The organism is Streptomyces sp. DH41 (assembly GCF_029813785.1).
Taxonomy (GTDB): domain Bacteria; phylum Actinomycetota; class Actinomycetes; order Streptomycetales; family Streptomycetaceae; genus Streptomyces.
Genome location: NZ_JARVKY010000004.1, coordinates 230687 through 287985 on the forward strand (window position 1 = coordinate 230687; position 57299 = coordinate 287985).

The 57299-nt window shown below is 72.4% G+C and carries 49 protein-coding genes and 1 pseudogene (2 of these 50 running past the window's edge); 34 read left to right on the plus strand and 16 right to left on the minus strand.

Annotated features, from left to right (window positions below; translation table 11 throughout):
* From QC283_RS09590 to QC283_RS09615, 5 genes are all read left to right on the plus strand, one after another.
* Positions 1-427: the final stretch of a family 16 glycoside hydrolase gene (locus QC283_RS09590; RefSeq protein ID WP_279560967.1), read on the plus strand. It extends 2582 nt beyond the left edge of the window; 427 of the gene's 3009 nt are visible here — the last part of the coding sequence; the start codon falls outside the window, past its left edge; its stop codon occupies positions 425-427.
* A gap of 134 nt (positions 428-561) precedes the next feature.
* Entirely contained in the window at positions 562-1392 is an 831-nt protein-coding gene (gene nadE / locus QC283_RS09595) for an ammonia-dependent NAD(+) synthetase (protein WP_279560968.1), read from the plus strand.
* Between the two features lie 370 nt (positions 1393-1762).
* Positions 1763-2608, plus strand: coding sequence for an MIP/aquaporin family protein (locus QC283_RS09605; RefSeq protein WP_279560969.1), 846 nt, complete (start codon positions 1763-1765; stop codon positions 2606-2608).
* Positions 2609-2632: 24 nt separating this feature from the next.
* Entirely contained in the window at positions 2633-4150 is a 1518-nt protein-coding gene (gene glpK / locus QC283_RS09610) for a glycerol kinase GlpK (protein ID WP_279560970.1), read from the plus strand.
* A 70-nt stretch (positions 4151-4220) separates the two neighbouring features.
* Positions 4221-5312 (plus strand): AI-2E family transporter, encoded by a 1092-nt coding sequence (locus QC283_RS09615; RefSeq protein ID WP_279560971.1) that lies wholly within the window; start codon positions 4221-4223, stop codon positions 5310-5312.
* Here the strand turns inward: QC283_RS09615 and QC283_RS09620 are convergent.
* Positions 5255-6265 carry a GlxA family transcriptional regulator gene (locus QC283_RS09620; RefSeq protein WP_279560972.1) on the minus strand — a complete coding sequence of 337 codons (1011 nt, stop codon included), beginning with the start codon at positions 6263-6265 and terminating at the stop codon, positions 5255-5257. The two genes, QC283_RS09615 and QC283_RS09620, sit on opposite strands and share 58 nt — an antisense overlap.
* A 181-nt stretch (positions 6266-6446) precedes the next feature.
* Here QC283_RS09620 and QC283_RS09625 point away from each other — a divergent pair, with 181 nt between their 5' ends.
* A complete protein-coding gene (locus QC283_RS09625; protein WP_279560973.1) occupies positions 6447-6878 on the plus strand; it encodes a Rid family hydrolase in 432 nt (143 codons plus the stop codon).
* Between the two features lie 255 nt (positions 6879-7133).
* On the plus strand, positions 7134-7592 hold the full coding sequence (locus tag QC283_RS09630) for a Crp/Fnr family transcriptional regulator (protein WP_279560974.1): 459 nt from the start codon (positions 7134-7136) through the stop codon (positions 7590-7592).
* A gap of 57 nt (positions 7593-7649) precedes the next feature.
* Here the strand turns inward: QC283_RS09630 and QC283_RS09635 are convergent, their stop codons facing one another.
* A complete protein-coding gene (locus QC283_RS09635; RefSeq protein WP_279560975.1) occupies positions 7650-9374 on the minus strand; it encodes a GAF domain-containing sensor histidine kinase in 1725 nt (574 codons plus the stop codon).
* 107 nt (positions 9375-9481) lie between these two features.
* The gene (locus QC283_RS09640; protein ID WP_279561153.1) at positions 9482-10174 is read right to left on the minus strand and encodes a response regulator transcription factor; all 693 of its coding nucleotides are present in this window, start codon (positions 10172-10174) and stop codon (positions 9482-9484) included.
* 321 nt (positions 10175-10495) lie between these two features.
* On the opposite strand from QC283_RS09640, the gene QC283_RS09645 reads away from it, so the two are divergent.
* Both QC283_RS09645 and QC283_RS09650 read left to right on the plus strand, forming a co-directional pair.
* Positions 10496-10987: a pyridoxamine 5'-phosphate oxidase family protein gene (locus QC283_RS09645; RefSeq protein WP_279560976.1), complete on the plus strand. Its 492-nt coding sequence runs from the start codon at positions 10496-10498 to the stop codon at positions 10985-10987.
* A 265-nt stretch (positions 10988-11252) separates the two neighbouring features.
* Positions 11253-12464, plus strand: coding sequence for a globin domain-containing protein (locus tag QC283_RS09650; protein ID WP_279560977.1), 1212 nt, complete (start codon positions 11253-11255; stop codon positions 12462-12464).
* Between the two features lie 82 nt (positions 12465-12546).
* On the opposite strand, the gene QC283_RS09655 is transcribed toward QC283_RS09650, so the two are convergent.
* A complete protein-coding gene (locus QC283_RS09655) occupies positions 12547-13779 on the minus strand; it encodes an MFS transporter (RefSeq protein WP_279561154.1) in 1233 nt (410 codons plus the stop codon).
* A 619-nt stretch (positions 13780-14398) separates the two neighbouring features.
* Here QC283_RS09655 and QC283_RS09660 point away from each other — a divergent pair.
* Genes QC283_RS09660 through narI form a run of 4 tightly spaced genes read left to right on the plus strand, consistent with a single transcriptional unit; the run spans position 14399 to position 21240 of the window.
* Positions 14399-18097 (plus strand): nitrate reductase subunit alpha, encoded by a 3699-nt coding sequence (locus QC283_RS09660; protein ID WP_279560978.1) that lies wholly within the window; start codon positions 14399-14401, stop codon positions 18095-18097.
* A 1-nt stretch (position 18098) separates the two neighbouring features.
* The gene (gene narH / locus QC283_RS09665) at positions 18099-19646 is read left to right on the plus strand and encodes a nitrate reductase subunit beta (RefSeq protein WP_279560979.1); all 1548 of its coding nucleotides are present in this window, start codon (positions 18099-18101) and stop codon (positions 19644-19646) included.
* Positions 19643-20464, plus strand: a complete 822-nt coding sequence (narJ, locus tag QC283_RS09670; RefSeq protein WP_279560980.1) for a nitrate reductase molybdenum cofactor assembly chaperone — start codon at positions 19643-19645, stop codon at positions 20462-20464. The genes narH and narJ overlap by 4 nt, the downstream gene beginning before the upstream one ends.
* The gene (gene narI, locus QC283_RS09675) at positions 20461-21240 is read left to right on the plus strand and encodes a respiratory nitrate reductase subunit gamma (protein ID WP_279560981.1); all 780 of its coding nucleotides are present in this window, start codon (positions 20461-20463) and stop codon (positions 21238-21240) included. Before narJ ends, narI begins: the two co-directional genes overlap by 4 nt.
* Before the next feature lie 48 nt (positions 21241-21288).
* Here narI and QC283_RS09680 read toward each other — a convergent pair whose 3' ends face one another.
* Complete coding sequence (locus QC283_RS09680) at positions 21289-22137, minus strand: helix-turn-helix transcriptional regulator (protein ID WP_279560982.1); 849 nt, start codon at positions 22135-22137, stop codon at positions 21289-21291.
* Between the two features lie 135 nt (positions 22138-22272).
* Between QC283_RS09680 and QC283_RS09685 the strand changes: the two genes are divergently transcribed.
* Positions 22273-23007 (plus strand): SDR family oxidoreductase, encoded by a 735-nt coding sequence (locus QC283_RS09685; RefSeq protein WP_279560983.1) that lies wholly within the window; start codon positions 22273-22275, stop codon positions 23005-23007.
* A 62-nt stretch (positions 23008-23069) separates the two neighbouring features.
* Here QC283_RS09685 and QC283_RS09690 read toward each other — a convergent pair whose 3' ends face one another.
* Positions 23070-23516 carry an Lrp/AsnC family transcriptional regulator gene (locus QC283_RS09690; protein WP_279560984.1) on the minus strand — a complete coding sequence of 149 codons (447 nt, stop codon included), beginning with the start codon at positions 23514-23516 and terminating at the stop codon, positions 23070-23072.
* 76 nt (positions 23517-23592) lie between these two features.
* Here QC283_RS09690 and QC283_RS09695 point away from each other — a divergent pair, with 76 nt between their 5' ends.
* The 3 genes from QC283_RS09695 to QC283_RS09705 all read left to right on the plus strand — a co-directional run bounded on the left by QC283_RS09695 (position 23593) and on the right by QC283_RS09705 (position 26398).
* The gene (locus QC283_RS09695; protein ID WP_279560985.1) at positions 23593-24504 is read left to right on the plus strand and encodes an SMP-30/gluconolactonase/LRE family protein; all 912 of its coding nucleotides are present in this window, start codon (positions 23593-23595) and stop codon (positions 24502-24504) included.
* Between the two features lie 141 nt (positions 24505-24645).
* On the plus strand, positions 24646-25461 hold the full coding sequence (locus QC283_RS09700) for an SAM-dependent methyltransferase (protein ID WP_279560986.1): 816 nt from the start codon (positions 24646-24648) through the stop codon (positions 25459-25461).
* Positions 25462-25564: 103 nt separating this feature from the next.
* On the plus strand, positions 25565-26398 hold the full coding sequence (locus QC283_RS09705) for an alpha/beta fold hydrolase (protein ID WP_279560987.1): 834 nt from the start codon (positions 25565-25567) through the stop codon (positions 26396-26398).
* 84 nt (positions 26399-26482) lie between these two features.
* Here the strand turns inward: QC283_RS09705 and QC283_RS09710 are convergent, their stop codons facing one another.
* The gene (locus QC283_RS09710; protein WP_003978336.1) at positions 26483-26686 is read right to left on the minus strand and encodes a cold-shock protein; all 204 of its coding nucleotides are present in this window, start codon (positions 26684-26686) and stop codon (positions 26483-26485) included.
* Positions 26687-27151: 465 nt separating this feature from the next.
* Here QC283_RS09710 and QC283_RS09715 point away from each other — a divergent pair, with 465 nt between their 5' ends.
* On the plus strand, positions 27152-27916 hold the full coding sequence (locus QC283_RS09715) for a L,D-transpeptidase family protein (RefSeq protein WP_279560988.1): 765 nt from the start codon (positions 27152-27154) through the stop codon (positions 27914-27916).
* Positions 27917-28364: 448 nt separating this feature from the next.
* Positions 28365-29449, plus strand: a pseudogene (locus QC283_RS09720) (GNAT family N-acetyltransferase).
* A 34-nt stretch (positions 29450-29483) separates the two neighbouring features.
* Here QC283_RS09720 and QC283_RS09725 read toward each other — a convergent pair.
* Both QC283_RS09725 and QC283_RS09730 read right to left on the minus strand, forming a co-directional pair.
* A complete protein-coding gene (locus QC283_RS09725; RefSeq protein WP_279560989.1) occupies positions 29484-30908 on the minus strand; it encodes a Gfo/Idh/MocA family protein in 1425 nt (474 codons plus the stop codon).
* Positions 30909-31276: 368 nt separating this feature from the next.
* Positions 31277-31498, minus strand: a complete 222-nt coding sequence (locus QC283_RS09730) for a hypothetical protein (protein ID WP_279560990.1) — start codon at positions 31496-31498, stop codon at positions 31277-31279.
* A gap of 500 nt (positions 31499-31998) precedes the next feature.
* On the opposite strand from QC283_RS09730, the gene QC283_RS09735 reads away from it, so the two are divergent.
* Complete coding sequence (locus QC283_RS09735) at positions 31999-34638, plus strand: SpoIIE family protein phosphatase (protein ID WP_279560991.1); 2640 nt, start codon at positions 31999-32001, stop codon at positions 34636-34638.
* 9 nt (positions 34639-34647) lie between these two features.
* On the opposite strand, the gene QC283_RS09740 is transcribed toward QC283_RS09735, so the two are convergent.
* Entirely contained in the window at positions 34648-34782 is a 135-nt protein-coding gene (locus tag QC283_RS09740; RefSeq protein WP_279560992.1) for a hypothetical protein, read from the minus strand.
* A 155-nt stretch (positions 34783-34937) separates the two neighbouring features.
* Here QC283_RS09740 and QC283_RS09745 point away from each other — a divergent pair, with 155 nt between their 5' ends.
* Positions 34938-36176: a M23 family metallopeptidase gene (locus QC283_RS09745; RefSeq protein ID WP_279560993.1), complete on the plus strand. Its 1239-nt coding sequence runs from the start codon at positions 34938-34940 to the stop codon at positions 36174-36176.
* A gap of 260 nt (positions 36177-36436) precedes the next feature.
* On the opposite strand, the gene ppk2 is transcribed toward QC283_RS09745, so the two are convergent.
* The 3 genes from ppk2 to QC283_RS09760 all read right to left on the minus strand — a co-directional run bounded on the left by ppk2 (position 36437) and on the right by QC283_RS09760 (position 39061).
* Positions 36437-37417 (minus strand): polyphosphate kinase 2, encoded by a 981-nt coding sequence (gene ppk2 / locus QC283_RS09750; RefSeq protein ID WP_279560994.1) that lies wholly within the window; start codon positions 37415-37417, stop codon positions 36437-36439.
* A 73-nt stretch (positions 37418-37490) separates the two neighbouring features.
* Positions 37491-37874, minus strand: a complete 384-nt coding sequence (locus QC283_RS09755; RefSeq protein ID WP_279560995.1) for a hypothetical protein — start codon at positions 37872-37874, stop codon at positions 37491-37493.
* A gap of 128 nt (positions 37875-38002) precedes the next feature.
* Complete coding sequence (locus tag QC283_RS09760; RefSeq protein ID WP_279560996.1) at positions 38003-39061, minus strand: aldo/keto reductase; 1059 nt, start codon at positions 39059-39061, stop codon at positions 38003-38005.
* A 143-nt stretch (positions 39062-39204) separates the two neighbouring features.
* Between QC283_RS09760 and QC283_RS09765 the strand changes: the two genes are divergently transcribed.
* From QC283_RS09765 to QC283_RS09820, 12 genes are all read left to right on the plus strand, one after another.
* Complete coding sequence (locus QC283_RS09765; RefSeq protein WP_279560997.1) at positions 39205-39819, plus strand: TetR/AcrR family transcriptional regulator; 615 nt, start codon at positions 39205-39207, stop codon at positions 39817-39819.
* Positions 39820-40124: 305 nt separating this feature from the next.
* Positions 40125-40652, plus strand: a complete 528-nt coding sequence (locus tag QC283_RS09770; protein ID WP_279560998.1) for a hypothetical protein — start codon at positions 40125-40127, stop codon at positions 40650-40652.
* A gap of 456 nt (positions 40653-41108) precedes the next feature.
* Entirely contained in the window at positions 41109-43250 is a 2142-nt protein-coding gene (locus QC283_RS09775) for a hypothetical protein (RefSeq protein WP_279560999.1), read from the plus strand.
* A gap of 54 nt (positions 43251-43304) precedes the next feature.
* A complete protein-coding gene (gene pelF, locus QC283_RS09780; RefSeq protein ID WP_279561000.1) occupies positions 43305-44831 on the plus strand; it encodes a GT4 family glycosyltransferase PelF in 1527 nt (508 codons plus the stop codon).
* On the plus strand, positions 44828-46237 hold the full coding sequence (locus QC283_RS09785) for a hypothetical protein (protein ID WP_279561001.1): 1410 nt from the start codon (positions 44828-44830) through the stop codon (positions 46235-46237). Before pelF ends, QC283_RS09785 begins: the two co-directional genes overlap by 4 nt.
* Before the next feature lie 143 nt (positions 46238-46380).
* The gene (locus tag QC283_RS09790) at positions 46381-47382 is read left to right on the plus strand and encodes an SDR family NAD(P)-dependent oxidoreductase (protein WP_279561002.1); all 1002 of its coding nucleotides are present in this window, start codon (positions 46381-46383) and stop codon (positions 47380-47382) included.
* 33 nt (positions 47383-47415) lie between these two features.
* Positions 47416-48129, plus strand: coding sequence for a nucleotidyltransferase family protein (locus tag QC283_RS09795; protein ID WP_279561003.1), 714 nt, complete (start codon positions 47416-47418; stop codon positions 48127-48129).
* Between the two features lie 7 nt (positions 48130-48136).
* Positions 48137-49063 carry an NAD-dependent epimerase/dehydratase family protein gene (locus tag QC283_RS09800; protein ID WP_279561004.1) on the plus strand — a complete coding sequence of 309 codons (927 nt, stop codon included), beginning with the start codon at positions 48137-48139 and terminating at the stop codon, positions 49061-49063.
* Positions 49060-49722 carry a spherulation-specific family 4 protein gene (locus tag QC283_RS09805; RefSeq protein WP_279561005.1) on the plus strand — a complete coding sequence of 221 codons (663 nt, stop codon included), beginning with the start codon at positions 49060-49062 and terminating at the stop codon, positions 49720-49722. Before QC283_RS09800 ends, QC283_RS09805 begins: the two co-directional genes overlap by 4 nt.
* Positions 49719-50525: an endo alpha-1,4 polygalactosaminidase gene (locus QC283_RS09810; RefSeq protein WP_443032577.1), complete on the plus strand. Its 807-nt coding sequence runs from the start codon at positions 49719-49721 to the stop codon at positions 50523-50525. Before QC283_RS09805 ends, QC283_RS09810 begins: the two co-directional genes overlap by 4 nt.
* 25 nt (positions 50526-50550) lie before the next feature.
* Positions 50551-50880, plus strand: coding sequence for an antibiotic biosynthesis monooxygenase family protein (locus QC283_RS09815; protein WP_279561007.1), 330 nt, complete (start codon positions 50551-50553; stop codon positions 50878-50880).
* A 3-nt stretch (positions 50881-50883) separates the two neighbouring features.
* Positions 50884-51378 (plus strand): hypothetical protein, encoded by a 495-nt coding sequence (locus QC283_RS09820; protein WP_279561008.1) that lies wholly within the window; start codon positions 50884-50886, stop codon positions 51376-51378.
* Here the strand turns inward: QC283_RS09820 and QC283_RS09825 are convergent.
* The gene (locus QC283_RS09825; protein WP_279561009.1) at positions 51326-54700 is read right to left on the minus strand and encodes a pyruvate carboxylase; all 3375 of its coding nucleotides are present in this window, start codon (positions 54698-54700) and stop codon (positions 51326-51328) included. The genes QC283_RS09820 and QC283_RS09825 overlap by 53 nt on opposite strands.
* Before the next feature lie 292 nt (positions 54701-54992).
* Here QC283_RS09825 and QC283_RS09830 point away from each other — a divergent pair, with 292 nt between their 5' ends.
* On the plus strand, positions 54993-55877 hold the full coding sequence (locus tag QC283_RS09830; RefSeq protein WP_279561010.1) for a CAP domain-containing protein: 885 nt from the start codon (positions 54993-54995) through the stop codon (positions 55875-55877).
* A 6-nt stretch (positions 55878-55883) separates the two neighbouring features.
* On the opposite strand, the gene QC283_RS09835 is transcribed toward QC283_RS09830, so the two are convergent.
* Together QC283_RS09835 and QC283_RS09840 are read right to left on the minus strand one after the other, a co-directional pair.
* On the minus strand, positions 55884-57218 hold the full coding sequence (locus tag QC283_RS09835; RefSeq protein ID WP_279561011.1) for a sensor histidine kinase: 1335 nt from the start codon (positions 57216-57218) through the stop codon (positions 55884-55886).
* Positions 57215-57299 carry the 3' portion of a response regulator transcription factor gene (locus QC283_RS09840; protein WP_279561012.1) on the minus strand. It continues 605 nt past the right edge of the window, so only the last 85 of its 690 coding nucleotides appear in the window; the start codon falls outside the window, past its right edge — the gene reads right to left on this strand; the stop codon is at positions 57215-57217. The genes QC283_RS09835 and QC283_RS09840 overlap by 4 nt, the downstream gene beginning before the upstream one ends.

Genomic DNA, 57299 nt, shown 5'->3' on the forward strand with positions numbered 1-57299 from the left:
GGAGTTCCGCGTGCCGCTGCTGGGGCCGGACGTGACCGGTCAGGACCGCGGCAACAGCGGCATCTTCCTCCAGGACCGCTACGAACTGCAGATCCTCGACTCCTACGGTGACACCTCGCCGGCCACGAACGAGGCCGGCGCGATCTATCTGAAGAAGGCGCCCGACACCAACGCGGCGGCGGCGCCGGAGACATGGCAGACGTACGACATCGTCTTCCGGGCGGCACGCTACGACGACAGCGGCCGCAAGACCGCCGACGCCCGGGTGACGGTGGTGTGGAACGGCGAGAAGGTCCACGACGACATCGCCCTCGACGGGCCCACCGCGTCGGGCAGGGCCGAGACGCCGGCCGCCGGGGCGATCCGGTTGCAGGACCACGGGAACAAGGTCCGGTTCCGCGACATCCGGGTGGAACCGCTGAGCTGACCGACGGACGTGCGGGGTGGCTCCTGACGGCCCCCCCGCACGTCGCGCTCCACACACCGGTCGGCCCGGATCCCCCGGGCGCCTCTGGGTAGGGTGGGTGAGGAGTCCCCCTGCGGATCGAACAAGGAGCGGAATTGAGCGAGCCGGCGTCCATCGCCCTGCAACTGGAGATCGCCCGGGAACTGGAGGTCGAGGAGACCTTCGACGCCGAACGGGAGATCGAACGCCGGGTGGCCTTCCTGGCCGAGCGGCTGACCTCCACCGGCCTGCGCTCCCTGGTGCTCGGCATCAGCGGCGGTGTCGACTCGACCACCGCCGGCCGGCTGTGCCAGCTCGCCGTCGAGCGGGCGCGGGCCGGGGGTCACGAGGCGAGCTTCTACGCGATGCGCCTGCCGCACGGGGTCCAGGCCGACGAGCACGACGCCCAGCTCGCGCTCTCCTTCATCAAGGCCGACCACGTGCTCACCGTGGACATCAAGCCCGCGAGCGACGCCGCGCTGGAGGCGCTGATCGCCGGCGGTGTGACCTTCCGCGACGCCCGGCACCAGGACTTCGTGCAGGGCAACGTCAAGGCCAGGCAGCGCATGATCGCCCAGTACGCCGTGGCCGGCGCGCACGACGGCCTGGTCGTCGGCACCGACCACGCCGCCGAGGCGGTCTCCGGCTTCTTCACCAAGTTCGGCGACGGCGCCGCCGACCTCGTCCCGCTGACCGGTCTCACCAAGCGCCGGGTGCGCGCCGTCGGGGACGCGCTGGGCGCGCCCGCCGAGCTGGTGCGCAAGGTGCCGACGGCCGACCTGGAGACCCTCGACCCCGGCAAGGCCGACGAGGACGCCCTCGGTGTCAGCTACGAGGACATCGACGACTTCCTGGAGGGCAAGCCGGTGAAGGAGCAGGCCTTCGAGAAGATCGTCACCCGTTACCGGCTGACCGACCACAAGCGCCGGATGCCCATCGGTCCGTGAGAGGGCGGCCCCCGGGTGACTCCTCGGTCGGGCACGACACGGAGCGGGTGGCGCACGTCGGTCGGCCGCTCCGACAACTCCCACAGACTGCGGCCGGTCCCGGCGTCCGCCGCCGAGGGGGAGCGCCGCACCCGTACCGGTCCGCCGCGCGGCTCCGCCCGGCAGACAGCGACAGCGCCGAGGACCCCCTCGGCCTGACCGAGCGTGCCTTCGCCGTCATCGCCCCGGCCCCGGACAACGCCGGCTGACGGCGAGCGGCGCCGGGCGGACGGACGCGCTTCACATGCGGCTTGCCGCTTATCACCTTAATGTGACGACTGAGAGGCTCGGGCAGTCGACGGCCGGTTCAGCCGGCGGAAGGTGAGCTTCCATGGCTGAGCGGCTCAAAAGGTCCGGCTTGATCGGTGAGTTGTCGGCCGAATTCGCCGGCACGATGATCCTCATCCTCTTCGGTTGCGGCGTGGTGGCCCAAGTGGTCGCGGGCGGGGCCCTGACGGACCCGGAGGGCGGTCTCGGTGACCACGACAGCATCTCCTGGGCGTGGGGGCTCGGTGTCACACTGGGCGTCTACGTGGCGGCGAGGCTGAGCGGTGCGCATATCAACCCCGCGGTGACCGTCGCCCTCGCCGTGTTCAAGGGATTCCCGTGGCGCAAGGTCGTTCCCTACGCGCTGGCCCAGACGGCCGGCGCCTTCGTGGCCGCCCTCCTGGTCCGCTGGAACTACACGGAGGCGCTGGCGAAGGCCGACCCGGGCCACACCATCAAGACGCAGTTCGTGTTCTCCACGCTCCCCGCCAACGGGAACACCGCTCTCCCGGTGCACGAGTGGGGTGCCTTTCGTGACCAGGTCATCGGCACCGCCATCCTGCTGCTGCTGATCCTGGCCCTCACGGACATGCTGAACTCGCCGCCGGGCGCGAACCTGGCGCCCTTCGTCATCGGCCTGGTCGTGGTGGCGATCGGCATGGCCTTCGGCACCAACGCGGGATACGCCATCAACCCGGCCCGCGACTTCGGCCCCCGGCTGGCCAGTTTCCTCACCGGGTACGGCGGGGCCTGGCGAGATCAGTACGGGAACCTCTACTTCTGGGTTCCGATCGTCGGCCCGCTGATCGGTGGCGTGCTCGGCGCGGGTGTGTACAAGGTTTTCATCGGCCGGTTCCTGCCCACGGCGGAGCCGGAGCCCACGGGGCGCGTACCGGCGCCCGAGGACTGACCCCGGCCGGAGAGGCGGCACAGCATGGCGGACTTCATCGGCGCGGTGGACCAGGGAACCACCAGTACCCGGTTCATGATCTTCGACCACGGCGGCAACGAGGTGGCGAAGCACCAGTTGGAGCACGCCCAGATCCTCCCCCGCTCCGGCTGGGTGGAGCACGACCCGGTGGAGATCTGGGAGCGCACCAACTCGGTGATGCAGAACGCCCTGCGTTTCAGCGGGCTGTCGGCGACCGACCTGGCGGCGATCGGCATCACCAACCAGCGGGAGACCACCGTGGTGTGGGACTCCCGCAACGGCCGCCCCTACTACAACGCCATCGTGTGGCAGGACACCCGCACCGACGCCATCGCGGCGAACCTCGAACGTTCGGGCCGGGGCGAGGTCATCCGCCGCAAGGCCGGACTGCCGCCGGCCACCTACTTCTCCGCCGGCAAGATCCAGTGGATCCTGGAGAACGTCGACGGCGTCCGTGAGGCGGCCGAGGAAGGCCACGCCCTCTTCGGCAACACGGACGCCTGGGTCCTGTGGAACCTGACCGGCGGTCCGGACGGCGGCATCCACGCCACCGACGTGACCAACGCGAGCCGCACCATGCTGATGGACCTGGAGACGCTCGACTGGGACGACGAACTGCTGGGCCTCTTCGGCGTCCCCCGGGCGATGCTCCCCACCATCAACCCCTCCTCGCACGCGGAGGCGTACGGTGTGGCCCGGACCTCCCGGCCGCTGCGCGCCGCCATCCCCATCGGCGGAGTGCTGGGCGACCAGCAGGCGGCCACCGTCGGACAGGTCTGCTTCGCACCCGGCGAGGCCAAGAACACCTACGGCACCGGCAACTTCCTGCTGCTCAACACCGGCACGGAACTGGTCCGCTCGCGGCACGGCCTCCTCACCACCGTGGCCTACCAGTTCGGCGACAGCCCGGTGGTCTACGCGCTGGAGGGCTCCATCGCGGTGACGGGGTCCGCGGTGCAGTGGCTGCGCGACCAGATGAAGGTCATCAAGTCCGCGGCCGAGAGCGAGGTCCTCGCCCGTACCGTCGAGGACAACGGCGGCATGTACTTCGTTCCCGCCTTCTCGGGCCTGTTCGCCCCGTACTGGCGTTCCGACGCCCGGGGAGCGATCGTCGGCCTCGCCCGGTACAACGACAGCGCGCACCTGGCACGGGCGACGCTGGAGGCCATCTGCTACCAGAGCCGCGACGTCGTCGAGGCCATGGAACAGGACTCCGGGGCCCACCTCGACGTGCTCAGGGTCGACGGGGGCGTCACCGCCAACGACCTGTGCATGCAGATCCAGGCCGACGTCCTCGGCGTACCGGTCAGCCGTCCCGTCGTCGCGGAGACCACCGCGCTCGGCGCGGCCTACGCGGCGGGACTGGCCACGGGGTTCTGGCGGGACACCGAGGAACTGCGCACCCACTGGCACGAGTCCAGGCGCTGGGAACCCCAGTGGTCCGACGACCGGCGCGCGCGGGGGTACGCCGGGTGGAAGGCGGCGGTGGAGCGCACACTCGACTGGGCCGAGGTCCCCTGAGCCGACGCTCGCCGGCCGGGGAAGGACTCGGGGTGAGGAGGGCAACGGGTGTCGCCATAAGGTGAACCCCATGTCTGCCAGATTGAGTTCCGCGAGGACCCGCGCCGCGCTCCGCACCTCCGCGCGTACCTCTGCCGAGGTGTTGTTGATACTTGTCATGCTCGCAGTGGCCCTGTGGGTCCTCGGCCGCATGTGGTCGGTCGTGTGGCCGTTGATAGTCGGTCTCCTCCTGACCACGTTGACCTGGCCGTCGGCCCGTTTCCTGCGGCGGCACGGGTGGCGTCCCGCACTGGCCGCCGCGGTGGTGACCGTGGGGTTCCTCCTGGTCGTCACGGGCATCGTGGCCCTGATCGCGGTGCCGATGTCCTCCGAGACCGACGAGTTGACCGCCGGCGTGATGGAAGGCATCGACCGGTTGCGCGACTGGGCCGCGGGGCCGCCGCTGAACATCGACGACGGCCAGATCACCAGTGCGCTCGACTCCGCGATGGCGCGTGTCCAGGACAGCATCGGCAGTGTGGTCAACACGGTGACCACGGGCCTGAGTACCGTGGTCAACGGTCTGATCACCGCGGTGCTGGGCGTCTTCCTGATGTTCTTCTTCCTCAAGGACGGGCCGCGGTTCCTGCCGTGGCTCAGCCGCCAGCTGCCCGGCCGGCTCGCCACCGACGTCCCCGCCGTCGCCCTGCGCGGCTGGGAGACGCTGGGTTCCTTCGTCCGCTCGCAGGCACTCGTGGGTCTGCTCGACGCCGTCTTCATCGGCCTCGGACTGTGGATCCTGGGCGTCCCACTCGTCCTGCCCCTCGCGGTGCTGACGTTCGTGTCCGCGTTCGTGCCGATCGTGGGTGCCCTGTTCGCGGGCTTCGTCGCGGTGCTCATCGCCCTGGTGTCGAACGGCCTGACGGACGCGCTGATCGTGCTGGCGATCATCGTCGTGGTGCAGCAGTTGGAGGGCAACGTGTTCCAGCCCATCATCCAGAGCCGCGGCCTCGGTCTGCACGCGGCGGTGATCCTGCTGGCGGTGACCCTGGGCGGCAGCCTGGCCGGCATCGTGGGCAGTCTGCTCGCCGTGCCGGTCGCCGCGCTGATCGCGGTGGTCTGGAACTACGTACGCGAGCAGCTCGTCGATCCGCCGGAGGAGGCCGCCACGGCCGACGCCTGAGGGGCGGGTCGCTCCACGCCACCGGACGGCGCCGTCCTGGCACCGTGCGCCTTCCGGTAGGCGGTCGGGGTCGGTCCCACGTCCCTGCGGAAGATGGCCCGGAAATTGGCGGACGTACCGAACCCGGTCTCCGTGGCGATCCTCTCGACCGTCCAGTCGGAGGTCTCGAGCAGCCGGCGCGCACGGAGGAGTCTCTGCAGGACGACCCACTGCATGGGAGGCAGTCCGGTCTCACCCACGAAACGCCGGATGAAGGTTCTCCGGGACAACATGCTGTGGTCCGCCATCCGCTGGACGGTGATCGACGACCCCATGTTCTCGATCGCCCATTCCTGCGTCGCGCGCAGACTGTCGCGCGCGGGGGTGGGCGTTTCCGTGTACTGCGGCTCGTCCGCACCGCGGACCGGGGAGAACACGACGTCCTTGGCCACGCCGTCCGCGGCGGCCGTCCCGAAATCCGCCTGTACGACATGGAGGCACGCGTCGATTCCCGCGCCCGCGCCCGCGGACGTGAGAATCGACCCGTCCTCGACGAACAGCCGGTTCTCCACCACCTCGACTTCCGGATACGCCAATCGGAGTTCTTCCGTGTGGCGCCAATGTGTCGTGACCGTCTTTCCCTTGAGTATTCCGCCGGCCGCGAGAGCGAATACACCGGTGCAGACGGCGACCACACGGGCACCCCGCTCTGCGGCGGCCCGCAGCACCGCGAGGTACTTTTCCGGAACCGGGCTCAGTGGGCCCTCGTAACCCGGGACGACGACGATATCCGCGTACTCCGCCTCCGCCGGCGAGTGAGTCGGCCGGACTTCCGCGGTCGCGTCGTGGTCTCCGCAGACAAGCACCCGATAGCCCGGGTGCCGGCCGAACACGTGCCCCGCGATGCTGACGTCCAGCGCGTACGCTCGCGGCACCGCGAGGATCGCGACGACTGTGTGCCCACCTGATCGCACCGACGACTCCTCGCTCCCGTGCCTCCCCTCCAGCTTACGAGCACGGCCGTCGGGCCCGGTACCGGCTCCTGGCACGATCCTTGCCGCACGTGGCACAACCGGGTCTGTTCCGCCCTGAACTGATCCTCATACGGTTTCGGGAGTACCAATTCGCCACCCCGCTTCCGATGATGGGAACGCCATGAGCAACGCACTTCAGGTCGAGAGCTTCCAGGTCCCCTGGGAAAGGGACTACGGGTACGTCCAAGCGGTCAGGCGCGGCGACACCATTTACCTCTCGGGTCAGGTGGCACACGACGGGACGGATCTCGTCGCCCCCGCTCCGGTCGACGAGGCCGGACGGGTCACCGACTTCTCCCGCACGGCCGACCAGTTGCGCCAGTGCTATGCCAACGCGGCAGTGCTGCTGGGGCGTTTCGGCGCGTCGATGGACGACGTCGTCGAAGAGGTCATCTACGCGGTCGACGTCGACGCGGCCGACGCCGCGGCAGGGCCGGTGCGCAAGGAGGCCTACGGGCGACCGGACCCTCAGGTGGCCAGCACGATGATCGGCACCCCACGACTGGCCTTCCGTGAACTGCTGGTCGAGGTGCGGTTCGTGGCCCGGGTCTGATCACCCCTTCGCACTCGGAGGTGCGGGCGGTCGCAGCCGGAGTCGCGGACTCCGGGCCTAACGGCCCACGGCCGGGTCCGAGCGGCCCTGGTGCCCCGCCTCGCCCGGCGGCACGCTCGTATCCACCCGACACAACCCCCGCGTGCGGCCCCGGGGAACGACGAGAGGCAGTCCCGCGACCGAGGCGCGGCGTTCTCGTACCGTCCGGTTCGTCAGGCGGCCGCTCGCGGTGCGAGAACGAAAGGAGCCGGAGCGATGGCCTCTTCCACCACCCTGTCCGCGGCCCTGCCCACCGACCACCGTGAGCGACTCCTGCGGATCGCCCGCGAGGTCTCCGTCCCGGAGGGCACCCGTCTCTTCGAGGAGGGCCGGCGCGCCGACCGGTTCTGGATCGTGCGGACCGGCACCGTCCACCTCGATCTGCGCGTCCCCGGCCGCCGGGCCGCCGTCATCGAGGCGCTGGGCCACGGTGAACTGGTCGGCTGGTCCTGGCACTTCCCGCCCTACCTGTGGCAGCTGGGGGCGGAGGCCACGACCCCCGTGCGGGCCTGGGAGTTCGACGCGGAGGCCATGCGGGAGATGTGCGTCCGCGACCCCGAGTTCGGCCGGGCGGTCGCCGTCTGGGTCGGCAGGGTGGTGGCCCACCGGCTGCACGCGGCCCGGGTCCGGCTGCTCGACCTGTACGCGCCGTACGGCAGCGGCAGCCGGATCTGAAGGGCGGCGGACACTCCGCGGCAACGGGTGGCCCGCGGCGTCCGGCCATCCCCTCGGTCACTCCTCGTCGGGCACCGGCGCCCGCCACACCAGCGTGGTGCCGCCCCCGTCCGGGCTGGTGATCCGCAGCTCGCCGCCCAGTTGACCGGCGCGTTCCGCCATGTTGCGCAGCCCGCTGCGGCGGCCGTCCGCAGGGACGCCGACGCCGTTGTCGTGCACGGTCAGCCGCACCTCCTCACCATCGGTTTCGAGGGCCACGGCGACCCGGTCGGCACGCGCGTGCCGGGCGACGTTGGTGAGCGCCTCGGACAGTACGGCCACCACGTGTTCGGCGATCCCGCCCGGCACCTCGGTGTCCAGCAGGCCCTCCATCCGGAGGCTGGGCGCGAAGCCCAGTACCGGGGCCGCTTCACCGACGACCCGCACGGCGCGGCCCCGCAGTCCGGCCCCGGCGGTGCCGTCGCGCGCACGCAGCCCGAAGATCGTCGACCTGATGATCTTGATGGTCTCGTCCAGGTCGTCCACCGCCCGCAGTACCCGCTCCGAGGCCGCGCCGTGCCCGATCAGACGGCCGGCGCTCTGCAGCGTCATGCCGGTGGCGAACAGCCGCTGGATCGCGAGGTCGTGCAGGTCCCGGGCGATCCGGTCCCGGTCCTGGAGCACGGCGATCTGCTCGGCGTCACGGCGGCGCTGTGCGAGTTCCATCGCGAGGGCCGCCTGCGCGGCGAAGCCCTGCAGCGGCTCGGTCTCCTTCTCCGAGAACACCGCCCGGCCCGCCCGCCGTACCAGCAGCACCACACCCCGTACGCCTTCACCGGCGCCGAAGGGGACGGCCACCGCGGGTCCGAGCCCGGTGAACAGGGGCGCGTCGGCCGACACCCGCCCGTCCCGGGTGACGTCCGGGCTGCGCACGGGCTCGGCGGTGGAGAAGGCCAGGCCGGTGAGGCTGTCGCCGATGGGCAGCACCAGACCGCGGTGTTCCTCCGCGCCCTGTCCGGCGGCCAGCTCCACCACCAGCGAGCCGGTGTCCTCCATGGGCATGGCCAGTACGGCCAGGGCCGCGCCGGTGATCTCCCTGGCACGTTCCGCGATCAGGCCGAGTGCCTCGCCGCGCTCACTGCCGGACATCAGACTGTGGGTGATCTCAGCGTTGGCCCGCAGCCAGCGCTCCCGCAGCCGCGACTGCTCGTACAGGCGGGCGTTGTCGATCGCGACGCCGGCCGCGACCGCCAGGGTCGACAGGACCGACTCGTCCTCCTCGTCGAACCGCGCCCCGCCCCGCTTCTCGGTCAGGTACAGATTGCCGAAGACCTGGTCGCGCACCCGGATCGGAACGCCGAGGAAGGTGTTCATCGGCGGGTGGTGCGGCGGGAAGCCGTACGACGAGGTGTGCTCGGAGAGGTCGGCCAGCCGCAGCGGTTCGGGGTGGCGGATGAGTTCGCCGAGGATGCCGTGCCCTTCCGGGAAGGGGCCGATGCGGGCGATCTGCTCCTCGCCGACGCCCACCGTGTGGAAGGCGGACAGCCGCTTTCCGTCCGGGCCGATCACGCCGAGGGCGGCGTACCGCGCGTCGACGAGGGCCGCCGCGGCTTCCACGATGCTGTGCAGCACGTGTTCGAGGTCCAGCTCCCGGCCCACCGAGAGCACCGCCTCCAGGAGGCTGTGCACCCGGTCGCGCGTGCCGCGGGCCGCGTCCAGCCGGGCCTGGAGTTCCTCCAGCAGTTCGTCCAGCCTCAGCTGCGGCAGCCGTACCCGGGCTTCCGCCCGGTCGGGGCTCTCCACCGGTGATCCTCCAGGTCTTCCGACGCGCCGGCAGCCGGCCGTCCCGGTCACGTACCACGGTATCGGCCCCTGCTCGGGCAGGTCGTGGCAGGGCGCTGCCCGGAGGTTCAGTGTCCTGCCTGCCGGAGCCGGTCCTGTGCCTGGGTGGCGATCACCGCGGCCTGGATACGGCGTTCCACTCCGAGTTTGGCCAGCAGCCGGGAGATGTGGTTCTTGACCGTCTTCTCGGCGAGGTAGAGCCGCGAGCCGATCTGACGGTTGGTCAGGCCCTCGCCGATCAGGGCGAGGATCTCCCGTTCGCGGTCGGTCAGGCCCGGCAGGGCGTCGGGCGCCTCCTCCCTGGTCCGCTCGCCGCGCAGCCGGGCCATCAGCTTGGTCGCGGCGCTCGGGTCGAGCAGGGACTGGCCGGCGGCGACCGTGCGCACGGCGGTGACGAGGTCCGAGCCCTGGATCTGCTTGAGCACGTACCCGGCCGCCCCGGCCATGACCGAGTCGAGCAGGGCTTCCTCGTCGTCGAACGAGGTCAGCATCAGACAGGCCAGCTCCGGTACCCGGGACCGCAGTTCGCGGCAGACGCCCACCCCGTCGCCGTCGGGCAGCCGTACGTCGAGCACCGCCACGTGGGGGCGCAGGGCGGGTACGCGGACGAGGGCCTGCTCGACCGTGCCGCCCTCGCCCACGACCGTGATGTCCGGCTCGTCGTCGAGCAGGTCGCGCACCCCTCGCCGTACCACCTCGTGGTCGTCCAGCAGGAAGACCCGGATCGGGTCCTCGGGGCCGGGCCGCTCGGTGTCCGCCATCGCATACTCCTCGTCCGCGTCCGTGCTGTCCTTGGCGAGCCGCTCCTCCACCGGGACGGCGGCTCCTCCCGCGGAGATCCTTGTACGTCCTGGGCCGAAGGGCCAGGGCCGGTCGGCCCTGTCTCCCGCGCCGGGGCGACTTCGGGCCGGGAGACGAGCGGTCGGGGCCGAACGGCCCTAGCACACGGCTCGCCGTCGACGCTCCAATGTGCTGACCGACCCTGCGACCGCCCGGCCGCACCGAGTCCTCGCACCCCTCGAAGCCCCGGGAAGCCGAGCGGAGACAAGACCATGAGTGATGATCCCGCACGAAAGCATGCCATGAGGTTCGACGACGTCCGCTCGAGCCCGGTGGGACCTCGCCGAAGCACCGAGCTCGGCGGTGACGAGGCCCTGGCGCTGCTGGGCAGCGTTTCCCTGGGGCGGATCGTCTTCACCCGGCACGCCCTGCCGACGATCCGCCCGGTCAACCATGTCCTGGACGGCGGCGACATCGTCATCCGCACCCACGAGGGCGCGGCCCTGACCTCCCGTACGCACGAGGCCGGTGCTCCCGGTGTCGTGGTCGCCTACGAAGCCGACCTGATCGACCCCGGCACGCACCTCGGGTGGAGTGTGGTGGTGACCGGTTACGCCCGACTGGTCACCGATCCGGTGGAGCTGGCTCGATATCAGGCTGTGTTGCGTCCATGGGTGGAGCGGACGATGGACTACGCGGTCCGTATCGTTCCCGATCTGATCACCGGGATCCGGCTCACCGAGGCCCACCCGTCCGAGCGGTCCAAGCCCTCCGAGTCGTCCGCCAAGGTGTGAACCCCGTGCGGCACCCCGGTCGGTGGCCAGGGATGCCGCCTGCCTAGGGCGGCAGGGCCGAGGGGAGGCGTCCCAAGGGGCCCTTGGACCCCGGGCCGAAGCGCCCTCATGGGGCCCAACGGCCCTGTTCGCCCGGCCGTTGGTCCCCGCCGTGCCATCCACGGCGGAACCACGCCGAAACGCGGGCCACCTGCTGGTACACAGAGATCCGCCGCCGCATCCAGTGCCGCGGTCCCACTCTCCTCCATCCCTTCCGGGAGGTTCCATGCTGTCCGCAGAGTCCGCGTCCGTGGTGCGTGCCACGCTGCCCGCCGTCGCCGGAGCGCTCGACGAGATCACGGCGCGCTTCTACGGCACGATGTTCCACGACCGGCCGGAACTGCTCGACGGGCTGTTCAACCGGGGCAACCAGGCCAGCGGTGCCCAACGACGGGCGCTGGCCGGCTCGATCGCCGCGTTCGCCGGCGCGATGCTCGACGAGCCGGACACGCGTCCGGACGCCCTGCTGGAGCGCATCGCCCACAAACACGTGTCCGTCGGTGTCACCGACGACCAGTACACCATCGTGCACAAATATTTGTTCGGTGCGATAGCCGACGTCCTGGGCGACGCCGTCACCCCGGCGGTGGCGGCCGGCTGGGACGAGGTGTACTGGCTGATGGCCGGTGCTCTGATCGGTCAGGAGGCGCGTCTCTACCACGACGCGGGGCTGCCGGCCGGCCGGGTCTGGCGGCAGTGGAAGGTCGTCGAGCGACGGACCGAGACCCCTGACGTGGTGTCCTTCGTGATCCGGCCGGCCGACGGCGAACCGGCGCCGCGCGCCCGGGCCGGTCAGTACGTGAGCGTACGGATGCTGATGGCCGACGGTGTGCACCAGGTACGCCAGTACAGCCTGTCCTCGGCCCCCGGCGGGGAGTTGCGCCGGATCACCGTGAAACGGGTCGCCGGCGCGGGCGGCGCGCCGGACGGTGAGGTCTCCAACCTGCTGTACGACGACGTGTGCCGGGGTGACGAGCTGAGCCTGTCGGCGCCGGCGGGCGACATCGTCCTGGACGACGCGGACGGGTCCGCCCCCGTCGTGCTGGTCTCGGCGGGGATCGGCTGCACTCCCCTGACCGGGATGGTGGCCCACCTCGCGGCCCTGGGGTCGGTCCGCCCGGTGCTGGTCCTGCACGCCGACCGGTCCCCCGCCGACCATGCCCTGCGCACCGAGACACGCGAGCTCGTGGAGCGGCTGCCAAACGCCCGGGCCGTGTTCTGGTACGAGCGCCCCGGACCGCGGGAGCCTGAGGCGCGCAGCGGCCTGATGGACCTCTCCGGCATCGAACTGCCGGGCGGCGCCGCGGTGTTCCTGTGCGGGCCGCTGCCCTTCATGCGTGAGGTACGTGGTCAGCTGCTCGCCGCGGGCGTCCCGGCACGCCGCATCCGGTACGAGGTCTTCGGCCCCGATCTGTGGCTGGCGGACACGGCGGGCTGAGGCGGCGTCCCGGCCCTCCGGGCTCGGCTTCGCAGGGCCGGGGCGGTCGGGCCGGGATGTGGTCGGGGGTGGGACGGGCCGCTCAGTCGGCGCGCGCGGCCGGAGAAGCGCCCATGACGGCGCGGCGCAGGCCGGTGGCGGTGTAGGCCAGTGCCGCCGCCGCGACCATGCCGAGGAGTACGAGGCCGAGCGCGTACGAGCCGTGCGTGCCGTAGAGGGAACCCATCACCAGCGGCGGTACGAAGCCGCCGAGGCCGCCCGCGGCGCCCACGACACCGGTGACCGAGCCGACCCTGCTCGCCGGGGTCAGCAGGGCCACCAGGGCGAACACGGCGCCGCTGCCCGCGCCCAGCGCGGCGGCCAACGTCAGGAACGCGATGGTGCCGGTCGGTGTCAGCGCCGGTGTCGACGACTGGACGAGCGCCGCGGCCAGCACCACGGCCAGCGTGCCGGCCAGCACCCGCACCGGCCCGACCCGGTCCGAGAGCCACCCGCCGAACGGCCGTGTCGCCACCGCCAGCAGGACGAAGCCGGCCATGCGGTTCGCCGCGTCGGCCTGTGCGAGGCCGTAACCGGTCTTCAGGTAGGTGGGCAGGTAGACGGAGAAGGCGACGTAGCCGCCGAAGGCGACCGCGTACAGCGCGGAGGCCTGCCAGGTCGTGCCGAGCCGCAGGGTGGCGGCCATCCGGCGGGCCGGCGGCTCGCTCGGCACGGTGCGTCCGGGGGCGTCCCTGAGCAGCAGCGCCGCCACGACCGCGTAGGCGGCCAGTGCGGCAGCGGTGATCAGGAAAGGGTTCGCCATGCCGTGCGCGTCCACCAGCTTCACCGTCGTCAGGGCGCTGATCGCGGTGCCGCCCATGCCCATGCCGAAGAGTCCGATGGCGAGGCCGCGCCGCTCGGGCGGGAACCACGCGTTGACGAAGGGCACACCGACGGCGAACGAGGTGCCGCCGACACCGAGCAGGAAACCGCCGGTCAGCAGCGCGGCCAGCGAGGAGTGCCCCGCCAGGCCCAGGTAGAGCACCGGCACGATGGTGGCCGCCGACACCAGCGGGAACATGACCCGTCCACCGAAGCGGTCCGTGAGCGCGCCGACGGGGATCCGGCCCAGCGAGCCGACCACGACGGGCACCGCCACCAGCAGGGACTGCTCGAACGACGTCAGGCCGAGACTCTCCTCGAAGCGGGGGCCGAGCGGGCTCAGCAGCGCCCATGCCCAGAAGTTCACGGCGAAGCCGACCGTGGCCAGGCCCAGCATCAGCCATGCCCGGCCGGGTACCGACGTACCCGCCGCCGCCGGGGGTGAACCGTCCATCTGCCCGCTCAACTGCTGGACCATGCTGTCCGTCCTCTTCCCATCACGGTGTCCGACGCACCGGAACGCCCGGCGTCCGCGGATCGTGTCCGCCGCGCGAACCGGATTCTCGTGATCACTGTTTCGCCGTCCGGTGCACCGGAGGCATGGGCCGGGGGTCCCTGCCATCGGCCGGAGGGTCCCCCGCGGAGCGGGGCCGGGAGTCCCTGCCCCCCGGGTCCGCTCACTGGGCAGGTGGACACCTTCCTCGTACACCGTGTCGAAGACGGTGCCGGATGCCGGACGGGGCCGCCCTGGCGAGGGGGATCGCGTCCGGCCGTGGTGGACGGCCGGACGCGTGACCGGAACTGGGCGTACGCCCCGACGCGCCCCGGTCTCCGCGGGCCGGTGGACGGGGGACGTGGCGGCCGGCGGTCGTGGGTCGCGTCGGACCGATGGGCGTCGCTCGTTCGGTCACCGTCAGCATGGGCCGCGGGAGCGAGCCAGGGCCGCCGCCGACCGGCCCCGCCCGCAGGGCCGTTGGTCCCTGTTCCGGCCGTGCGGGCGGGGCCGAACGCCCGTCGGACGGGGCCGCCGGGCCCCGGGTGTGCGCGACCCGCGCGCCATAGCGTTCCGGGCCATGGAGAACGATCGCGATGAGCGGCGCCGGCAGTCGGGCGTCGTGGAGAACTGGCCGCTGGCCGCCCGCAGGCTGCTGACGCGCCGGGAGGTGTCGGCCGACGGCCGCGCCGTGTTCGGCGAGGGCGACGGACGGTGGGAGGGCTTCTACCGCGACCGCTGGTCGCACGACAAGGTGGTCCGCTCCACCCACGGCGTGAACTGCACCGGCTCCTGCTCGTGGATGGTGTACGTCAAGGACGGCATCATCACCTGGGAGCACCAGGCGACGGACTACCCGTCGATCGGCGCCGACTGCCCGGAGTACGAGCCTCGGGGATGCCCGCGCGGGGCGTCGTTCTCCTGGTACACGTACTCCCCCAGCCGGGTCCGCTACCCGTATGTGCGGGGCGTGCTGCTGAAGATGTGGCGCGAGGCACGGCGCCGCCTGGGTGATCCGGTGGCGGCGTGGGCGGAGATCACCGGCGACCCGGCGAAGGCCCGGGCGTACAAGCGGGCCCGCGGCAGGGGTGGTCTGGTGCGCGCGGACTGGGACGAGGTGAACGAGTTGGTGGCCGCCGCGCACGTGCACACCGTCAAGGCCTACGGTCCCGACCGGGTGGCGGGCTTCTCGCCCATCCCGGCGATGTCGATGGCGTCCTTCGCGGCCGGGTCCCGCTTCCTGTCGCTGATCGGCGGCACGCTGCTGTCGTTCTACGACTGGTACGCGGATCTTCCGGTCGCCTCCCCGCAGGTCTTCGGTGACCAGACGGACGTGCCGGAGGCGGCGGACTGGTGGAACGCGGGCTATCTGGTGATGTGGGGCTCCAACATCCCCGTGACCCGTACACCGGACGCGCACTTCCTCACCGAGACCCGCTACAACGGCACCAAGGTCGTCGCGGTCTGTCCCGACTACGCGGACAACGTGAAGTTCGCCGACGAGTGGGTGGCACCGCACCCGGGTACCGACGGGGCGCTGGCGATGGCCATGGGGCATGTGATCCTGCGGGAGTTCCTCGTCGACCGTGAGGTGCCGTACTTCCGGGACTATCTGCGCACCTACACGGACGCGCCGTTCCTGGTGACCCTGCGCGAGGGCGCCCACGGGCTCGTCCCGGGCGGTTTCCTGACCGCGGCCGACCTCGGCGGCGAGGAGGAGAACGCGCGGTTCAAGACGGTGCTGCTGGACCGGGCCACCGGTGAGCCGGTGGTCCCCGGCGGCTCGCTCGGCTTCCGGTGGGGTAAGGCCGGGCAGGGCCGCTGGAACCTGGATCTCGGGGATGTGGAGCCCGAGTTGAGCCTGCTCGGCACGGCCGGGGACGCGGTGGAGGTGGCGCTGCCCCGGTTCGACGAGGGCGCCACCGAGGGCGGCTCGGTCATGGTGCGCGGGGTGCCCGTGCGACGGGTCGGCGGGTGCCTGGTCACCACGGTCTTCGATCTCATGCTGGCGCAGTACGGGGTGCACAGGCCGGGTCTGCCGGGGAGCTGGCCCACCTCGTACGACAATGCCACCCAGCCGTACACGCCGGCCTGGCAGGAGACCGTCACCTCCGTGCCCGCCGGGCAGGCGGCCCGGATCGCCCGCGAGTTCGCCCGCAACGCCGAGCGCACCGGCGGCCGTTCGATGATCGCGATGGGTGCGGGCACCAACCACTGGTTCCACTCGGACACCATCTACCGCGCCTTCCTGGCGCTGACGACGATGACCGGCTGCCAGGGCGTCAACGGCGGCGGCTGGGCGCACTACGTCGGCCAGGAGAAGGTCCGCCCGCTGACCGGCTTCCAGCACCTGGCGTTCGCGTTCGACTGGCAGCGGCCCACCCGGCACATGGCGGGCACCTCGTACTGGTACCTCAACACCGACCAGTGGCGTTACGAGGCGTTCGGGCCAGAGGAGCTGGCCTCCCCGCTCGGCGAGGGCCGGTTCAAGGGCAAGGCGTTCGCGGACTGCCTGGCGCAGGCCGTGCGGCTGGGCTGGACACCGGGTCATCCCGGCTTCGACCGCAACCCGCTGGACCTGGCCGACGAGGCCGCCGCCGCGGGCCGTCCGGTCGCCGAGCACGTCGTGGACGAACTGAGGGCCGGGCGCCTGCGCTTCGCCGTGGAGGACCCGGACGATCCCGCCAACTTCCCCCGGGTGCTGACCGTGTGGCGGGCCAACCTGCTGGGCTCCTCCGGCAAGGGCAACGAGTACTTCCTGCGCCATCTGCTGGGCACGGACGCCGCCGTCCGCTCGGCCGAGACTCCGCCGAGGGAACGGCCCGAGGAGGTGGTGTGGCACGAGGAGGCGCCGGAGGGCAAGCTCGACCTGCTGGTCACCATGGACTTCCGGATGACGTCGACCGGTCTGCTGGCCGACGTGGTCCTGCCGGCGGCGACCTGGTACGAGAAGGACGACCTGTCCAGTACGGACATGCACCCCTTCGTGCACGCCTTCACCCCGGCCATCGCCCCGCCCTGGCAGTCGCGCACCGACTACGACACCTTCCTGGGCATCGCCGACCGGTTCAGCGAGCTGGCCGCCGAGCACCTGGGCACCCGCACCGACGTACTGGCGGTGCCGTTGCAGCACGACACCCCGGACGAACTCGCCCAGCCGGGCGGGGTGGTACGGGACTGGAAGGCCGGCGAGTGCGAGCCGGTGCCCGGGCGGACCATGCCGAAGCTGGTGGTCGTCGAGCGGGACTACGCGGCCGTCGGACAGAAGGTCCGCGCCGTCGGCCCCCTCCTGGACACCCTCGGCACGACCACCAAGGGCGTGACCGTCCACCCGGACCGGGAGGTCGAGGACCTGCGGCACCGCTGCGGCACCGTACGCGAGGGAGTCGGCGCGGGCCGTCCCTCGCTGGCCACCGCCACCCACATGTGCGAGGCGATCCTCGCGCTGTCCGGCACCACCAACGGGCGTCTGGCGACCGAGGGCTTCCGGGAACTGGAGCGGCGGACCGGCAGCACGGGCCTCGTGGAACTCGCCGCCGAACGCGAGGCCGAGCGGATCACCTTCGCCGACACCCGGACCCAGCCGCGCGCCGTGATGACGTCGTACGAGTGGTCGGGCTCGGAGACCGGGGGGCGCCGCTACTCGCCGTTCGTCATCAACGTCGAGCACAAGAAGCCCTGGCACACCCTCACCGGCCGCCAGCACTTCTTCGTCGAGCACGACTGGATCGCCGAACTGGGCGAACAGCTTCCCGTCTACCGGCCGCCGCTGAACGCGATCCGGCACTACGGCGACGAGCACCTCCACGAGCCGGGCCGCGCCGAGGTCACGGTGCGCTATCTGACCCCGCACTCCAAGTGGTCCATCCACTCCGAGTACCAGGACAACGCGTACATGCTCGCCCTGTCCCGCGGCGGGCCGGTGATCTGGATGTCCACCGCGGACGCCGAGAGGATCGGCGTCACGGACAACGAGTGGATCGAGGCGTACAACCGCAACGGCGTCGTGGCCGCCCGGGCCGTGGTCACCCACCGGATGCCCGAGGGCACGGTGTACATGTACCACGCCAAGGACCGCACGGTGAACGTGCCGAAGACCGAGGTCAGCGGCCGGCGCGGGGGCGTCCACAACTCGCTGACCCGCCTGCTGGTCAAGCCCACGCACCTGGCGGGCGGCTTCGCCCAGCTCACCTACGCCTTCAACTACTACGGGCCGACCGGCAACCAGCGCGACGAGGTCACCGTCGTCCGCCGCCGCGACCAGCGAGTGGAGTACTGACATGCCCCGTGGCGAAGCCGGCGTCGGACGCGTCATGGCACAGACCGCCATGGTGATGAACCTCGACAAGTGCATCGGGTGTCACACCTGTTCGGTGACCTGCAAGCAGACCTGGACCAACCGGACCGGCGTCGAGTACGCCTGGTTCAACAACGTGGAGACCAAGCCGGGCATCGGCTATCCGCGCCGCTACGAGGACCAGGAGAAGTGGAAGGGCGGCTGGGCACTGGACCGCGGGGGGCGGCTGGTGCTGCGCTCCGGCGGCCGGGTCAGGCGGCTGCTGTCGCTGTTCTCCAACCCGGACCTGCCGGCCATCGAGGACTACTACGAGCCGGTGACCTACGACTACGACAATCTGGTGAGCGCGCCCACCGGTCCTGACCTGCCGGTCGCCCGCCCCCGCTCGGTCCTGACCGGCAGGCCCACCTCCATCACGTGGGGTGCCAACTGGGAGGACGGCCTCGGCGGCGCGCCCGAGCACGCGGGCGGCGACCCCAACCTGAGCGGTGAGTGGGCCCGGAGGGTCCGGTTCGAGTTCGAGCAGACCTTCCTCTTCCATCTCCCCCGGCTCTGCGAGCACTGCCTCAACCCGGCCTGTGTGTCGGCCTGTCCGTCCGGCGCCATGTACAAGCGGGTCGAGGACGGCATCGTCCTGGTCGACCAGGACCGCTGCCGCGGCTGGCGGATGTGCGTGACGGCGTGCCCGTACAAGAAGGTGTACGTCAACCACGCCACCGGCAAGGCCGAGAAGTGCACGTTCTGCTTCCCGCGCGTCGAGGCGGGGCAGCCCACGGTCTGCTCGGAGACGTGCGTCGGCCGGCTGCGCTACCTGGGACTGCTGCTGTACGACGCCGACCGGGTGGGTCAGGCCGCGGCGTCCCCGGACGAGCGGGACCTGCTGGACGCCCAGCGCGGTGTCTTCCTCGACCCGCGCGATCCGGAAGTGATCGCGGCGGCCCGGGAATCCGGTATCCCCGAGGACTGGCTGGAGGCGGCCCGCCGCTCGCCGGTGTACGACCTGGTCGCGCGGTACAAGGTGGCGCTGCCGCTGCATCCGGAGTACCGCACCCTCCCGATGGTCTGGTACGTCCCGCCGCTCTCCCCCGTCCTGGACGCCGTCACCGTCGCCGGCGGCGACCAGGAGGACCCGGACCACGTGTTCGCGGCCGTCACCCGGCTGCGCATCCCTCTCGAATACCTGGCGAGTCTGTTCACCGCCGGGGACACGGACGTGGTGGGCGGGGTGCTGATGAAGCTCACCGCGCTGCGCTCGTACATGCGCGCCGTGACGCTCGGCGACGAGGGCGACGAGGCGGCCCTTCGGGCGGTGGGACTGACCTCCCTGGAGGCCGAGGACCTGCACCGGCTGCTCGCCGTGGCGAAGTACGCCGACCGCTACGTCGTGCCGGCCGCCCACAAGGAGGACGCTGCCGCGCTGAGTGCCCTGGAGAGCCGCTGCCCCGTGGAGTCCGCCGGTGCGCCGCCCGACGGCAAGGTCGCCCTCGGCATGCCCGCCCCGCGCCGTACGTCGTCGGAGGGACGCGCATGAGCCCGCTGCCCGCCACCGTCCCCGCCATCGTCCGCAGCCGCGTCCGCGCGGCCGTCCGGCGCCGCGCGCCGATGTCCGCCGCGGAGGCGGAGCAGCGTGCGCTCATCCTTCGCCTGCTGTCGCTGCTGTCGCAGTACCCGGACGGCGAGTTGGCGGCGGAGCGGGCAGGGCTGGCGTCCGTCGTCGCCGCCCTGCCGGCGTCGCGGGCCGCTGCTGAACTGGGCGCCTTCGTGAGCTGGTTCGGCGCGCAGGAGCCCGACGCGTTGGCCCGCCACTACGTCGAGATGTTCGACCTGCGCCGCAGGAGCAGCCTCTACCTCACCTATTACCTGCACGGCGACACCCGGCGCCGTGGCATGGCCCTGCTCACCCTGGCCCGGCGCTACCGGGCGGCCGGCTGGGACGCCGACGGCGGGGAGCTGCCCGACCATCTGCCCGTCGTCCTGGAGTTCGCCGCGCTCGCCGGGCCCGGCGCGGGCGAGGCGCCGCTGCGCCGGCACCGGCGTGGGCTGGAACTGATCCACCGGGCGCTCACCGAGGCGGAATCACCGTACCGGCACCTGCTGTCGGCGCTGTTGAGCCTGCTGCCGCCGGCGAGCGAGGCGGACCGGGCGGCCGTGGCGAAGCTGGCCGCCGAGGGGCCGCCGGACGAGAAGGTGGGGCTCGACCCCTACGGCACTCACCCGGGCCACGGGGCTTACGGAGGCTACGGGGAGGGGGAGTTCGCCCCGCCCGCCGCCTTCGTGCCGCCGATACCCGCCGCACCGACCCGGGTTCCGCCCACCGCGACCAGCCCTCGTAAGGAAAGCCGTCCATGAACGCCGCAACCTCCTTGGCCGCCGCCTCGTTTGCGGGCGGCGCCGATCTCCTGCTCTGGGTCGCCGTCCCCTATGTCTGTCTCGCCGTGTTCGTGGTCGGGCACGTATGGCGCTACCGGCAGGACCAGTTCGGCTGGACGTCGCGCACCAGCCAGCTGCTGGAACATCGCCGGCTGCGCTGGGGCAGCCCGCTGTTCCACCTGGGCGCGTTCATGGTGATCGCGGGGCACGTGATGGGGCTGGCCGTGCCCGCCTCCTGGACCCGGGCCGTGGGCATCGACGAGCACGTCTACCACGTGACGGCCGTGTGGGCCGGTTCGGTGGCGGGGGTGGCCATGGTCACGGGGCTCGGCATGCTGTGCGCCCGGCGGCTGCTGACCCGGCGGATCCGGCTGGGTACCGACCGCAGTGACAAGGTGCTCTTCCCGCTGCTGTCCCTGACGGTGCTGCTGGGCATCACCGCCACCGCCGCGCACAACGTCTTCGGCGACGGTTACGACTACCGCGGCACCGTCTCGGTCTGGTTCCGCTGCCTGTTCGCGCTGCGCCCGCGCCCGGAGGCGATCGCCGACGCCCCGCTGTTGTTCCAGTCGCACGCGCTGACCGCCTGCCTGCTCTTCGCCGCCTGGCCGTTCACCCGGCTGGTGCATGTCTGGAGCGCGCCGATCGGTTACCTGGTCCGGCCCTACCTGGTCTACCGGCGGCGGAGCGTCCCGCCCCCGGGCGAGCCGTCCCGTCAGTCACGCCCCGCACGGCACGGTGGACGACCTCGGTGATCACGTCTGCCCCTTGCTCGACCGCGCGGAAAGGGCGATGGACGTCCGCTATCCGCGCGGGCGGGGCTCCGTCCGGTGCCGGGTGGCGTGGAGTGAGCCGAGGAGGCTGAGGGCCTGGGCGCTCGGGCTGCCCGGTGCGGCGTGGTAGATGACGAGTTGCTGGCCGGGCGCGTCGCGTACGTCGAAGGCCTGGTAGGTGAGGCTGAGCGGGCCGACGTCCGGGTGGATGAGGTCCTTGGCGTCCAGGGTCTTGCCGCGCACGGTGTGGGCCTCCCACAGGCGGGTGAAGTCCGCGCTGTGCTCGGTGAGCGTGCGGACCAGGTCGCGCAGTCGCGGGCCGTCCGGGTCGAAGCCGGCCGCCTGGCGCAGGTTGGCGACGGTGGCCTGGGCGGCCCGGTCCCAGTCGGCGTAGAAGTGCCGGCCCGCCGGGTCGAGGAAGGCCATGCGGGCCAGGTTGTCCGCCGGGGCGAACGGGGCGAAGAGGGCGTCGGCCAGGGCGTTGGCGGCGAGGAGGTCCAGGGTGCGGTTCAGGACGAACGCCGGGGTGTCGGAGTATCCGTCCATCAGCCGGCGCAGCGCCGGGCCGACCCGCTCGGCCGTGTGGACGTGGGGCTGCTCGCCCGGTGCGCTCCCGGCCAGCCGGTACAGGTGCGCGCGGGCGTCGGTGTCCAGGCGCAGGGCGCGGGCGAGGGCGTCGAGCACCTGGGGTGAGGGGTGGCGTTCGCGTCCCTGTTCCAGGCGGGTGTAGTAGTCGGCGTTCACTCCGGCCAGGACCGCGACCTCCTCGCGGCGCAGTCCGGCGACTCTGCGGGTCCCGTGGCTCGCCATGCCCACGTCTTCCGGTCGCAGGCCGGCCCGGCGTGCGCGCAGGAAGTCGCCCAAGTGGTTGTCGTCCATGCGGTCCAGGCTAGGAGGCGGCCGGCCGTGCTTCCAGGGTGTGCCGCACCCAGGCAGCACGCGGCCTGGTTGACCGCCGCCGACCTGCCCAGACTCGGTGGGGCAACGACAACCGCAGCGAGAGGACAACGCGTCATGACGCACACCGCCAAGGTCGTTCTGGTCACCGGGGCGAGCAGCGGGATCGGTGAGGCGACGGCCCGCCGCCTCGCCGCCGACGGCCACCGGGTGTTCCTGGGCGCACGCCGCACCGGCCGTCTCGAGGAACTGGCCGAGCGGATCGACGCCGAGGGCGGAGCCGCCGTCTGCCGCCGCCTGGACGTCACCGACGCCGCCGACGTGCGGGCGTTCGTGTCGGCCGCGAGGGAACACTGGGGACGGGTGGACGTGATGGTCAACAACGCCGGGGTGATGCCGCTCTCGCCGCTCGCGGCACTGAAGGTCGACGAGTGGGACCGGATGATCGACGTGAACGTCCGCGGTGTGCTCCACGGCATCGCCGCCGCCCTGCCGGTCATGCGGGAGCAGGGCGGTGGACACTTCGTGAACATCGCGTCGGTCGGCGCGTACGAGGTGGTGCCCACCTCCGCGGTGTACTCCGCGACCAAGTTCGCCGTGCGCGCCCTCTCGGAGGGGCTGCGGCAGGAGTCGGCCGGGGACATCCGGGTCAGCGTCGTCTCCCCGGGAGTCACCGAGTCCGAGCTGGCCGACTCCATCTCCGACCCGCGTGCGCGGGAGGACATGAAGGCCTACCGCTCGGTGGCCGTTCCCGCGTCCGCGATCGCGGACGCCGTCGCCTTCGCCGTCTCCCGGCCTGCCGGGGTGGACGTGAACGAGATCGTGGTCCGGCCCGCCGCCAGTGCCCAGTAGCCGAAGGCCTCCGGGGAACCGAACGCCGGGGCCGGGCACCCGGGCCGCGTGCGTGCGCCGCTCTAACCGGCGTCCAACGGCCGTTCGAAGAACGTCTCCAGCACCACCGTCGCCCGGGTACCGCTGACCCCGTCGATCGCGTGGAGGCGGCGCAGCACGTCCTGGAGGCGCTCGGTGGTGGCCGTGCGCACCTTCACCAGGACGGCCGCGCTGCCCGCGATCACGTGCGCCTCCTGGACCTCCGGCACGGCGGCGAAGTCCTCGGCCCGGTCGCCCATCCACGCGGTGGAGTCGACCAGTACGAAGGCGAGGACCCCGCGGTCGAGCGCCTCGGGGTCCACGTCGACCGTGGTGGCCCGGATGACCCCCTGGTCGCGCAGCTTGCGTACGCGCTCGTGGGCGGCGCCCGCCGACAGGCCGACCGCCTTTCCCAGCGCGGCGTACGACCGGGTGGCGTCCCTCTGGAGCAACGCGATCAGCCGGCGGTCTATCTCATCAACTGACTTCACCCGAAGACCATATCTGATTCGGGTAAGCGCGTGTTACGTTGAATCACATCCTGTTCGCTTCCGCTGGGAGGACACGATGTCCGCCGTCGACGGCCCGTACGAGACCCTGGACGACCGCTTCCGCACCGGACGCTGTGCGAACGGTGACAGCAGGCTGGAGGTCCTGCACGACGGCTGCCGCTGGGCCGAGGGCCCGCTGTACCTCCCCGCCTGGCGCCAGCTGGTCTGGAGCGACATCCCCAACGACCGCATCCTGCGCTGGGACGAGGCCACCGGCACGGTCGGCGTCTTCCGGACCCCGGCCGGTCACAGCAACGGCAACACGCTCGACCGGCAGGGCCGCCTGATCACCTGTGAACAGGGCAACCGCCGTGTCACCCGCACCGAACCCGACGGGACGGTGACCGTTCTCGCCGACCGCTACGACGGCAAGCGGCTCAACAGCCCGAACGACTCCGTCGTACGCTCCGACGGCACCGTCTGGTTCTCCGACCCGGACTTCGGCATCACCAGCGACTACGAGGGGCATCGCGCCGAGTCCGAGATCGGCGCGTGCAACGTCTACCGGATCGACCCGGCCACGGGCGACGTACGGTTCGCCGCGGGCGGCTTCGACGGGCCCAACGGCGTCGTCCTCTCCCCCGACGAGACGCGGCTGTACGTCTCCGACTCCCGGGCCGCCCGGATCCACGCCTTCGACATCCGCGAGGACGGCACGCTGTCCGACGGGGAGGTCTTCGCCGAGGCCCGGGGGGACGTGCGCTTCGACAACATCCGCTTCGACGACGAGGGCCGGCTGTGGGCCGCCGCGCTGGACGACGGTGTCCACTGCTACGACCCCGACGGCACCCTCATCGGCCGGCTGCGCGTGCCCGAGCCCGTCTCCAACATCACCTTCGGGGGCCCCAAGAACAACCGCCTGTTCATCACGGCGACCACCTCCCTGTACTCACTCGTGATGTCCGTGACGGGCGCGCCGCGACTGTAGGCGTCACCGCCGCGGGTGACCGAAAGTGAGCACGGACGACCGGGGCGGCCTTGAGAAAGTGAACCGGTGTACGGGAAAAGGCCGTTGCGACGTAGGTTGTGATGAAGCACCCATGCCTCGGCTGAAAGACGGACCGTACCCATGAGCGACCCTGTGACGACCCCCGGCACCGCAGCGCACCAGAAGATCGACACCTCGGTGCCGCACTCGGCCCGGATCTGGAACTACTGGCTGGGCGGGAAGGACAACTACCCGGTCGACGAGGAGGCCGGCGACGCGTACACCGCCGTCTTCCCCGGCATCGTCACCGTCGCCCGCAGCAGCCGCGCCTTCCTGCGCCGCAACATCACGTACCTGGTCGCCGAGGCGGGTGTCCGGCAGTTCCTCGACGTCGGGACGGGTCTGCCGACCGCCGACAACACCCATGAGGTCGCCCAGCGCATCGCCCCCGAGGCCCGGATCGTCTACGTCGACAACGACCCGATGGTCCTCGCCCATGCCCGCGCGCTGCTCTACTCCGCCCCCGAGGGTGCGACCGCCTACATCGACTCCGACGTACTCGACCCCGACAGTGTCCTGACGGCCGCCGCCAGGACGCTGGACCTAGACCGGCCCGTCGCCCTCATCCTCAGCAACATCCTGGGGCACATAGCCGACTACGACCAGGCGCGTTCCGTCGTCACCCGGCTGATGGGCGCGCTGCCGTCCGGCAGCTACCTCTCCGTCAACGACGGCTCACGCGGCATCGATCCGGAGTTCGACCGGGCCCAGGACGCCTACAACGAGAGCGGTGCCGCTCCGTACATCCTGCGCACCGTCGACCAGATCACGGCGTTCTTCGACGGCCTGGAGCTCGTGGACCCCGGGGTCGTGCCGGTCACCCACTGGCGTCCGGAGGCCGGCTCCGCCCCCGCGGAGCCCATCGGGGAACACGGCGGCCTCGCCCGCAAGCCGTAGCGCCCCGCCGCGGACGGCGAGCGCCACGCCCGGAGTACGTGGCGCTCGCCGCCGGGCACTCGACCCACCCGACCCACTCGACCGACCGACAGGAGCAGCATCCATGCCCGAATGGCCGTTGCCCGAGACGTTCCCCAGCAGTACCGGGGCCGTCCGCTGGAACCGGCTGGGGGAAGCGGGCCGGCCGCCCCTGGTCCTGCTGCACGGCACGCCGTTCTCCTCGTACGTCTGGCGTGCGGTGGCCCGTTCGCTGGCGCGTGACCATCAGGTGTTCGTCTGGGACATGCCCGGCTACGGCATGTCGGAGAAGTCCGTGGGCCAGGACGTGTCCCTCGCCGCACAGGGGCGGGTGTTCGCCGAGCTGCTGGACCACTGGGGCCTGGAGAAGCCTCTCGTGGTCGCCCACGACTTCGGCGGTGCCGTCGCTCTGCGGGCCCATCTGCTGCACGGCGCCGCGTACCGGGCCCTGGCCCTGGTCGATCCGGTCGCGCTGGCCCCGTGGGGTTCGCCGTTCTTCCGGCTGGTCCGTGACCACGCCGAGGTCTTCGAGCAGCTGCCCCCGGCGCTCCATGAGGCGCTGGTGCGCGAGTACGTGGCTTCCACCGGCGGTCCGGGGCTGCACCCGGTGGTGCTGGAGCGGCTCGTCGGGCCCTGGCTCGGGGAGTCGGGGCAGCCTGCCTTCTACCGGCAGATCGCCCAGGCGGATCAGCGGTACACCGACGAGATCCAGGACCGGTACGCCGGTATCAGTGTCCCGACGCTCGTCTGCTGGGGCGAGGAGGATGCCTGGATCCCCGTGGCGAAGGGGCGCGAACTCGCCGCCACCGTCCCCGGTGCCAGGTGGGAGCCGATCGCCCACGCGGGGCATCTCGTGCAGGAGGACGCGCCCGCCGAGCTCACGGCCGCGCTGCTCGACTTCCTCTGCCGCGTCCCCTGACGGTCGCACGGCGATGTGCCGCGGGGCAGGGTGCCCGGGGAACCAGCGTTCCCGGGCACCCTGCCCCGTTCGGCGACCTCCCGGTCAGGCGGGGGTGATGTTCTCCGCCTGCGGGCCCTTCTGGCCCTGGGTGATGTCGAAGGTGACGGCCTGGCCTTCCTGCAGCTCGCGGTAGCCCTGGGCGTTGATGTTGGAGTAGTGCGCGAAGACGTCGGGACCGCCGCCGTCCTGCGCGATGAAGCCGAAGCCCTTTTCAGAGTTGAACCACTTGACGGTTCCGCTGGCCATGCCTTTGCCTTTCAGCCGATATCGGATCCGCACCGTGCGAACCCGGAGGTGGTCGTCCTGGTCCTCCGGCATTGCACAGCAAACCGCCCGCACTCCGGCGCGGGCGGTCTGGGCGAACCACGACATCTGCTGCTGACGCTACACGGCATATCCGAGCCTCACCAGTGAGTAAGGGGTGTGAGCGGCAACGATGTTGCGACCTGGAGCCCGTGACGGCGTGCGGGAAGCGCGTCACACCCGGTCATCAGCCGCGCAAGGCGCAAAAGGCGCTCCCCCGCCTCCTCCTCGGTGACCGCCCGGTGACCGCTCGGTGACGACGCCGTTGCCATGCCGCTGTCAGGCCACCGGGCGCGTGCGGCGAAGGCCGTCCTTGCGCCATATGGGGGAGACGGCGAGGCGGCCGGACGACCCGGTTCCGTAAGTGGTCTAGCAATGAGTAGTCCACACACGGAGTCGGAGATCGATATGACCGTCAGGAAAGCGCTGGCCCTCGGGATCGGCGCTGTCATGTGCGCCGGCGTGCTGGGAACCGGCTGCGCCCAGCAGCAGTCGGGCACCTCCTTGCAGGACTCGCAGACGCCCGGCCGGTCCGCGTCACAGCCGGCGTCCCCTCTGCCCGCTCCCCCGCGCTCCTTCCCCCGCCCCCTGCCCGGGATCGGACCGGCGATGCGGGCCCGCGTTCCGGACGCCTCCCGGCAGGCCCTGGTGGTCACGGGCGCCACGGAGAGTTCGTCCGAGGCGCGGGCGGTGCTCTACGAGCAGTACCCCGCACAGGGCTGGCGTGCCGTCGCCGGTCCCTGGCCCGCCCACAACGGGCTGCGCGGCTGGACCGACGACCACGAGGCGGGCGACCTGCACACACCCATCGGCGTCTTCCGCCTCAGTGACGCGGGAGGCCGGCTGCCCGACCCGGGGACCCTGCTCCCCTACGACCAGGATCCGCAGTTCGCCGTGTCGGGCACCGGGCACCTCGGCGAGCCGCTGGAGGGTTCGTTCGACTACGTGATCGCCATCGACTACAACCGGGTGTCCGGCACCACCCCGCTGGACAAGACCCGCCCGCTGGGCGAGGACAAGGGCGGCGGGGTGTGGATCCACGTGGACCACGACGGGCCGACCAACGCCTGCGTGTCCTTGAGCGAGGAGCACATGCGTGCGTTGCTCAACGGCCTGGACCCGGACAAGGAACCGGTCGTCGTCATGGGACCGGAGTCGGTCCTGGCGCAGTAGCACGGCCCACGGGCGTCCACCCGTCCTGGACGCCCGGTGCCACAGAGCGACGTAGCACCGCGTCCCCCGGGCCGGGCCGAACGTACCGGTTCGTGTCACGCGGGCTTGACCGGGCGGGCCGCGCTCGGCCTACTGGAGACTCGACTGGGCGTATTCGGGGGACTGGTCCGGTGTTGGCACGTATGTCAGCCCCCGGCCGGGGAGCAGGTCAGGAGTCCGACAGTGCGGCGTCGATGGGCAGCGGCGGCATTCCTCCGCCGGGGCCGCCCCCGGCGGGCCGGGAACGGGCGGGGCATGCCGAGGAGGAACCGAACCGCGCGCGTATCGCTGCTGAGCGACGGCAGTACCGACAGGGCCTGCGCCGCGCGGCCCGCGTACTGCCCGCCGACACGCGGTTGCCAGCAGGTCTTCATGTGTCCGCAGTGACGACGACGCAGGAGGCGGGCGAATGTCCGACAAGCGCATGGACGTGGTCGGGCCGGGAGAGCTCGGCGCGGACGACCGGAAGACGTGGCGGGAGCTCAGAACCGCCTCCCGAGCCCCGGCGAATCCGTTCATGGACCCGGCGTTCTCCGTGGCGGTCGGCCTGGTCAGGCCCCGGGCCAGGGTCGCGGTGCTGCGGGAGGACGGGATACCCGTCGGGTTCTTCCCGCACGAGCGGGGCTTCGCCGGGCGCGGGCGGGCCATCGGACTCGGGGTGTCGGACAGTCAGGGCGTCGTGCTGCGCGAGGGCGTTCGCCTCGACGCCCGCGCACTGCTGCGGGCCTGTGCCCTCTCGTCCTGGGAGTTCGACAGTCTCGAGGCCGGCCAGCACCCGTTCCTGCCCCACGCGTCCGAGGCACTCGCTTCCCCGGTCGTCGACCTCGGTGACGGATTCGAGCGGTACACGGAGAGCCTGCGCCACCGCTCGCCGGGCTTCGTCAAGCAGACCCTGGCGAAGGAGCGGAAACTCGCCCGTCAGGTCGGCGAGGTGCGCTTCGTGTACGACGACCCGGATCCCGGGGCGTTGCGGGCGCTCATGCGGTGGAAGTCCGCCCAGTACCGGCGCACGGGCCGGCGGGACCGGTTCGCGCAGGAGTGGATCACCCGGCTGGTGGACCTGCTCGCCCGGAGCGACGACCCGAGTGCCGTGGAACGACGTCCGTGCTCTACGCCGGCGGCCGGCCCGTGGCCGCCCACTTCGGGCTGCGCTCGCCCACGGTCCTGTCCTGGTGGTTCCCGGCGTACGACCGGGCGTACGGCAAGTACTCCCCCGGGCTGGTGCTGCTGTCGCGGATGCTGGAGGCGGCTGCCGCCGACGGGATCGAGCTGGTCGACCTGGGCAGCGGGCCGGCGCGGTACAAGGAGTCGTTCAAGACACGTGACCTGACGGTGCACGCGGGCGCCGTGGTGCGCGCGGGGCCGGGCGGCGCCCTCCACCGGTTGGGGCGGGAGCCGGTTCGAGCCGCCCGCCGGTTCGTACGTGACCGACCCCGGCTGGCCCGCACCGCCGCCCGGGCACTGGAGGAACTGGGGCGGTTGCGCGACCGTTGATCCCCGTCTGACGGGCGCGCGCCGGGGCGGGTGCTCAGCCGACGGGCGGCATGTCGGTGGGTGTCGAGTCCAGGCCCGGCCTGCGCTCACGCCAGGCGCCGCGGGTGAAGTCGGGGATCTCCACCGGCCGGCCGTCCTTGGCCAGCGACCTGACGCTCAGCGGAACGGGAGCGCACCAGGCGGCCGAGTCGTAGACGTCGATGTCCGGCACCAGTCCCGCCCGCATCAGCTGGACGGTGCGCCACTGCAGGATGTAGTCCATCCCGCCGTGGCCGCCGTTGTTCGCGGCGTCGTCGCCGACCTTCTGCCACAGCCAGTGGTCGTACTCCTTGCGGTAGCTCTCGAAGTCGCGCCAGGTGTGGCCGCCGTGGTCCGGTTCGACGTAGATCCGGGCCCCGGTCGGGGAGGGCCCCGCGTAGTCCTCGACGATGCCGCGGCTGCCGGCGAGGGTGTTGATCCGGCTGTACGGCCGGGGCGAACTCACGTCGTGCTCCGCCCGGATCGTCCTGCCCTTCTCCGTTTCGATCATGCAGGTGACCAGGTCACCGTTGATGTAGGTCTCTTTCCAGGAGGGGTGGCCCCTCGGGACGAAGCGTGCGCGGTAGTCGGCCAGTCCCCTGGGGGCCGTCGCGGTGGCACGCAGCGTGGTCATCCGGTCGCCGCGGTTGATGTCCATGGCCGCCGCGATCGGGGCCAGACCGTGCATGGGGTAGAAGGAGGCGGTGCTGCGGGTGTGCCACAGGCGTCGCCAGGAGTCCGTGTAGTAGGTGTCGGAGAAGAGGAGTTCGCGCAGGTCGTGGAGGTAGCCGCCGTGGCCGTTGGTGACGTCCCCGAACAGGCCGTCGTGCGCTGCCTTGAGCATGGCCAGCTCGTTGCGGCCGTAGTTGCAGTTCTCGGCCAGGAGCAGATGCCTGCGGGTGCGCTCCGAGGTTTCGACCAGGTCCCACAGCTGGCGCAGTTCCGTCGCGATGGGGAGTTCCACCACGGCGTGTCTGCCGCTGAGCAGCGCCGCCCTGCCGTGCTCGTAGTGGAACTCCCACGGCGTGGCGACGTACACCAGGTCGATGTCGTCCCGCGTGAGCATCCGGGCGTAGGAGTCGGCCGAGCCGCCGTACTCGGCGGGGCGTGGCCTGCCCTTGCTCTCCAGACGGTCGGCGGCGCGTTTCGCGCGGTCGGCGCGGATGTCGCAGACGGCTGTCACGGTGCAGCCGGGGACGGCCGCCCAGCCGGTGATCATGCCGCTGCCCCGGTTGCCGAGGCCTATGACACCGACACGGACGGTTCTGTGGGCGTCGAACGGGACGCCGATCATCGACTTCTGGCCGGGCCTGCGGCGAGGCGCCTGCTCGGCCGCCGCCGACGCGGACGGGGCCGACGCGGTCATTCCGGCGGCAAGCGCGCCGGAGGCGACGGCGCCGCCCAGGAGCAGTCGGCGTGAGACAGCGGGCGTTTCGGACATGACGGCAACACTCCTCGTGGGCGGTGGCATCACGGTCGGGGCACTGTCGGGCGGTGTCGAGCGCGGTCGAGCACGGTGGAGCGCGGTCGAGCACGGTGGAGCGCGGTCGAGCACGGTGGAGCGCGGTCGAGCAGGCTGAGCGGGGAGAGCGGACTGAGCAGGCCGAGCAGGCCGAGCTGTCGAACACTTTCGGGGCAAAACTCTGCGGGCTCAGCAGTTACATGTCAATACGTGCTCGATACATAGCCGTTCCGAGCAACTCCGCGCACCGGAAGAAGGCCGCGTTCCGTCCCGCACCACTCCTCACAAGAGTGCGGAGTCCGGTCGCACGGGCCCGGAGCGAGCGCCCCGGCGCCTGGCGGGGACGGTCAGAAAAGCCGTTCCTGGGCGGGCGAGGGCCCTGACCGCCGGTTCCGGCGCGGGGCGCTCGGTGCGGGCGCCGTGTCCCCGAACAGGGGTGCCGTGCCGTACTCGTCCGGCTCGGCCGGGACGGTGGTGGGGCCGGTGCCCACGTTGAGGACCAGTGGGGCGTCCCGGTCGAAATCGCCCGGTGTCATCGCCACCCACTCACGGTCCTGCCGCTCACCCACGCACCGACACCTCTCTCGCGCCGCCCGCCGCGACCACGCGACGCTACCAGCCCTGCCGCAGTCCGGTGATCACGGCTCCCGCCTGACTCGTCTCCATCGTTCCCGGTTGACCGGCGGCCGACGCGTCATGATTGTTCCCGCGCGAAACGGGCCGTCTTCGGTCAGGTTCAGGTGGCGCGCTGACGTCGGGCGCGGCGGGAAGGCCGCGCACCCGCCCTGTCGTCCGGGCGGCGGAACGCGATCGCCGTACCGGCGCGGTGGTCACCGTCGACTCATGACACCCACCCGCCCGGGCGGCGCGGCCTGGTGCGGCCCCGCGTACGGGGGAGAACGCGGGGCCGCACCAGCAAGCTATCGGAGTAGTCCCCCGCCTGCCAGACCCGGCTCCCGGCTGACCCATCCGAAAGGGTCACCCGGCCGGCGGACATCACGGCGATTCGGCCGGGGCGCGCACGCATGGCGCGCTGCGAGGCCCGCCGTGCGAGGCACACACTGATGGCATGGGCTACCTCGATCCACCGACGGCGGTGTCACGGCGCTTCCCCGAGGAGCCGGTGAGCGCGGCGTCGGCTCGGCGGTTCGTGCGCGCCGCGCTGGACGGCGTCACCTCGGAACTGGCGGACACCGCGGAGCTTCTGGTCAGCGAGCTGGTCACCAACGCGGTGCTGCACGCGCACACCGAGGTCGAGGTGGCGGTGTCGCACGACGACCGCCGGGTGCGCGTACGGGTCGATGACCGCCGGCCGAGCCGTGGGCTCGTGCCGCAGCACTGCCCGCCGTACGCCGGCACGGGCCAGGGGCTGGCACTGGTCCAGCAGTTGGCCTCGCGGCACGGGGTCGAGGCCGACGACGAGCGCAAGACCGTGTGGTTCGAGCTGTGGCCCGACGGCCCGCCGCCTCCGTCGTCCGGGTGGGAGACCTCCGTGCCGCCGTGCCCCTCGGCACAGACGGTGACGCTCATCGACGTACCGAGTGCCCTGGACTCGGCGTGTCGGCAGCACCGGCACGCGGTGCTGCGCGAACTGACCCTCGCCGCGTGTGCCGGGGACCTCCTCGACATGTCGCCCGAGGACCTCACGGCCGCCAACGACATCAACAACGTGATCAGCGCCTGTGTGACGGCCGCGCTGGAGGAACCGCTCCCCGAGTCGGACCCGCGCACCCTGCTCCTGCCGCTGCCGGCCGACGCCGCGCCCGCGGTACGAGCCCTGCGCCGCGTGCTCGACCTGGCCGAGGAGCGGGCTCGGGAGGAACGGCTGCTCACGCTGCCGGCGCTGCCGCGCGGCCGCGCCTTCCAGGACTGGCTCTTCGACCAGATCGTGGTTCAGCTGACCGGGGGCCACCCCACCGCGTGGACCGTGACGCCCCGCGAACCGGAGGTCAGCTCCGCCGAGTTCGTGCCGTGGGAAGCCGGTCAGGTACGGGGCAGCAGGGTCCCGACCATCGCCGCCGACGAGGCCAACCGGATCATCGCGGCGAACGGACCGGCGGCGGAGCTGCTGGGCTGGGGACCGGACGACCTCGTCGGGCGAAGGCTCACCACGCTCATCCCGGAGCACCTGCGCCGGCGGCACACGGTGGCGTTCACCTCGATGCTGCTCACCGGTCGCACCCGTATCGTGGGCCGCTCCGTGCCGCTTCCGGCGCTGCACCGTGACGGCGGAGTGGTTCCGGTGCGGCTGTACATCCAGACGCAGGAGACCACCGACGGCCGCACCGTCTTCGTCGCCCAGCTCACTCCGCGGGCGACCACTCCCCTCGACGTGCCGAGGATCCCGGCCGGCAGCCCGCGGGCGGCGGCCCAGGAGCCCGGCGAGGGCCTCCGGGCACCGGCCGCCCCGGAGCGCGACAGGAGGACGGGCGGTGCCGAACACGGCATGTCGGCGATGACCAGGCTGTCCCTCCTGGCCGACCTGGGAGCGGAGCTCAGCAACACCCTGGACCTGGACGAGGGGCTGCGGTGCGCCGGCCGGCTGCTGACCCGGCGGCTGGCCGACTGGTGCGTGATGGACCTGTTCATCGAGCATGCCCAGGTGGACCGGGTCTGTGTCGTCCACCGGGACCCCCGTGGCCTGCGCCCCTCGGCCCACGAGGGCAGGCTCCCGCCGGTCTCCGAGGAATCGCGCGGCCCGCTGGCCCGTGTGCTGCGCGGCGCGGGGCCGCTGCTGCTCACCGACGCCCCGCCACCGGGCCAGGCCGAGAGCGCGCTGGACCGGAACTACGTGGAGCTGTTCCGCGAACTCGGTGCGGGCAGTGCCGTCGTCGCTCCGCTGCGGGCCCGCCGCAAGATCCTCGGCGCCCTGACCCTGACCCGTGCGGCGGGCGGCCGGCCGTTCACCGAGGAGGATCTGACCCTGGTCGACGACCTGGTGCACAGCCTGGCGCTGGGGGTGGACAACGCCCGTCTGTACCAGGACACCCGCTCCATCGCCGAACGGCTCCAGCGCTCCCTGCTGCCGGTCCTGCCCGAGGTCGAGGGTCTGCGACTGGCCGCCCGCTACGCCGCGTCCTCCACCACCGCGCAGGTCGGCGGGGACTGGTACGACAGCTTCGTCCTGCCCCAGGGGGACGCCGCCGTCGTCATCGGTGACGTCACGGGACACAATCTCGACGCGGCCATCGCCATGAGCCAGCTGCGCAGCATGCTCCGCGGCATCGCCGTGGACCGCCAGGAGCCGCCCGCGGAGGTGCTGCGCCGACTGGACCTGGCGAACCACAGTCTGCACCGGGAGGCCACCGCAACCTGCCTCTACGGCCTGATCAAGGGCTCCGCGCGAGGCCCCTGGGAGCTGAAGCACTCCTCCGCCGGTCATCTGCCGCCCCTGCTGACCACCCGGGAGGGCGAGACCCGTTACCTCGATGACGGCGCGGGCCTGCTCCTCGGCATGGATCCCGACGTGCCCCGGTCCACGGCCCGCCACGCGCTGCCGGCCCACTCGACGCTGCTGCTGTACACCGACGGCCTCATCGAACGCCGCGACGAACCCCTCGACGACGCCCTGGACCGGCTGCGCGGGCACGCCGCCGACCTGGCCCGCGAGCCCCTCGACACGTTCTGCGACGAGTTGCTGATCGGCCTGGGAGCCGACAGCGCCGACGACATCGCCGTCCTCGCCGTCCGGCCCTCGCCGCCCTTGTGATCGCGTGCGTCAGGGTGTGACGATCGGAAACCGGGGATCGGGGCGCTCCATGAGGCTGCCCACGGTGACGCGGACGTCGAGGTCGGGGGCGATGAGGCCGACGGCGCCCAGGGCGACGGCGTCGCGCGGCCGCTGCGGTGACACCCGGGGCCCCGCCGACGCGGACGCCGGTGAGACCCGAGGGGGCCTTCGCGCGGGCGTCCGGGGCCGTCGGGCTCCGGCGGCTCTGCCCGTTCGGGCATGCTCTTCTGCCTCGGGGTCTCCTGACGCTCACCGGAACAGGGCGTTACCTTCCCTTCGTGAGCATCAGGTCCCGGCGCGCGCCGCAGGTGAACGACGAGCGGCCGACCGTGACGGGGGCGGCCCAAGACACGGACGAGCAACAGCCGGAACACCCGGCACAGCCGGCACAGCCGGCACAGCCGGCACAGCCGGAGCAGCCGGAGCAGCCGGAGCAGCCGGAGCAGCCGGAGCAGCCGGGCCAACCGGAACAGGGCGGGAAGCGCAAGCGCCGCGGTCCCGGGCCCTTCACGCTGCTGCTGCTGCCGGGGCTGGTGACCGTCACCGGCGTGGCCGCCTTCTTCGCGCTGACGGGCGGTCTGCCGACCCCGTGGCCCGAGGACTCCGACCCCGATCAGGCGGCGGTCGACATCGACCCCTCCTACGTCCCATGGCTGCGCAAGGCGGCCTCGGCCTGCACGCTCCTCGAACCGTCCGTGCTCGCCGCTCAGATCGACCAGCTCTCCGGCTGGCGGGACGACACGGACGAGATCTCCGGCGAGAAGGGCATCGCCGCCTTCACCGACACCGAGTGGCGGACCTGGGGCAAGGACGACGACGGCAACGGGAACTCCTCGCCCCGGGACCCGGCGGACGCGATCATGGCGCTCGGCCGGCAGGACTGCTCCCTCGCCGAGAAGGTGACCGAACTGCGCACCGAGGGCCGGGTCAACGGGGACCTGGTGGACCTGACCCTCGCCGCGTACTCGTCGGGAACGGACGCCGTGACGAAGGCGGGGCGCGTTCCTCCGACGGCCGAGACCTACCTCGCCGAGGTCGAGGCCCTGCTCCCGCGTTACGAGGCACTCGACCGGGCCGATCCCGGCGGCGGCGCGGGCGGGGCGGCCGGCGCGCTGCTGGCCGCCCCGGTGAGCGAACTCACCATCTCCTCGCCCTACGGGTCGCGGGAGCACCCGCTGACCGGGGTGACCAAGCTGCACACCGGCGTGGACTTCGCCGCGCCCCAGGGAGCGCAGGTCGTCGCCGCCCGGCAGGGCCGCGTCGTGTTCGCCGCGCCGACCGCCGCGTACGGCAACCGCATCGTGATCGACCACGGGACCATCGAGGGCAAACGGCTGGAGACCACCTACAGCCACCTGTCGTCCCTGGAGGCCGCCGTGGGACAGACGGTGGAGGCCGGCACCCCGATCGGACGGGTCGGCTCCACCGGGCTGTCCACCGGCCCCCACCTGCACTTCGAAGTCGTCCTCGACGGGTACTACACCGATCCGCGTCCCTGGCTCGTCACAGGCGGCTAGGCCGACGGCGCGTGTCCGTCGACGGCGGGCGTCGAGTACGACGTTCTCGGCGGCATCGGCTACCACGACGGCCCAAGCCGGACACCTCCTTCGGCAACGTCAAGGCGGACGTGCCCGCGTACTACATGCCGGGCTTCGAGCGCGGGGACTTCGTCCGCACCGTCCTCGACTCACCGTGGGGGAGCAGGGGGACGGACGGTCGTGTCCGCGCGGCGTGTGGTGGCGCGCGCCGCCCGGGCGGGGCGTCCGGGTGGCCGGTGTCAGTCCGCCCGGTCCGGGTGGGTCCCCGGGCCGTCACCGTGGTCGGCCAGCGGTGTCGGGGAGAGGTCGACAGACTCCTCACCGGCTTCGAGCAGCGTGTCGGCGGGGCCCACGATCAGCGGGTCGGGGGGACCCACCGTCTGGTGGTCCTTGGCCGGGTAGTCGCAGCGATCCAGCAGGCTGCGCATGGCCTCCAGCCGGCCCCGGCGCTTGTCGTTGTTCTTGACCACCGTCCAGGGTGCGTGCGACGTGTCGGTGGCACGGAACATGTCGACCTTGGCCGCGGTGTAGTCGTCCCAGCGGTCCAGCGAGGACAGGTCCGTCGGGGAGAGTTTCCAGCGGCGTACCGGGTCGACCTGGCGGATCGCGAAGCGGGTCCGCTGCTCGGCCCGGGAGACGGAGAACCAGAACTTCACCAGCAGGATGCCGTCGTCGGTGAGCAGGCGTTCGAACAGCGGCGCCTGCTGGAGGAACTGGCGGTACTCGGGCTCCGTGCAGAAGCCCATCACGCGCTCGACGCCCGCCCGGTTGTACCAGGAGCGGTCGAAGAAGACGATCTCGCCGCGGGCGGGCAGGTGGGCCACGTAGCGCTGGAAGTACCACTGCCCCGCCTCCCGTTCGGTCGGTTTGTCGAGGGCGACCACGCGGGCGCCGCGGGGGTTGAGGCGTTCGGTGAAGCGCTGGATGGTGCCGCCCTTGCCGGCCGCGTCGCGGCCCTCGCAGAGGACGACGATCCGCTGCCCGGTCTCCTTGACCCAGCGCTGCATCTTGAGCAGCTCGATCTGCAGGATCCGCTTCTCCCGCTCGTAGGCGGACCTGCGCACCCTGTGGTCGTACGGGTGGTTCTCCCGCCAGGTGTCGATGGGGCTCCCCTGCGCGTTGAGCAGGATGGGCTTCTCCGGCCTGCGTTCGTCGACCCGCAGCCCTTCGAGGAGGTTCTCCTCGACCGCGTCGTCACCGGCGTCGTGTGTCCTCGTCATCCCCGCCTCCTCACCTCGGGACAGCCCGGCCATCTCCCGCCGCGGCTTCGGACGTCCGCTCCGCTCCGTGTGCTCACGCCGCGTGCGGCCGGGCCCGCACGGCGCGCGCGGGTCCGGCCGGGGTCCGGACGGCCGTGACCCGGTAGGTGGTCCGGGCCGGGTCGGTCAGCGGGTCACCCAGTGCGATCCGGCCGGCGGCGTGCAGCTTGTCGCACTCGGCGGTGGGGAGCGCCGCGTAGCAGCCGCCCCTGCCCGTGGCCGAGTCCAGCGGCCGCCAGTAGCTGTATCTGCGCCGTCCGCCCGCGCGCACGGTGACGAACACGGGGGTACGCGTGTCGGCGACGATCCGCAGGACGTCGGCCTCCACGAGGCTGAGCGGTGCGCACGGGCGGGGCCCGCGGCGGCCGGTCACACGGGGTTGTCCGGCGGTCTGCGCGTGGACGACGGTAAGCGGCATCGACTGTGGCCTTTCGGGACAGGGGACTCGAGACCGCCTACCCGCTCCGGCCGGTGTTGATCTCGCTTGCCCGCATTCTCGTCCACGGCACTGACAATGCCGCCACCGCACCGCCGGAACACGGCAGGTCAGTCCTGGGACACGCGCACGCGCCGCAGGGGGTGGGGGTTGAGCCGGGCGAAGCCCTCCTGACGTTCGTAGGGGAAGTGGGGATAGGGAGCCGTCGTGGCACTCGCGGCGTCGAGTCCGGCCACCTGGTCGTCGGTCAGGGCCCACCCGACGGCGCCGAGGTTCTGCCGCAACTGCTCCTCGTTGCGGGCACCGATGATGACCGACGAGACGGTGGGCCGCCGCAGCAGCCAGTTGATGGCGATCTGGGGCACGGTGCGGCCCGTCTCCTTTGCCACGGCGTCCAGGGCGTCGACCACCCGGAACAGGAGCTCGTCCGCCACGGGCGGGCCGTAGTCGGCCGTGGTGTGCAGCCGGCTGCCGGCCGGGAGTGGGCTGCCGCGGCGGATCCGGCCGGTGAGCCGTCCCCACCCGAGCGGGCTCCAGACGACGGCTCCGACGCCCTGGTCGAGGGCCAGCGGCATGAGCTCCCACTCGTAGTCCCGGCCGACCAGGGAGTAGTAGACCTGGTGCGCCGCATAACGCTGGTGTCCGCGGGTGTCCGCGTCGGCGAGGGACTTCATCAGCTGCCAGCCGCTGAAGTTGGAGACGCCGGTGTAGCGGACCTTTCCGGCCCGTACGAGATCGTCGAGGGTGGAGAGCACCTCCTGGACCGGGGTCCCGGCGTCGAAGGCGTGGAGCTGGAAGAGGTCGATGTAGTCCGTGCCCAGGCGGCGCAGGGCCTGGTCGACCGCCGTGATCAGACGCGCCCGCGAGGTCCCCGCGTCGGCCGGCCCGTCCCCCATCGGCAGTCCGGCCTTGGTGGAGATGATCACCTGGTCGCGCCGTCCCTTGAGCGCGGCGCCGAGCACCTCCTCCGACGCCCCCGCGGAGTAGACGTCGGCGGTGTCGAACATGGTCACCCCCGCCTCCAGGCAGATGTCCACGAGTCGGCGCGCCTGAGCCTCGTCCGTGCTGCCCCAGGCCCCGAAGAGCTCTCCCCGCCCGCCGAAGGTGCCCGCGCCGAAGCTCAGCGCCGGAACCATGAGGCCGGACGCTCCCAGTCTCCTGTACTCCACAACCGCATCCCTTCGTCCGGCCGTCCGTCGTGTCGCGGTGGTGCGCGGCGCGCACGAGGCGGCTCTCATTAACGGGACGATCGTTCCGTTAAGATGTCCGAAGACTAGCAGGATCGAACCGCTAATGGAACCGGAGTGCCGTTATGACATCCGAGAGCCCCGATCCGGGCACCGTCCGCCCGGGCGGCCGCACCGCCCGTGTACGGTCCGCCGTCCTCCGGGCCGCCGGTGACGCCCTGGCGGAGCACGGACTGGCGGGCCTCGACCTCGCCGACGTGGCCCGCCGCGCCGAGGCCGGCCGGACCACGGTCTACCGGCGCTGGGGCACCCCGGCCAACCTGGTCGCCGACCTGCTCACGGACATGGCCGAGCAGTCACTCCCGCGCACGGAGACCGGCACCCTCATCGGCGACCTGCGCGCGAACGCCCGGCTCGTGCAGCGCACACTGGCCGACCCGCGCCAAGGCGCGCTCTTCAAGGCGGTGATCGCCGCCGCGACCTGCGACGCACAGGCGGCCACCGCCCTGCGCCGGTTCTACGACATCCGCGTCGCGGAGTGGGAACCCTGCGTCCGGCAGGCCGTCGAACGCGGTGAGCTGCCCGCGGGCACCGACACGCGCGAGGTGGTCCGCGCCGTCTCCGCCCCCCTCTACTACCGCCTGCTCACCACCGACGAGCCGCTGGACGAGGCGGCGGCGGACCGCGCCGCGCAAGCCGCGGTCGCGGCGGCCCGGGCGGGAGTCTTCGCCTCGGCGTGATTCCCCACCCCTCGACGGCGCGGCCGGCGGCGCCACCACGCCGTCGGACCCCTTCCCCGGACATGCGGCTCGCGCCGGGCAGGCACCCGGAATCCGCCATTGCCACCGGGAGGGACGGCCGGTGGTCCGACCCGGGAGGATTGCGGGCCGGACCCTCGCGTTGTGATGCACGAACACCGACAGCCACCGGTTGTGACGACGTGGTCACAGACCCTTCACCGAACGCACACTTCCGGCCGAGTCCCGTTCTCCGTGTTCCCGGTGGTGCAGACGGTGCGCCGAGGCCGTGCCTAATGTCCCGGGCCATGCGACCCACACGAACGAGACGCCTCGGTCTCGCCACGATCATCGCCCTCGCCCTCGCCCTGTTCGGCCTGGCGCCCTCCGCGAGCGCCGCCGACCCCGCCCCGGCCGAGCTGACGTTCAGCACCGACACGGCGACCACCCAGCCCGGCGGCACGGTGAACCTGTCGATGACGATCAAGAACAACAAGACGTACGACATCTGGTTCGTGTACCAGACGATCGACCCGACCTGGCTGACCACCCAGCGGCCCGACCTCAAGTACGGCTTCACCGGGTGCAGCCTGGCCTCGGAGGCCGGCGCCGTCCCGTGCGCCGGGACCGGACCCGCCAACCTCGGCACCAACTACGGCGCCACGATCCCGCCCGGCCAGAGCCGCACCGTCACCCTGACCCTGCAGGTCGCCGCCGACTCCGGGTGCAACGGCAACATCGGCTTCTACTCGTACTTCTACGCCGAGTTCAGCGACAGCACGAGCGTCAGCGGCGGGCCGGTCCACACGCCGGAGACCCGCGTGCTGTGCCCGTGACCGCACGACTCCCGGCGCGCTGAGCGCCGGTCGGCGGCCGGCCCTCGACCGGCCGGCCGCCGACGGCGCGAGCAACATCAGGACTGACCTGATCTCGCTCCATGCCCGGTCAGCGCACTGGTCGAGACCATTGGCCGTCCACACCCCACGGAAGCCGGGGTTCCGCGCCCGCCTCCGCCGGCTCGCCGCAGTACACGGGCTCGCGGGGCAGCGTGCCGCGCGGAGCCCGGCGCCCGCCCGCCACTCCGGGCCGTTCCCGCTCCGGGTAAATAGACACATACGCTTTTCCGTCAAGTTCCGCAGCAGGCACACAAAAACTCCACACACGCCTCACTATGTGACGCGACGGAAACGTCGACGACCGGCGTCTCAGGGGAGCGACGGCGTGGTCACGGGGTGGGACGGGCTCCGGCAGGAGCGTGCCGCACCCCTGCCCGGGGGAGGGAATCTCACCGCATGAAGCGGACCATTCGCACTACGGCGCTCGCAGTGGGCGCGCTGATCGCGTCGCTCGGCCTACCGGCCGGCCCGGTCCACGCCGCCGACGCCCCGGCACCGCGCGTCGACCTGCGCGTGCTGGTCGTGACCGACGGAGGACCGGCCACCGACGCCATCGCCGCCGAGCTGGAGACCGCGGGCACGCCGTACACGGAGGTCGACCTGCGGGACACCGGCCGGCCCGTGATCGACGCCGGATTCCTGGCGGACACCGTGGACGGGCAACCGCGCGCCAGGTTCCAGGCCGTCGTCCTGCCCAACGACAACCCCTTCCCGGCGAACTCCGGTGAGATGGCCGCGCTCGCGTCGTACGAGCAGACGTACGCGATTCCGCAGGTCGACGCCTACACCTACGCGCGCCCCGAGGTCGGACTCCAGTACGCGGTCGGCACCGGGTACGCCGGCAGCGTCGACGGTGTCCGCGCGGAGGTGACGCAGGCCGGGCTGGCCGGCCCCTTCGGCTACCTGGACGGGGCCGTTCCGTTCGAGGACAACTCCCCCACCGTGGGCGAGTCCTACGCCTACCTCTCGACACCCGCGCCGGGGGCCGACTTCGTTCCGTACGTCCAGGCCGCGATACCCGGGCGGGCGACCAAGGGCTCCCTGGTGGGCGAGTACCGGCACGACGGGCGGCGCGAACTCGTCGTCACGTTCGTCTACAACCAGCACCAGCAGCAGTTCCGGCTGCTCGCCCGGGGCATCGTGGAGTGGATGACCGGCGGGATCCATCTCGGCGCCGACCGCAACTACTTCGCCGTGCACGTCGACGACGTCTTCGCGGCCGACGACCGCTGGGACACCGAGCTCAACTGCACGCCGGGCGACGTGGACTGCCCGCCGGGCGAGGGCACACCGAACCCGATCCGCATGGTCCCGGCCGACGTCGACCACGCCACCGCCTGGCAGGACAGCCGGGACTTCACGCTCGACCTGGCCTACAACGGCTCCGGCAGCGTCGACCACCGCCAGGACAACGCGGGCGCCGACCCGCTCGCCGACAGGCTGATCGCGGACCGCGACCGCTTCCGCTGGATCAACCACACGTACACGCACGCCTTCCTGGGCTGCCGGCAGGACGTCAGCGTGGTCCCGTGGAAGTGCGCGACGAACCCCGACGGCAGTACCCAGTGGATGAGCCGGAACGAGATCGCCGACGAGATCGCGACCAACCGCGTCTGGGGTGAGGGCGTCGGACTCCCGCTGGAGAACGACGAGTTGGTGACGGGCGAGCATTCGGGCCTGAAGGTCACCCCGCAGCAGCCCGAGGACAATCCGAACCTGGGCCCCGCCCTGACGGACACCGGCATCGCCTGGCTCGCCTCGGACAACTCCCGCGACCCCGTCCAGCGGCGGGTCGGCAGCGCCACGACGGTCTCCCGCTATCCGATGAACGTCTTCTACAACGCCGGCCGGGCGGCCGAGCAGGTCGACGAGTACAACTGGATCTACACCAGCCGCGCCCAGGGCGGCAGCGGCATCTGCGAGGACAACCCCGCCACCTCCACCTGCCTGTCCGCCCCGCTGGACACCGCCACGGGCTACGCCGAGCACATCGTGCCGCTGGAGACGCGGATCGCGCTCGGGCACGTCCTGTCCAACGACCCCAAACCGCACTTCATCCACCAGTCGAACCTCGCCGAGGACCGCATCGCCTACCCCGTCCTCGACGGCGTGCTGGAGGGCTACGACGACCTGTTCGCCGAGAGCACCCCGGTGGTGAACCTCCGGATGGAGGACATCGGCGTCGAGATGCGGCGCCGTGCCGTCTGGCGGGCCGCGGTCGACGCCGGCCAGGTCACCGCCTACCGCGTGGGCGACACCGTGACCGTCCAGGCGCCGGACGGCGTGGCCGTGACGGCGACGATGCCCGCGGGCACCCTGCGCGAGGGCACGGGCTTCGGCGACGCCTACGCCGGGGCGCTCTCCGGCTGGACCGCGACGGCCGGCGGGACGCTGGCCCTCGCCCTGCCGTCCTCGACCGCGGTCGACGGCGACCCGGCCACGCTGCCCGACGACTCGGCCGGCCCCACGCCCACCGCGCCGCCCACCCGGGTGCCGGCCGGCGTGACCGAGCCGGTGCCGTACGGCGCGCGGCGCTGAGCACCGCACCACCACCGAAGGTCCGCACACCCACCTCGGCCGTGGAGCACATCCATGCACGTTCCCCACGGCGCGCGCCGCCCCGGCGCGGCGCGCGTCACCCTGCTCACCGAAGGCACCTACCCGCACAGCCACGGCGGTGTGAGCGTCTGGTGCGACCAACTCGTCACCGGCATGCCCGACCTCGACTTCGAGGTCGTCGCGGTCACCGGCACCGGGCGCGAACCGCTCGCCTGGGACATCCCCGAGCATGTCTCCCGGGTCGTCTCCGTCCCCATGTGGGGGCCGGCCCCCCAGGGGCGTGCGCCTCGCGGGCGGGAGCGCGTCCGGCTCGCCGCCGCCTACGAACGGTTCGTGACCGCGCTGCTCGACCCACGGGCCGAGGACGGGTTCGGTCCCGCCCTGTACCGGCTCGCCCGGGCCGCCGCGGACGGCCGGCTCAGCCCCTTCCTGCGCGGGGACCGGGCGATCGGCATCCTGACCGCGGTCTGGAACCGGCCGGGGCTGGCCGTGCGCGAGGCCCGGCCCACCCTGCACGACGCGGTGACCGCGACCGCGCTGCTGGAGCACGCCCTGCGTCCACTGGCCGCGCCGTACCCGGAGACGGGCGTGGCGCACGCGGTCAGCGGCGGTGTCGCGGTCCTGCCGGGCCTGGCCGGACTGGAGCGGCACGGTGTGCCGCTGCTGCTGACCGAGCACGGCGTCTACCTGCGCGAGCGCTACCTCGGCTACCGCACCGCCCCCTACCGCTGGCCGGTGAAGGCGCTCCTGCTGGGCTTCTTCCGGCTGCTGGCCGAGGAGACCTACCGCAGGGCAGCCCTGATCACTCCGGGCAACCGCTACAACCGGCTGTGGGAGGAGCGGGGCGGTGCCGCCCCGGAGTCCATACGCACGGTCTACAACGGCGTGGACCCGGCCGCGTTCCCGCCCGCCGGACCGGAGCCCGCACGACCCGTGCTCAGCTGGGCCGGGCGGGTCGACCCGATCAAGGACCTGGAGACCCTGATCCGCGCCTTCGCCCTCGTACGGGCCGAACTGCCCGCCGCGCGGCTGCGGTTGTTCGGCGGCACTCCGCGCGGTGGCGAGGCCTACCGGGAGCGCTGCGAGGCGCTGGCGGCACAGCTCGGTCACGCTGACGCGGTCACCTTCGAGGGCCGGGTCGAGGACATCAAGGACGCGTACGCCGCCGGGAACGTCGTGATGCTCTCCAGCATCAGCGAAGGCTTCCCCTTCACCCTGATCGAGGCCATGTCGTGCGGCCGGGCGACCGTCTCCACGGACGTGGGCGGCGTCCGGGAGGCCGTCGGCGACACCGGTCTCGTCGTCCCGCCGCGCGATCCGGCCGCCATGGCCGCCGCGGCGCTGGAACTGCTGGACGACGCCGAGCGGCGCCGGGCGATGGGCGAGGCGGCCCGGCTGAGGGTGATCGAGCAGTTCACGCTCCGCCAGACCATCGACACCTTCCGGTCCGTCTACCTGGAGCTGTCGGCGTTCGGCGGTAGGGCAGCACGCGCGCCGGACGTCGAGGAGGACGCGTTCGCGAAAGCGGGCGGGGCGCCGGTGAGGAGTGCGACCGGATGAGCGGACCCATGGCTCTGGAACCCGGCGGCGCGGAACAGGACACACTGGCGCTGCGCCTCGCCGACGACCGCACACTCTCCCTGCGCGCGGCCGACCAGCACACCCTCGCCCTGGTCCGCCCCGGCCACGGCGCCCGGCGGGACGCGGTCGACCGGCTGGCCGCCGAACTGGCCGACCGCATCGCGCCCGCGGTCCATCCCTACGAGGTGGCCGCACTGCTGGAGTCGGAAGGGCTGACCGGCGAGGTGATCCAGGAACGGTACGGGCACCCCGACCTGTTCTCCCTCGCCACGGCGCTGTACGAGCGCGTACCGCGCTCCTTCCCCGACCCCCCGCGCCCCGCCGACCCCTGGCGGCCCGACCATGTGCGGTGCGCCCTGCGGGGCGCGTTGTTCGCACTGCCGGGTCTCGCCTACGCGCTCGCGGGGCGTCTCCTGCCCCAGGACGACGCCGTGCGGGCGCTGGTGGTGGCGGGGCTGCTCTCCTGGGCGTGGAACCAGGCGCTGGGCCACCGGGCGTATCTGCGGCTGGCGACCGGACGGCGGGAGGCGGGCCGCACTCTCCTCAAAGGGGCGCCGCTGGGTGCGGCGGTGGCGACGGGGGCCGGGACCGCCCTCGCCGGGTCGGGCGCCGCGGCGCTGGCCGTGACGGCCCAGTCGGGATACCTCGCGGCCGCCGGAGTGCTGCTCGTACTGGGCCGGGAGCGGCTTTTGCTGGCCGCCCTCGCGCCGGTGATCGCCGGCGCGGCGACGCTGCCGTGGTGGGAGCCCGGTACCGTGCTGCGGGCCGGGCTGCCGCTGCTGTCGCTGCTCGGCTCCGTCGCCGCGGCCGGTTGGGCGCTGCGCGGCACCCTGCGGGCCGTGCCCGTACCGGACGCCGTCCGCCCGCCGCTGCTCCGCTCCCTGCCGTACGGCCTGTTCGGGCTGGCCGCCGGGACGCTGGTGTTCCTGGTGGGCCGTGACCAACCGTGGGCGGTGATCGTGCTGACCCTGAGCATGGGGCCGGCGGAGTGGCTGCTGTACCGCTACCGCGGGCTGTCGGTGGCGGCGTTGCGGGCGACCGGCACTCCGGCCGGTTTCCGGCTGCGCTCGGCGGCCGTGCTCGCCGGCTGTCTGCTGGTCTACCTCGGTCCGCTGGTGCCCGCGGCGCTGCTCGTCGACGCCGACCCCGTCACGCTGCTGCCGCTCGCGACGGCGCTGTGGACCTCCCTGCTGCTCCAGGCCTTCGGCGTGGCCTGGCCGCCGGCCGCCCTGTGTCTCGCGGCCGCCGCCGGCGCGGGGTCCGCCTTCCCGGCCGGGCTGCCACCGGGTCCGGCGGCCGCGCTGCCGTGGTGCTGCGGCGCCGCCGCGCTCTGTCTCACGGTGTGCGTGCTGCGGCTGCTGGGCCGGCCGGCGGCGCACGCGTGAGGCCGCGGCGGGAGGGCCGTACCACCGCGGGGCCCGCCCGGGCCCGCACCTCGCCCCCCATCGACGCACCCGTCCATTCACCGACCGACTCACCGACTCACCGACTCACCGACTCACCGACTCACCGACCGGAAGGATCCCGCGTGACCGCAACACCGCTCGCCGCCGTCACCGGAGCCGAGGGATTCATCGGCTCCCACCTCACCGAGGCGCTCGTCGCCTCCGGGCACCGGGTGAGGGCCATGGCGCAGTACAACTCCTTCTCCTCCTACGGCTGGCTGGAGACCCTCTCCCCCGACGTGCTCGACCAGGTCGAGATCGTCCTCGGCGACGTCCGGGACCCCGGTTCGGTCCGTCACCTCGTCGAGGACGCCGACTGCGTCTACCACCTGGCGGCCCTCATCGCCATCCCGTACTCCTACCGGGCACCGCACAGCTACGTGGACACCAACGTCACCGGCACCCTGAACGTCCTGGAGGCGGTCCGCGCCCAGGGCACGCCCCGGCTGGTGCACACCTCCACCAGTGAGACGTACGGCACCGCGCGGACCGTGCCGATCACCGAGGACCACCCCATCAACACCCAGTCGCCGTACGCCGCGTCCAAGGCGGGCGGGGACCGGCTGGCGGACAGCTACCACGCCAGTTTCGACACGCCGGTGGTGACACTGCGGCCCTTCAACACCTACGGCCCCCGGCAGTCCATGCGGGCGGTCATCCCCACCGTCATCGGCCAGGTAGCGGCCGGCGAACGCGTCATCACCCTCGGGGACCTGCGCCCCACCCGGGACTTCACCTTCGTCAAGGACACCGCGCGGGCGTTCCTCGCGGTCGGCACCGCGCCCGCCGAGCGGGTCGTGGGCCGTACCTTCAACGCCGGGACCGGCGGCGAGATCTCCGTCGGCGACCTGGTGGCGCTCATCGGCAAGGTGATGGACACCGCGCTCGACGTACGGGAGGACGAGCAGCGTCTGCGGCCCGCCAACTCCGAGGTGATGCGGCTGGTCGCCGACGCGAGCCGACTGCGGGAGGCCACCGGCTGGAGCCCGGCGCACGACCTGGAGCAGGGCCTCGCGCACACCGTGGAGTTCTTCCGCGACCCGGCCAACCTCGCCCGCTACAAGACCGGCATCTACAACATCTGACCACGCCCGGCACGTTGACCGAGGGGGAACCTCATGCACGCAGTGATCCTGGCCGGGGGCAAGGGCGTCCGGCTGCGGCCCTACACCACCGCGCTGCCCAAGCCGCTCGTGCCCATCGGCGACCAGCACGCCATCCTGGAGATCGTCCTGCGCCAGCTCGCCACGGCCGGTTTCACCGGCTGCACGATCGCCATAGGCCACCTCGGTGAGATCATCCGCGCCTACGTCGGCGACGGCTCCCAGTGGGGGCTGAGCGTCGACTACGCCACCGAGGAGAGCCCGCTGGGGACCATGGGGCCGCTGCTCACCATGCGCGAGCGGCTGCCGGAGAACTTCCTGGTCATGAACGGCGACATCCTCACCGACCTCGACTACGCCGACGTCCTGCGCCGGCACAGCGCCTCCGGCGCCCCGCTGACCATCGCCACGTACGCCAGGAAGGTCCACATCGACTTCGGTGTCCTGACCACCGAGGCGAGCAGGGTCGTCGCCTTCACCGAGAAGCCCAGCATGGACTACCGCGTCTCCATGGGCGTGTACGGGCTGTCCCGGGCCACACTCGACGACTACACGGCCGGACTGCCCCTGGGCTTCGACGAGTTGGTGCTCGACCTGTTGCGCGCCGACGACCCGCCGCACGCCTACGACTTCGACGGCTACTGGCTCGACATCGGCCGTCCCGACGACTACGACCGGGCCAACGCGGAGTTCACCAGCCGCAAGTCCCTGCTGCTCAAGGGAGCCTGAGCACCGCATGCGCATTCTCGTCCTGGGCTTCACCGGCTATCTGGGCGCCCACGTCGCCGAGCGGCTGCGCGCCCTGCCCGGCGCGCGGGTCCTCGGCGGCGGCCGCTCCCCCGCCGCCGACGTGCGCGTCGACCTCGCCACCGACCCGGTCGACCGGCTCGCGGTGGCCCTGGCGTCCGCGGCCGTCGACACCGTCGTCAACTGCGCGGGCGCGACCGGCGGCGATCCGGTGGCGCTCGCCGAGCTCAACGCCCGCGGCCCCGCCGTCCTCTGCGCGGCACTGCGCCGCGCCCGTCCCACCGCCCGCCTGGTCCACCTCGGTTCGGCCGCCGAGTACGGGCCGGGGGTGGAACAGGTCAGGGTGCCGGAGGCGGCGGCCACTCGCCCCCTCACCGCCTACGGCGCCACCAAGCTGGCCGGCACCGTCACGGTCGCCACCGGTGAGCTGGACGCGGTGGTCCTGCGGGTCGGCAACCCGGTGGGGCCCGGCGCACCGCCCTCCGGCCTGCCCGGCCGGGTCACCGGACTGCTGCGCGCGGCCGGCACGGACCCGGAGGCCGTGCTCCGGCTGGGCGACCTGTCGGCGTACCGGGACTTCGTGGACGTGCGCGACGTCGCGCGGGCGGTCGAGCGCGCGGTCACCGCGACCGGGCCGCTGCCACGCGTGCTCAACATCGGTGGCGGCGACGCCGTCCCGGTGCGCCGGCTGGTGCGGACGCTCGCGGACATCGCCGGCTTCCGCGGCCGGATCGAGGAGCAGGGCGCCGGCTCGGCCCGCTCCGACCAGGTGTCCTGGCAGTGCTCCGACATCGCCGCCGCCCGGGCCGCGCTCGACTGGCGGCCGTCGTACTCGCTGGACGAGTCGCTGGCCGCGCTGTGGTCGGCCGGTGCCCGTCCGCCGTCCCGCACCCCGGAAGGCGACCGTCCGTCGTGAGCCTGCTGATCCCGTTGTACGTCCACCCGGCCGAGGACCCGGGCGCCTGGCACCGCCTCATCACGGCGGCCGACCGCACGTACGGGGTCGTCATCAACCCCGCGAACGGACCCGGCCCGGTGCCCGATCCGGCCTTCGTCGCGGCGGCCGGCGCGCTGCGTGCGGCGGGCGCCCGGCTGCTCGGCTACGTCGACACGGACTACGGCACGCGTCCGGCGGCCGAGGTCGCCGAGGACGCCCGGCGGCACCGGGAGTGGTACGCGGCCGACGGGTGCTTTCTGGACCGGGTGAGTTCGGCGGCGACCGAACTGCCCGCCTACAGAGCACTGGTGCGTGGCCTGCGCCGACAGGGCTCGGCCCCGGTCGTGCTGAATCCGGGGGTCCACCCGGCGCCGGGTTACGCGCGTCTCGCCGACCTGGTCGTCACCTTCGAGGGGCCCTGGTCCGCCTACGTCCGCGCGTTCAGCCGGCCGGACTGGACGCGGAGGCACCCTCCGGAGCGGTTCTGCCACCTGGTGTACGGGGTGCCCGAGGCCCTGGCCCCGCTCGCCGTACGGACCGCACGCGAGCGCGGCGCCGCGGTCTCCGGGCCCGTCACGGGCGAACTGCCCAACCCGTGGGCCCGGCTGACCCCCGTACTGACCGGAGCGCAGCGTTGAGGAGGCGGGGGCGGGCGCTCGCCGCGTCGGCGGCCCTCGCCCTTACGGTGGTGACCGGGTGTTCGGGTGTGGGCGGCACACCGCCGCCGGTCCCGTCCGCGCCCTCGGTGTGGCAGCCACGGCCCGGGCTGGCCTGGCAGTGGCAGCTCGACGGGCGCGTCGATCCGTCGGCGGACGTGCCGGTCTACGACATCGACGGCTTCGAGAACGGCGCCGACGACGTGGCCCGGCTGCACCGCGCCGGCCGCAGGGTCATCTGCTACGTCAACGTGGGCGCCTGGGAGGACTTCCGGCCCGACCGGGACGCCTTCCCCCGTGCGGTGCTGGGTGCGCCCAACGGCTGGCGGGGGGAACGCTGGCTGGACATCCGCCGGATCTCCGTACTGCGGCCGATCATGGAGCGGCGGTTCGACATGTGCCGGGACAAGGGCTTCGACGCGGTGGAGCCCGACCTGGTGGAGGGGTACGGCGACGAGACCGGTTTCCCGCTCACCGCACGGGACCAGTTGGCGTACAACCGTATGATCGCGGACATCGCCCACGCACGCGGTCTGGCGGTGGGCCTCAAGAACGACCTGCCGCAGATCCCGCAGCTGGTGGACGACTTCGACTTCGCGGTCAACGAGCAGTGCGCCGAGTACGGCGAGTGCGCGCTGCTCTCGCCGTTCGTCGAGGCCGGCAAGGCGGTCTTCCACGTGGAGTACAGCGAGCCGACCCGCCGCTTCTGCCCCGAGGCACGCCGGCTCGGGCTGTCCTCGATGCTGAAGAGACCGGAGCTGGGTGTCTGGCGCGATCCCTGCTGACCGCGGCATACGGCAGGATGGGGCCATGAGCGTAGTCAAGATCAACGTACTGACCGTCCCCGCCGAGCAGCGCGAGACGCTGGAGAAGCGCTTCGCCTCGCGGGCCCATGCCGTGGAGAGCTCCGACGGGTTCGAGTGGTTCGAGCTGCTGCGGCCGGTGGAGGGCACCGACGACTACCTCGTCTACACGCGCTGGCGTGACGAGGAGTCCTTCCGGGCCTGGATGGAGGGGCCCATGAAGGCTGCGCACCAGGGCGGCGGCGCGGAGGGCGGCGAGCGCCCGAAGCCGGCGGCGAGCGGATCCACGGTGTGGTCCTTCGAGGTGGTGCAGCAGGCGGCTCCGAAAGGAGCGTGAGCGGTGGTCATAGGCCTCGGCGTATCCGCCGCCTGCGCCATCGGGGCACTGATCGCCCTGGTCTCGGTCGTCGCGGTGGCCCTGCCCGGCCGGCCGGAGCCCTGGCCGGTGCATCTGATGCGCCGCGCCGCGGGCACGGCCGCCGCGGCGGCGGCGGCCGTCTACTCGCTGGGGTTCACCGCCGTCCTGGTCTCCGCTTCGGAGGCCGACGGCGGCGCGAACTCCTCGCCCACCTCGGCCTGCCGGGAGAGCCTCTCCCCGGAGCCGGGCTCCGAACTGTCCCATCACCGGCATTCCTACCTGCCGCTTCGGTTCGACTGCGTCCTCGAGGACGGCACCACGTACTCCAGTGACCCGGACTACGTGTGGATGAACTGGACGGCCCTGCCGCTCGCCGCGTCCGCCGTGCTGCTCGCGGTCGGGGCCGCCCCGGTCGCCGGTCGGCTCAGCCGAGCTGAACGAGGAGGTCTCCCCCCTCGACCTGCTGGATGCGGTTGATGGCGAGCCTGGTCACCGTTCCGGTCCTCGGGGCGGTGATCGTGGCCTCCATCTTCATCGCCTCGATGGTGGCCACCGTGGCGCCGGCCTCCACCTCGTCGCCCTCCGCGACGGCGAGGGTCACCACTCCCGCGAACGGCGCCGCGACATGGCCGGGGTCCGACCGGTCGGCCTTCTCCGTGACCGGGACGTCGGAGGCCGCCGACCGGTCGCGGACCTGGATCGGCCGGAGCTGGCCGTTCAGGGAGGACATCACGGTGCGCATGCCGCGCTCGTCGGCGTCGCCGACCGCCTGGAGTTCGATGAGCAGCCGCACGCCGGGATCCAGGTCGACCGTGTACTCCTTGCCGGGGCGCAGCCCGTAGAAGAAGTCCTTGCTGTCCAGGACGCTGGTGTCGCCGAAGGAGGCGCGGTGGGTGTCGAACTCGCGCGCCGGTCCGGGGAACAGCAGCCGGTTGAGGGTCGTCCGGCGTTCCTTGGCCAGGCCGGTGCGGTCGTCCGCGGTCAGCTCGGGCAGGGGCTTGGCCTCGGCGCGGCCGCGCAGCGCCTTGCTGCGGAACGGCTCGGGCCAGCCGCCGGGCGGGGTGCCCAGTTCGCCGCGCAGGAAGCCGATGACGGAGTCGGGGATGTCGAACCGGTCCGGCTCCGCCTCGAAGTCCGCCGGGGCGACGCCGGCGCCCACCAGGTGGAGGGCCAGGTCGCCGACCACCTTGGAGGAGGGCGTGACCTTCACCAGGTGGCCGAGCATGCGGTCGGCGGCGGCGTACATGGCCTCGATGTCCTCGAAGCGGTCGCCGAGGCCGAGCGCGATGGCCTGGGTGCGCAGGTTGGAGAGCTGTCCGCCGGGGATCTCGTGGTGGTAGACGCGGCCGGTCGGTGAGGCGAGACCCGCCTCGAAGGGTGCGTAGACCTTGCGGACGCTCTCCCAGTACGGTTCCAGGTCGCCGACGGCCTGGAGGTCGAGGCCGGTGGGCCGCTCCGTGTGGTCGGTGGCGGCGACGATCGCCGACAGGGACGGCTGTGAGGTGGTGCCCGCCATGGACGCCACCGCCCCGTCCACGGCGTCCGCGCCGGCCTGGATCGCGGCGAGGTAGGTGGCGAGCTGGCCGCCGGTGGTGTCGTGGGTGTGCAGGTGCACCGGCAGGTCGAACTCGCGGCGCAGCGCGGAGACCAGGGTCGCCGCGGCCGGCGCCCGCAGCAGGCCGGCCATGTCCTTGACGGCCAGGACGTGCGCGCCGGCGTTCACGATCTGCTCGGCGAGCCGCAGGTAGTAGTCGAGCGTGTAGAGCCGCTCGGACGGGTCGGAGAGGTCGGCGGTGTAGCACAGGGCCACCTCCGCGACGGACGTTCCGGTCTGCCGTACGGCGTCGATGGCGGGCCGCATCTGGTCGACGTCGTTGAGGGCGTCGAAGACGCGGAAGACGTCGATGCCGGTGGCCGCGGCCTCCTGGACGAAGGCGTCGGTCACCTCGGTCGGGTACGGGGTGTAGCCCACGGTGTTGCGGCCGCGCAGCAGCATCTGGAGGCAGATGTTGGGCACGGCCTCGCGCAGGGCGGCCAGCCGCTCCCACGGGTCCTCGGCGAGAAAGCGCAGAGCCACGTCGTAGGTGGCGCCGCCCCAGCACTCCAGGGACAGCAACTGCGGCAGGGTGTGCGCGACCTGCGGGGCGACGGCGAGCATGTCCTTGGTGCGGACCCGGGTGGCGAGCAGCGACTGGTGGGCGTCGCGGAACGTGGTGTCGGTGACGCCGATGGTGGGCGAGTCGCGCAGCCAGCGGGCGAAGCCCTCGGGACCCAGCTCGGCGAGCCGCTGCCGGGAGCCGGCCGGGGGCTCACCGGCGGCGATCGGTGGCAGCTTGGTCAGCGGGTCGGCGATCTCGGGACGCTCGCCGTGCGGCTTGTTGACCGTGACGTCGGCGAGGTAGGTCAGCAGCTTCGTGCCGCGGTCGGCGGAGTGGCGGGCGGTGAGCAGGTGCGGGCGCTGCTCGATGAAGGAGGTGGTGACCCGGCCTGCCTGGAAGTCCGGGTCGTCCAGCACCGCCTGGAGGAAGGGGATGTTGGTGGCGACGCCGCGGATGCGGAACTCGGCCACGGCGCGCCGGGCGCGGTTCACGGCGGTGGGGAAGTCCCGGCCCCGGCAGGAGAGTTTGACCAGCATCGAGTCGAAGTGGGCGCTGATCTCCGTGCCGGCGTGGGTGGTGCCGCCGTCGAGGCGGATGCCCGAGCCGCCGGGCGAGCGGTAGGCGCTGATCCGACCGGTGTCGGGGCGGAAGCCGTTGGCCGGGTCCTCGGTGGTGATGCGGCACTGGAGGGCGGCGCCGCGCAGGGTGATGTTCTCCTGGGCGAGGCCGAGGTCGGCGAGCGTCTCGCCGGCGGCGATGCGCAGCTGGGACTGGACGAGGTCGACGTCGGTGACCTCCTCGGTGACCGTGTGCTCGACCTGGATGCGCGGGTTCATCTCGATGAAGACGTGGTTGCCGTCGCGGTCGACGAGGAACTCCACGGTGCCGGCGTTGCGGTAGCCGATCTGCCGGGCGAAGTTCACGGCGTCGGCGCAGATCCGGTCGCGGAGTGCCGGGTCGAGGCCTGGCGCGGGGGCGAGTTCGATGACCTTCTGGTGGCGGCGCTGCACCGAGCAGTCCCGCTCGAAGAGGTGGATGACCTCGCCCTGGCCGTCGGCGAGGATCTGGACCTCGATGTGGCGGGGTTCGACGACGGCCCTCTCCAGGAACACCGTGGAGTCGCCGAACGCGGAGGCCGCCTCCCGGGACGCCGCCTCGATGGCCTCGCGCAGCTGGGCGGGTTCCTCGACGCGGCGCATGCCGCGCCCGCCGCCGCCCGCGACCGCCTTGACGAACACGGGGAAGCCGACCTCGTCGGCGGCGCGGACGAGTTCGTCCACGTCGGTGGAGGGCGCGGAGGAGCCGAGGACCGGCACACCGGCCTCGCGGGCGGCGGCGACGGCTCGGGCCTTGTTGCCGGTCAGTTCGAGGATCTGGGCGCTGGGTCCGACGAAGGTGATGCCGGCCTCCTCGCACGCGCGGGCGAGGTCGGGGTTCTCGGACAGGAATCCGTAACCCGGGTAGACGGCGTCGGCTCCCGCACGGCGTGCGGCGCGGACGATCTCCTCCACGGAGAGATACGCGCGCACCGGATGCCCGGGCTCTCCGATCTCGTAGGCCTCGTCGGCCTTCAGCCGGTGCAGCGAGTTACGGTCCTCGTGCGGGAAGACGGCGACGGTGCGCGCGCCGAGCTCGTAGCCCGCGCGGAACGCCCGGATCGCGATCTCACCGCGGTTGGCGACCAGCACCTTGCGGAACATTGTTGATCCCTTCAGCCTGCCGGGTGACGACACCATGGTGTCGGCGCCACCTCCGGGACGCCATGTGAGCCGGGCCACTCATGGCGTGTTTTCTGTACGGCTCGGTGCGGCTCGGAACCTCAGCGGACTTTGGCGGCTCTTTTAAGGCTTTCTGAAGATGACCTTCGAACCGCCGTTTCCGCTCCGGCCGGGTCCTAGGCTCTCGGACACCCCCCACAGTCCCGGTGGGCGCGGTCGCGTCCACCGGGTACGGGGTTCCGTCAGCCGACAGACAAGCCGAGGTGTCCTGCGTATGGGTTCCCGTCGAGCCGAACGCCCGTCCCGCTCCCACGCCCGGCCCCGCGGCGGGCTCAGGACGCGCGGTACCGCGCTGGTGCTCGGCGCCGTCACCGTGACGGCGGGCGTCGGGATCACCCTGGCTGTCGCCGGGGGCGAGGACGGCGCGGCCGCGGACCGGGTCACCACGAACGCCGCCGGTGAAGCGCCGGGCGCACAGGACGCGGCGGGCGGTGCGACGCCGCTCGCCTCCGCGTCGGCGAGCCCGAGCGTCACGGCGAGCAGCTCGCCGAGCGAGAGTGCCGAGCCGAAGGACAAGGACGAGGACGGGCCGAAGAAGTCGGCGAGTGCGTCAACCAGCCCGGCGAAGGCTGCCGAGCCCGCGTCGAAGGCTCCCGCGAGGACGACGGTGAAGAGCGGCGGCGACCGTCCGTCGAGCGGCGGCGGCGATACGGGCTCGGGCTCGGGCAGCGGATCGGGTTCGCAGTCGGGATCGGGATCGGGGTCCAGTGGGTCCGGTGGGGTCGAGGCGCAGGTTCTCTCGCTCGTGAACGAGGAGCGGGCCGCGGCGGGCTGCTCGCCGGTCACGGCGAACGACCGGCTGACCCGCGCCGCGGACGACTACAGCGACGTCATGGCGAGCAGCGGTGTGATGTCCCACACGGGTCCCGACGGCTCCACCATGGCGAGCCGCGTCGAGGCCGCCGGTTACCAGTGGTCCACGCTGGGCGAGAACATAGCCCGGGGCCAGGGGAACGCGGCCTCGGTGATGGACTCCTGGATGAACAGCCCCGGCCACCGCGCGAACATACTCAACTGCTCCTTCAAGGAGCTGGGCGTCGGCGTCCACTTCGGCGACGGTGGCCCCTGGTGGACCCAGAACTTCGGCGCCGGCCGCTGACGCCCGTCACCGTCCCCCGCCTCCAGCCCCGCCCCCACCCCCGCTCGCGAGTACGAACGACACCCGCACCCGCGCGCCTCCCAGTGGCGCGCGGGTGATCGTCAGTTCGCCGTCCGCCGCGCGGGCCGCCCGGGCCACGATGTCCAGGCCGAGGCCGGTGGACCCGCCGACGCTGACGCCCCGGGTGAGCGCGGCCCCGGGGTCCGCCACCCCCGGGCCCGCGTCGTCGACCGTGAGGAACACGTGCCGCTCCGCCCGCTCCACGCGGACGGCGAAGGCGGTGCCCTGAGGGGTGTGCCGGAAGACGTTGCCGATGAGGGCGTCGACGACGGCCGCGAGGTCGTCCTCGGGGAAGGCGACGGGCGCCGGGCGCGGGGTCAGGGAGCGCTCGTACGGCCGGTCCTGCTGGGTGGCGAGGACCGACCAGAAGTCCAGACGCATGGCGACCACCTCGGCGACGTCGCACGGCTTCGCCGCGCCCGCCCCCGTCCCGCCGAGCTGTACCGCGGCCAGCGGCGTGCGCGCCGCGGCGATGATGGAGTCGAGCTCGCTCTCCAGCTGGCCGGCGGCTTCCGTGACCCGCCGGGCGCTCGGGGTCGCGCCCATCCGGTCTGCCTCCAGGTAGAGGGCGGTCAGCGGGGTGCGCAGCCGGTGGGAGAGGTCGGCGACCAGTTCGCGTTCGACCGCGAGCAGGTCGACGACCCGGTCGGCCATGGTGTTGAACGCGACACCGGCCTCCTGGAGCTCGGGCGGGCCGTCCGGCTCCACCCGTACGCCGAGATCGCCGGAGCCGAGGGCCAGCGAGGCGCGCTTGAGACCGCGGGAGGAACGGACGACGCGGGCGCCGAGCCGGTCGGCGACCAGCACCGAGCCACCGACCAGGCCCAGGGCGAGCAGCGCCATCACGCCCCAGGAGGCGGCCACTCCCCGGGTGAGGTCCGCGGCGGGCACGTAGGCCTCCACGACCGCGACCCGGTCGCCCCGCAGGACGACGGGCTGGAGGTAGACCCAGCCGTCCGCGGTGTCGACGGCGAGCGTCTCGCGGCCCCGTACGGCCCGGTCGAGCGCGTCCTGGGGCGCGTGCGGGGTTCCCACGAAGCCGCCGTCGGGCAGCCGTACGACGAGCTGGTCGGAGGAGCCGAGCTCGGCGACGGCCTGCTGTACGTCGGCGCGGCGGGTGGTGAGGGCGAGTACCGGGGACAGGGCCGAAGCGCGCTGCTCGGCGGCGGTGGTGACCCGGTCCCGGGCCTGCTCGCGGACGAGGAGGGCGAGGGGGATGAGGAACGACAGCGCCACCATCGAGGTGACGGCCAGGGCGATCCCGGCGAGAGCACGTCTCATGGCGAGCTGACCAGCTTGATGCCGATACCGCGCACGGTGTGGAGATAGCGGGGCTTTCGTGCCTTCTCACCCAGTTTGCGA

Coding starts and splice junctions, on each gene's coding strand:
- QC283_RS09605 (WP_279560969.1), top strand. CDS start 1,763: ATGGCTGAGCGGCTCAAAAGGTCCGGCTTGATCGGTGAGTTGTCGGCC.
- glpK (WP_279560970.1), top strand. CDS start 2,633: ATGGCGGACTTCATCGGCGCGGTGGACCAGGGAACCACCAGTACCCGG.
- QC283_RS09615 (WP_279560971.1), top strand. CDS start 4,221: ATGTCTGCCAGATTGAGTTCCGCGAGGACCCGCGCCGCGCTCCGCACC.
- QC283_RS09625 (WP_279560973.1), top strand. CDS start 6,447: ATGAGCAACGCACTTCAGGTCGAGAGCTTCCAGGTCCCCTGGGAAAGG.
- QC283_RS09630 (WP_279560974.1), top strand. CDS start 7,134: ATGGCCTCTTCCACCACCCTGTCCGCGGCCCTGCCCACCGACCACCGT.
- QC283_RS09640 (WP_279561153.1), bottom strand. CDS start 10,174: ATGGCGGACACCGAGCGGCCCGGCCCCGAGGACCCGATCCGGGTCTTC.
- QC283_RS09645 (WP_279560976.1), top strand. CDS start 10,496: ATGAGGTTCGACGACGTCCGCTCGAGCCCGGTGGGACCTCGCCGAAGC.
- QC283_RS09650 (WP_279560977.1), top strand. CDS start 11,253: ATGCTGTCCGCAGAGTCCGCGTCCGTGGTGCGTGCCACGCTGCCCGCC.
- QC283_RS09655 (WP_279561154.1), bottom strand. CDS start 13,779: ATGGACGGTTCACCCCCGGCGGCGGCGGGTACGTCGGTACCCGGCCGG.
- QC283_RS09660 (WP_279560978.1), top strand. CDS start 14,399: ATGGAGAACGATCGCGATGAGCGGCGCCGGCAGTCGGGCGTCGTGGAG.
- narH (WP_279560979.1), top strand. CDS start 18,099: ATGCCCCGTGGCGAAGCCGGCGTCGGACGCGTCATGGCACAGACCGCC.
- narJ (WP_279560980.1), top strand. CDS start 19,643: ATGAGCCCGCTGCCCGCCACCGTCCCCGCCATCGTCCGCAGCCGCGTC.
- narI (WP_279560981.1), top strand. CDS start 20,461: ATGAACGCCGCAACCTCCTTGGCCGCCGCCTCGTTTGCGGGCGGCGCC.
- QC283_RS09680 (WP_279560982.1), bottom strand. CDS start 22,137: ATGGACGACAACCACTTGGGCGACTTCCTGCGCGCACGCCGGGCCGGC.
- QC283_RS09685 (WP_279560983.1), top strand. CDS start 22,273: ATGACGCACACCGCCAAGGTCGTTCTGGTCACCGGGGCGAGCAGCGGG.
- QC283_RS09695 (WP_279560985.1), top strand. CDS start 23,593: ATGTCCGCCGTCGACGGCCCGTACGAGACCCTGGACGACCGCTTCCGC.
- QC283_RS09700 (WP_279560986.1), top strand. CDS start 24,646: ATGAGCGACCCTGTGACGACCCCCGGCACCGCAGCGCACCAGAAGATC.
- QC283_RS09705 (WP_279560987.1), top strand. CDS start 25,565: ATGCCCGAATGGCCGTTGCCCGAGACGTTCCCCAGCAGTACCGGGGCC.
- QC283_RS09710 (WP_003978336.1), bottom strand. CDS start 26,686: ATGGCCAGCGGAACCGTCAAGTGGTTCAACTCTGAAAAGGGCTTCGGC.
- QC283_RS09715 (WP_279560988.1), top strand. CDS start 27,152: ATGACCGTCAGGAAAGCGCTGGCCCTCGGGATCGGCGCTGTCATGTGC.
- QC283_RS09725 (WP_279560989.1), bottom strand. CDS start 30,908: ATGTCCGAAACGCCCGCTGTCTCACGCCGACTGCTCCTGGGCGGCGCC.
- QC283_RS09735 (WP_279560991.1), top strand. CDS start 31,999: ATGGGCTACCTCGATCCACCGACGGCGGTGTCACGGCGCTTCCCCGAG.
- ppk2 (WP_279560994.1), bottom strand. CDS start 37,417: ATGACGAGGACACACGACGCCGGTGACGACGCGGTCGAGGAGAACCTC.
- QC283_RS09755 (WP_279560995.1), bottom strand. CDS start 37,874: ATGCCGCTTACCGTCGTCCACGCGCAGACCGCCGGACAACCCCGTGTG.
- QC283_RS09765 (WP_279560997.1), top strand. CDS start 39,205: ATGACATCCGAGAGCCCCGATCCGGGCACCGTCCGCCCGGGCGGCCGC.
- QC283_RS09770 (WP_279560998.1), top strand. CDS start 40,125: ATGCGACCCACACGAACGAGACGCCTCGGTCTCGCCACGATCATCGCC.
- QC283_RS09775 (WP_279560999.1), top strand. CDS start 41,109: ATGAAGCGGACCATTCGCACTACGGCGCTCGCAGTGGGCGCGCTGATC.
- pelF (WP_279561000.1), top strand. CDS start 43,305: ATGCACGTTCCCCACGGCGCGCGCCGCCCCGGCGCGGCGCGCGTCACC.
- QC283_RS09785 (WP_279561001.1), top strand. CDS start 44,828: ATGAGCGGACCCATGGCTCTGGAACCCGGCGGCGCGGAACAGGACACA.
- QC283_RS09795 (WP_279561003.1), top strand. CDS start 47,416: ATGCACGCAGTGATCCTGGCCGGGGGCAAGGGCGTCCGGCTGCGGCCC.
- QC283_RS09800 (WP_279561004.1), top strand. CDS start 48,137: ATGCGCATTCTCGTCCTGGGCTTCACCGGCTATCTGGGCGCCCACGTC.
- QC283_RS09815 (WP_279561007.1), top strand. CDS start 50,551: ATGAGCGTAGTCAAGATCAACGTACTGACCGTCCCCGCCGAGCAGCGC.
- QC283_RS09825 (WP_279561009.1), bottom strand. CDS start 54,700: ATGTTCCGCAAGGTGCTGGTCGCCAACCGCGGTGAGATCGCGATCCGG.
- QC283_RS09830 (WP_279561010.1), top strand. CDS start 54,993: ATGGGTTCCCGTCGAGCCGAACGCCCGTCCCGCTCCCACGCCCGGCCC.
- QC283_RS09835 (WP_279561011.1), bottom strand. CDS start 57,218: ATGAGACGTGCTCTCGCCGGGATCGCCCTGGCCGTCACCTCGATGGTG.